The following is a 57063-nucleotide window of genomic DNA, read 5'->3' on the forward strand; positions in this document are numbered from 1 at the left end:
ACCCCAGCACGACACTCTCGTACGGCGCGAGCCACCGCGCGAAGCGCAAACCTCCCGACGCCCACTGCCCCGCGCGGAACGCACGGCACTCGCGGCGCGCAAGCTCCCGCAGCACCGCAGCACGACACTCTCGTACGGCGCGAGCCACCGCGCGAAGCGCAAACCTCCCGACGCCCACTGCCCCGCGCGGAGCGCAAAAAAGCACTCGCAGCACCGCAGCGCGACACTCTCCTACGGCACGAGCCACCGCGCGAAGCGCAATCCTCCCGTCGCCCGCTGCCCCGCGCGGAGCGCAAAGAAGCTCTCGCGGGCATGGGAAAGGGGCGCGGGCGGCTGCGTGGGGCGAGAGGGGAGGAGGCCCCTTCCCACCGCCGGGCAGGCGCTCGCGCCCCCTGGGGAGCTCGCCGCAGGCGTCAGACGGCGGCGGTCTCGCGCTCTGCCAGGCCCGCGTTGATGAACTGGAGCAGCAGGCGCGGGGTGTGGGCCTCGGCGACGGTCTCCTCGGCGAGTTCGATGTCGTACTCGCGCTCGATCCGGCCGGTGGTCTGGAGGACCGCCAGCGAGTCGTAGCCGAGGTCGTCGAGGGGGGTGTCGAGGACGTCGCCGTCGAGGTCGATGCTCTCGTCCTCGCCGGCGCATTCGCGGAGCAGGGCGGTGAGTTCGGTCAGGGTCATCTCGGCCATGGCTGGTGGTGCCTTTCTGGTGTGCGGTGCAAGGTGTGGGGTGTGGGGGCTCAGGCGGTGACGACGGCGGCGGAGTTGAAGCCGCCTGCGCCACGTGCGAGGACCAGCGCGGTGCGGACCGTCGCGGGTCGGGCCGTGCCGAGGACGAGGTCGAGGTCGAGGCCGTCCGCGACCTGTTCGACGTTGACGGTGGGCGGGATGACCTGGTCCCGGAGGGTGAGCAGCGCGGCGGCCAGGTCGAGCGAGCCGCCGCCGGCGTAGAGCCGTCCGGTCATGGTCTTGGGGGCGGTGACGGGGACGCCGCGCGGCCCGAAGACGGCGCGCAGGGCGTCGGCCTCCTGCCGGTCGGGTTCGGGTGCGCCCGCCGCGTCGGCGAACACCACGTCCACCTGCTCGGGCGTCACCCCGGCCTCACCGAGCGCCAGTTCGATGGCGCGCCGCAGCCCGGGTTCGAGCCCGCTGCCGGGCCGCGGGTCGAACGTCGCGGCGTACCCGGCGAGCCGCCCGTAGACCGTCGCGCCGCGCGCCTGCGCGGCCTCGGCGTTCTCCAGGATCAGGATCGCCCCGCCCTCGCCGGCCACGTACCCGGCAGCGTCGGACGAGAAGGGCAGGTAGGCGCGGGCGGGGTCGGTCGCGGTGGAGAGCCGGCCGCCGGCCAGTTGCGCGGCCCAGCCCCAGGGGCAGACGGAGCCGTCCACGCCGCCGGTGACGATCACCCGGCTGCCCTTGCGGAGCTGGCGGCGGGCCTGGGCGACGGCATCGATGCCGCCGGCCTGCTCGCTGACCAGGACGCCGCTGGGGCCGCGCAGTCCGTGCCGGATGGAGATCTGGCCGGTGTTGACGGCGTAGAACCAGGCGAAGGACTGGTACGCGCTGACGTACTTGCCGCCCTGGCTCCACAGCGCCTGCAGTTCGCGCTGGCCGAACTCGAAGCCGCCGGCGGAGGCGGCGGTGACCACGCCCGCGGCGTACTCGGGGAGTTGGTCGAGGTCGAGGCCGGCGTGGCCGATGGCTTCCTCGGCGGCGACCAGGGCGAGCCGGGTCATGTGGTCGGTCTGCGGGATCAGCCGGCCGGGGATGCGTTCGGCGGGGTCGAAGCCGGGGACCTCGCCGGCCAGGGTGGCGGGGTACTGGGTGGCGTCGAACCGCTGGACGGGTCGGATGCCGCTGTGGCCGTCCAGGGTGGCCTGCCACCAGGCGTCGGTGCCGAGGCCGTTGGGGGCGGCCACGCCGATGCCGGTGAACACGGCGCCGGCCGTGCCGGTGCTGGGAAGGGTGCTCTCCAGCAGGTCGCTGCTCATGCGGTCCTCCGCTCGGGTCGGGTGAGCACCATGGCGCTCTGGAAGCCGCCGAAGCCGCTGCCGACGCTCAGCACGGTGTCGATCTTCCGCTCGCGGGCGGTGATCGGGGTGTAGTCGAGGTCGCACTCGGGGTCGGGTTCGTGCAGGTTGGCGGTGGGGGGCACGATGCCGTGTTCGATGGCGAGGGCGCTGGCGGCGATCTCCAGCGAGCCGATGGCGCCCAGCGAGTGACCGATCATCGACTTGATGGAGCTGACGGGGGTGGCGTACGCGTGGTCGCCGAGGCTGCGCTTGAACGCGGCGGTCTCGTGCCGGTCGTTCTGCTTGGTGCCGGAGCCGTGCGCGTTGATGTAGTCGACGGCGGTGCCGGGCAGCCGGGCCTCGTCGAGGGCGACCCGGATGGACTCGGCCATCTCCTTGCCGTCGGGCCGCAGTCCGGTCATGTGGTAGGCGTTGGAGCGGGTGGCGAACCCGGCGATCTCGGCGTAGATGTGGGCGCCGCGCCGGCGGGCGGCGTCCAGTTCCTCCAGGACGAAGATCGCGGAGCCTTCGCCGAGCACGAAGCCGTTGCGGGTGCGGTCGAACGGCCGGGAGGCGTGCTCGGGGTCGTCGTTGCGCGGGGAGGTGGCCTTGATGGCGTCGAAGCAGGCCACCGAGATCGGCGAGATGGGGGCCTCGGTGGCGCCGGCGATCATCACGTCGGCGCTGCCTTCGCGGATGAGTTCGACGGCGTGACCGACGGCGTCCAGGCCGGAGGTGCAGCCGGTGGAGACGACTCCGGCGGGGCCCTGCGCGCCGACGCTCCAGGCGACCTCGGCGGCGAAGGAGCTGGGCACGAAGTAGTCGAACAGGTGCGGGACGGCGTAGCGGTGGTCGACCAGCCAGCCGCGGCCGCCGTCGCTGACCACGTTGTACTCGGTGTCCAGGCCCATGGTGGCGCCGACCGCGCTGCCGACGGTGACGCCGGTGCGGAACGGGTCCAGGGAGGCCAGGTCGAGGCCGCTGTCGGCGACCGCTTCGCGGGCACTGGTGACGGCGAACTGGGCCGCCCGGTCCATCCGCCGGATCTCCTGCGGGCTCAGCCCGGCGGCGATCGGGTCGAAGTCGGCCTCGGCGGCGATCCGCGAGCGGAACGAGGAGGCGTCGAAGAGCGTGATCGCCCTGGTCGCGGTCCTGCCGTCGGTGAGCAGCGACCAGAATTCCTTCGTGCCGACCCCGCCGGGGGCGACCACGCCGATCCCGGTGATGACCACTCGCCGGCTCATGGCCGCCTCCCCATAGTCGTGTTCAACGCCGTTCCTTCCTTTCGTGGCCTTCTCTCAAGGCCTGTGACGGACCTGCGGATCGCACCGTCGGGCCCGCCCGGTAGCCTGCGCCGACGGCCTCAAGCCACGCTCGACACCAGCCCGGGTGCTGCTCCCAGGCCGTCCAGGACCTCGGCGAGCAGGGTGGGAGCGGTGCGCTCCCGGACGAAGAAGTGGCCGCCCTCCACCATGCGCAGCTCGAATCCGGCCGCGGCGTAGCGGGCCCACTGGGCGATTCCGCCGGGTGAGGCGATCGGGTCGGTGCGGCCCGCGAGGGCCAGCAGCCTGCTGTTCAGCGTCTGGCCGTCGGCGGCGCGGCACAGGGCCTCGCCGAGCTGGAGGTCGTCGCGGAGCGCGGGCAGCACCCGGCGCCGCCACATTCCGGTCTCTTCCGGGTCGATCGCTCCGGGCGGCAGGACGCCGTGGTCGACCAGTCGGTGCAGCAGTTCGTCGTCGGGCAGGGTGGCGGCGGCCAGCACCGGCGAGCGCAGGTGCGGGGGCAGCACGGCGCCCACGGCGACGAGTTGGGGCAGTGGCCCGCCGGCGCGCTGGAGCGCGGCGGCGCAGGTGTGGGCGACCAGGCCGCCGAGGCTGTGCCCGTAGAACGCGAACGGGCGGTCCAGCAACGGCCCGATCAGTGAGTCGAGTTCGGAGATCAGCCGGTCGGGGTCGGTGATCCGCCGTTCCCTGATCCGCAGCCCGCGGCCGGGCAGCAGGACCGGTACCACTTCGGCGGCGGTGCCGAGCGCCGACTGCCAGCGGGCGAAGGCGGAGACGCCGGCTCCGGCGTGGTGGAAGCAGATCAGACGCGGTGGCCCGCCGCTGCTCACTCCTCCACCAGGGCGACGGCGCGGGTCCAGCCCGCTCCGGCGCCGGCGATCTTGACCGGGAAGCAGGAGACGGTGAAGCCGTGTCCGGGCAGCAGGTCCAGGTTGGTGAGCCGTTCGACCTGGCAGTACTCGCGGCGGCGCCCGGCGAAGTGGGCGGGCCAGAGCACGGACTTGTCGCCGGTCTCCTGGTAACTGCGGATCATGTGCCCGAAGGGGGCGTCCAGGCTCCAGGCGTCGGTGCCGATCACCCGGACCCCGAGGTCGAGCAGGTGGTCGGTGGCCGGGCCGTCGAGCCCGGCGAAGTCGGTGAAGTACCGGGGGGTGCCGGCGTGCTTGGAAGCGCCGGTGTGCAGCAGCACGATGTCCATCGGCGCGGGACGGTGGCCGAGTTCGGCGAAGGCCTTCTCGATCCGCTCGACGCCGATCACGCCGGTGCCGATGTCGGAGACGTCGAGCACCAGGGCCGGCCGCAGGAACCAGTCGAGCGGCATGGCGTCGATGTGGCGCGGCGCCCCGTAGTCGCCGACCGAGCCGTAGTGCGACGGCGCGTCGACGTGGGTGCCGGTGTGGCTGGTGAGGGTGAGCGTGTCCAGGGAGAGCAGCTCACCGCCGGGCAGTTCGGCCGGGTCGAATTCGAGGCCGAAGTGCAGGCGCATCTCCTCGGCCATGTGACGGGCGCCCTCGGCGGGCGTCATGATCTCGTGGACGATCGGGTCCGGCTCCCAGCCAGCCGCGTCCACCGGTGACGACAGGTCGATGATCCGCAACTTCTCCCCCACGGTCGGGTAGGACGGGGTTCCGGCCCGGGGTGGGCGGCGGAACGCGTGGGAGCACTGTGCGGTCGCCGCCTCGAACATCCGTCGAGGCGGGGCAGGGCGACGCTGGGGCCACCGGCCGACGGGCCGTCAGGCGGCGAACAGGTCGAGGATCGGGGTACGGCGTCCGGGCATCCGGTCGAGGGCCGGGTCGGCGGCCAGCATCGCCTGCTGGAGCTTGCGCACCCGCGGCGACGGTTCCAGGCCGAGTTCCTCCACCAGGCGCCCCCGCAGGGCCTGGTAGACCTCCAGCGCCTGCCACTGCCGGCCGGACCGGTACAGCGCGACCATGGCCTGGGCGTGCAGCCCCTCGTGCAGGGGGTGCCGGACCGTCAGTCCGGTGAGTTCTGCGACCAGGTCGGCGTGCCGGTCGAGGCGCAGGTCGGCCTCGATGCGGCGCTCCAGCACCCGCAGCCGGCTCTCCTCAAGCCGGGCCAGTTCGATGTCCAGGATCGGCCCGACCTTGACGTCCACCAGCGCGGGCCCGCGCCACAGGGCCAGCGCCTCCCGGTAGATGACGGCGGCGCCCTCGTCGTCGCCGGCGTCGGTGGTGTCCCGGCCGAGTTCGGCGAGCCGGTCGTACTCGTGCACGTCCACGGCGCCGGGCTGGACCTCCAGCAGGTAGCCGCCGTGCCGGGTGACCAGGATGTCCTTGGCGCTGCACGGGGAGTCCGGGCCGAGCGCCTGGGCGAGCAGCCGGCGCAGGTGGAGGATGTACGTCTGCAGGGTGGTGAGGGCGCTGCGCGGGGCGTCCATGCCCCACAGCTCCTCCAGCAGGGTCGGCACCGGGACGACCTGGTTGGCGTACAGCGCGAGCAGCGCGAGGATCTGCCGCGGCTTGCCGGCGCTCGGCACGATGGAACTGCGCTGCGTCTCGGCGCTGAGCGGGCCGAGCACTCTGATGTCCATGAGGGTTCCTCCCGTGGATGGACCCGTCCGGCAGCCGCCTGGACGCGTCGTGGGCGATGCGGGGCCGGAGCGGGCCCGCTGCCTTCATCAGGCTCCCCCGGCCGCGTCCGCGGCGACCAGTGCCAGATTCCCGAGCGGGGCATGCGTTTCGGCATCCGGCGACTGTGAATCCTTCATGTGCGGCTCGTGAGGCTGGCACTGTTGCCTGTCGGCCACCCCCAGGAGACTTCTGGTCACATCGAGCGAACAACGACTCGAACTCGACCACGGGAGAGACCATGGGCCCCCTCACCAGCGTCATCGGTCAGGACGACGACCTCTTCATCGAGGACCTGAGCCAGCACTCCTCCGCCGCCCGGCCGACCGGCGCCGGCATCCTGTGCTTCTGCCGCGCCGCGGACGCCTACCTGACCGCCCCGGCCGAGGCCGCCCCCGGACGCCTGGCGTGAGCGGGCTCCTCGACCCGGCCGGCCCCGGCCACTTCCTCGCCTTCCGGCCGCACCTGAGCGTGCAGCAGGTTCCCGGCGAGGCCGTCTACCTGATCTCGGACCAGCAGGTCACCGCGCTGCACGGCGCGCAGATCGCCCGGCTGGCGCCGCTGTTGGACGGGACGAGGAGTCTGTACGACCTCCAGCGGGAGACCGCTGACCGGCTCGGCGCGGCGCAGACCGCCGGGCTGATCACCAAACTGCGCCGGGCCGGGCTGGTGTCCGAACGCCCGGCCGGTGCGGCCACCGCCCAGTGCGGCTACTGGTCGGCCGCCGGGCAGGACGAACAGGCGGCGGGCGAGCGGCTCGGCGCGGCCACCGTGCGGGCGCTCGGCCCGGACGGCGCCGACCTGCCCGAACTGCGCGGCGCGCTGGACGCCGCAGGCCTGCGCACCGTCACCGGCGGCGCGGACGCCGACCTGACGGTGGTGCTCTGCGAGGACTACCTGGACCCGGCGCTCGGCACGATCGACGCCGCGCACCGGGCGGCCGGCCGGCCCTGGCTGCCGGTGCGGGCCGACGGCGTGGAGCCCTGGATCGGCCCGTTCTTCGCGCCCGACGGGGCGTGCTGGAGCTGCCTGGCCGACCGGCTGTGGCGCGGCCGGCAGGTCGAGGCGCACGTCCAGCGCGCCCTGGGGCGCACCGGCCCGGCCCCGCGCCGCGCCTGCTCGCTGCCGGCGGCCCGCACCGCGGTGCTGCAGCTGGCCGCGCTGGAGGCCACCAAGTGGCTGGCCGGCTACCGGTACCCGGGCCAGCGGCAGTTGTGGACGCTGGACTCGCTGGCCCTGGACGGGCGCCGGCACCCCGTCACCCGCCGCCCGGAGTGCCCGCAGTGCGGCGACCCGGGGCTGGTCGCGGCGCGGATCAACGCGCCCGTGGTGCTGCGTTCGCGGCCCAAGGCGCAGACCGACGGCGGCGGGCACCGGGCGCTGACGCTGGAGCAGATGATGGAGCGCTACGGCCACCACGTCGATCCGCTGACCGGCCTGGTCAAGGAGATCCGCCGCGACCCGCGCGGGCCCGCCGAGCTGAACTGCTTCCACGCCGGGCTGAACCCGGTGGGCGGCGCCGCCGGCCTGGCCTCGGTCCGCGCGGGGCTGCGCGCCAACGCCTCCGGCAAGGGCGCGAGCGCGCTGCAGGCCGAGGTCGGCGCGCTGGCCGAGTCGCTGGAGCGGCACTCCGGCCACTTGCAGGGCGGCGAGCCGATCGTCCGCGGCCGCTACCGGGAGCTGGCGGCGGACGCCGTCCATCCCGACACCGTCCAGCTGTTCGATCCGCGCCAGTTCGCGGGCCGGCAGGAGTGGAACGCCCGTGCGGGGGCCTTCCACCAGATCGCCGACCCGTTCGACGAGGACGACCCGATCGACTGGCTGCCGGTGTGGTCGCTGACCGAGCAGCGGCAGAAGCTGATGCCCGCCGCGCTCCTCTACTACAACGCCCCGCAGCAGCGCGGCCGCCGCTACTGCCTGGCCAACTCCAACGGCGCGGCAGCGGGCGGCACGCTGGAGGACGCCGTCCTGCAAGGCTTCCTGGAGCTGGTGGAACGCGACGCCATCGCACTCTGGTGGTACAACCGCACCACCCTGCCCGGCATCGACCTCGACGCGTACGGCGACCCGTGGATCGCCCGGGTGCGCGAGCTGCACGCCTCGCTGCACCGCGAGGTGTGGGCGATCGAGCTGACCTCCGACCTGGGCATCCCGGTGGTCGCGGCGTTCTCCCGCCGCACCGACAAGCCGGCCGAGGACATCATGCCCGGCTTCGGCGCCCACCTGGACCCGGCGATCGCGCTGCGCCGGGCCCTCGCGGAGGTCAACCAGCTGCTGCCGAACGTGGTGGACGCCCGCGCCGACGGCACCGGCTACGGCTTCACCGACCCGCAGGCGATGGACTGGATGCGCACCGCGAAGGTCGCCGAACTCCCTTACCTGCTGCCGGATCCGGCCGCCCGCCCCGCCCCGGCCCCGCGCTGCTCGTCGGCGATCGGCCCGCACGAGGACCTGCGGGACGACCTCGCCGCCGCCGAACAGCTGCTCCGCCGGGCCGGAATGGAACTGCTGGTGCTCGACCAGACCCGGCCGGAGGCGGGCCTGCCGGTCGCCAAGGTCGTGGTGCCGGGCCTGCGTCCGCACTGGAACCGGTTCGCCCCGGGCCGCCTGTTCGACGTGCCGGTGCGGCTGGGCCGGCTCGCCGCGCCCACCCCGTACCACCTGCTGAACCCCGTACCGCTGTTCGTCTGAACAGCCCCGCACACCGCGCTGGATGACTGATGCGTATCGAATGCCTGGCCGCCCCGCAGCTCACCGAGCTGTGGTCGCTTCGCGAGGACACCCTGATCGACCCGGACGACGGGCCGGACGGCACCCTGACCGTCCTGACCCGCTGGGGGCCGGTGTACTTCGCGAACCCCGACCCGGTGCTGCGGTCGGCACTGGAACGGATGACGCTCGGCCCGGTGTCGCTGAACAACGTGGCGCCGGGCTTCCCCGGCCTGGAGGACCTCGACCGGCCCGAGGACCACTCCCCCGAGGTGACCAAGCTGCTGCGCGGGCTGCGCCGGATCCGCCACTGCCTGGTGCGCACCCTGGCACTCGGCAACACCCCGCTGCTGAGCATCGTCCCGCTGGCCCGCAACACCGTGTTCGAGCCGCAGCCGGCGCCCGGGGACCGGCCGTGCCGGCTGTCCCGGTTCGCGGTGCTGCGCTACGCCGAGGGCGGGCTGCGCCTGGAGTCGCCGCTCGCCCACCACCGGGTGCAGCTGCACCGCCCCGAGATGGTGCAGCTGCTGGCCCTGCTGGCGGGCGGCGACCGGCCGGTGGGCCTGCAGCTCGACCCGGAGGTGGCCGCCGCCGCGATCGGCTACCTGCTGGCCGCCCGGATCGTGGTCGCCGCCGAGCACCCCGTCACCGGCACCGAGGAGCCCGTCTACGCCGAGGACGACGACCCGACGCTGGCCGGCTGGTCCGCCGACGACATGATGATGCACGCCCGTAGCCGGCTCGGCCGCAGCGACGGCCCGTTCGGCGCGACCTTCGCCCACCTGGGCCGGATGCCGGCCGAGCCGACCGCCAAGCCGCTCGGCGCCCGGGCCGCGATCCCGCTGCCCCGCCCCGACCTGGAACAACTGCGCACCACCGACGAGCCGTTCAGCTCGGTGCTGGAACGCCGCCGTTCGGTGCGGCAGTACGGCCCGGACCAGCTGAGCGTCCGCCAGATCGGCGAACTGCTGTTCCGGTCCTGCCGGATCCGCGAAGGCGCCGACCGGGACGGCCGGCCGTACCCGAGCATGGGCTCGGTGTACGCCCTGGAGCTGTACCTGGTGGCCGGACCGGACACCGAACTGCCGCCCGGCGTCTACCACTACGACCCGCTCGGCCACCTGCTGGAGCCGCTGGACGCCCCGGCCGCCGAGACCGCCGAGCTGCGGGCCGCCGCCCAGGCCACCCTGGGCGCCGACCTTCCGCCACCGCTTCTCCTGGTGCTCACCGCCCGTTTCCGGCGCACCACCCACGCCTTCAGCGGCATCGGGTACACCAGTCTGATGAAGGACGTCGGCGTGCTGATGCAGAGCCTCTACCTGGTGTCCACCGCGATGGGCCTGGCGCCGTGCGCGCTCGCCTCCGGCAATTCGGACACCGCCGCCCGCGCCTTCGGCCTGGACTGGGCGGTCGAGTCGAGCGTCGGAGAGTTCGTGGTCGGTCCGAGCCCATCGGCAGCAGACCAGGGCTAGTCATGTCCCGTACGATCCGGGAGAAGCGGTAAGCGGGAACCGTACGAGTCCGAGGGGGAAATCGTGAACGATGAGGTGTCGTGGCCGACACCCGACCCGGGCGGCAACCAGCTGGCACCGAAGGTCGCGGTGGCGATCACCGCCCTGGTGTTCCTCGGCTACACCGGAGTGGCCACCAGTTACGTCCTCGCCCTGCACCCCAGCGGGCTGCTGCTCGGCAGCACGCTGGCCCTGCTGGCCCTGCTGCTCGGCATCCAGCTGGTGCACTCCTTCCCGCGCCTGGTCCCCTCCCTGGCCAAGCGCTGGCCGCTGACCCTGACCCTGCAGGCGGTGATCACCTACGCGCCGTTCTGCTGGCTGGGCCCGCTGTGGATCGGCATCCCGAGCTTCCTGGCCGGGTCACTGCTCCTGCTGCTGCGGCCGGTGGTGGCCTGGCCCGGGTTCGCCGGCGTGGTGGCGGTCAGCAACCTGCTGATGCTGCTGATGGGCAACCCGGTCGGTGAGACCTTCTACATCTCGGTCGCCACCATCACCAACGGCCTGGTGATCTTCGGACTGTCCCGGCTGACCGACCTGGTGATAGAGGTGCACCGCTCGCGCGCCGAACTCGCCACCCTGGCGGTGGCGCAGGAGCGGCTGCGGTTCGCCCGCGACCTGCACGACCTGCTCGGCTACAGCCTCTCCGCCATCACCCTCAAGTGCGAACTCGCGTACCGGCTGGTACCCGGCCAGCACGAGCTGGCGCAGCAGGAGCTGACGGAGATCCTCCAGACGGCACGTCAGGCCCTCTCGGACGTACGGGCGGTGGCCCGCGGCTACCGGGAGATGTCGCTCTGCGCGGAGGTGGAGAGCGCCAAGGCGATGCTGGCCACGCTCGGAGTGCGCTGCACCGCCCGGCTGGACTTCGGGCTGCTGCCGCAGCAGGTGGAGACCGTGCTGGCGACGGTGCTGCGCGAAGGGCTGACCAACATGCTGCGGCACAGCAAGGTCGAGCAGTGCGAGATCTCGGCGGTCCGCGAGGGCCGCACCGTCCGGTTCCGGCTGGCCAACGACGGCGTGCGCCGCGCCGTGCCGGGGCAGCCGCCGCTGGTGCGGGACACCGGCGGCGGCAGCGGCATCGGCAACCTCACCACCCGGGCGCGCGAACTCGGCGGCACCCTGACCGCGGGCCCGCACGGCACCGGATGGTTCGTGGTGGAGGCGGCGATCGACCTGGACGCGGCCACGCTGGCGCTGTCCGGCTCCGGCAGCGGCCACCGCAAGACCCCTGCCAGAGCGGCCTGAGCGGCCGTCAGAGCCAGCCGGCGTCCCGCGCGATCCGGATCGCGTCCACCCGGTTGCGGGCGTTCAACTTGCCGACCACGGTGGTCAGATAGTTGCGGACCGTCCCGGCGGACAGGAACAGCCGGGCGGCGATCTGACTGGCCTCCATGCCGTCGGCGGCCAGCCGCAGCACCTCCAGTTCGCGCAGCGTGAGCGGCGAGGGCTCACAGTCCAGCGCGGCGACCGCCAGCACCGGGTCGATCGCCCGGCCGCCGGCCGCCACCGTACGGATCGCGGTGGCCAGTTGGCCCGGCTCGATGTCCTTCAACAGGAACCCCGCGACCTGCGCGGCCAGCGCCCGGCGCAGGTTGCCCGGCCGGCCGAGGCTGGTCAGGATCAGCGTCCGGCAGCCCGGCACCTCCCGGGCCAGCTCCCCGGCGGCGGTGATGCCGTCCATTCCGGGCAGGTCGATGTCCAGCACGGCGACGTCCGGTGCGTTCTCCTTCGCCCGGGCCACCACCTCCGCTCCCGACCCGGTCTCCGCGACCACCTCCAGGTCGGGCTCCAACTGCAGCAGGGCGACCAGGGCTCTGCGCAGCACCTGCATGTCCTCCGCCAACAGCACGCGAATCATTCCTTGCCCCCGTTATTCCGCTGACTTGACACATGATCAGCTGAACAATAACGATCTGGGGGCCGTTTTGGATCTTCCAGGACGTTCGATTTTCGTCAGGGCGGTTACCCGGCCCCCGCCCGCAGCAGGTTCACCACCTCCGCGAGAAAGCCGCCGTCGAGCATGGTGGAGACCGCGGTGTCCGGCACCGCCTGATGCCCGGCGTCGTGGCAGGCGACGCTCACCAGATAGCCGCGCTTGAGGGCGTACGTGCCGAACGTCCACTCGCCGAACCCGGCCGCGGAACCGTCCGGGGTGTGCAGGTCGGTACCGGGGCCGGAACCGAACTCGGCGAACCCGAACTCGGTGAAACCGAACCGCATCCCCTGCCCGAGCGCCTTGGTGTACGCCTCCTTCAGGGTCCACAGCCGCAACAGCTGCTTCTCCTGCTTGCGGGCGGGCAGCCGGTCCAGCCAGCTCCGCTCGGCGGGGGTGCACAGCAGGCGGCGCATGTCCTGGTAGCGGACCTTGCGGTCGGCCAGCTCGGTGTCCACACCGATCCGGCCACGCCGGCTCAGGCCGACCACGATCAGGTCCCGGGTGTGGCTGATGCTGACGTCGATCTGGTCACAGCCGCGCAGGTACGGACGGCCACCCGGCTTGTAGCCGAGCTCGACGGCCTCCGGCGGCACCTGCAACGCCGCCCCCGCCGCATACCTGACCAGCAGCCGGGACGCCGCGAACCGCTCCCTGGTCCGGGTCCGCTCCAGCGAACTGAGCCGCTGCCAGTCGCGGGTGCCGAGGACCTGCCGCAGCTCCGGCTCCGCCATCACCGCGTCCTGCCACTGCTCGGTGTAGGCGTGCACCACCGCGTGCCCGTGCCAGGCCATCGCCTGCCGCACCTCGACCCACCGGGCGCTCGGCCCGGGCATCAACAGCGGTGCCGGCACTCCCGCTCGATGGTTCGTCATCGCGAGCCTCCTTCGGCCAGCGGCGTGTCGTACAGGTCCAGGGAACGTCCGCCGGCCAGCCGGGCCAGCACCTCGGCGTGCACCCGCCGCACACAGTCGGCGGGCGGCTGCGCCACCGGCAGGCCGAGCCGGCGGGCCAGCCGGGACAGCGCCAGCACCAGCCACGCCGGATCGGCGAGGAACCCGCCCCCGCCCCGCCGGGCCTCCCAGCCGCCGAGCGCCGCACCCGCCGCCGCCAGCAGCGCGTACCGCTCGACCAGCGCACACCAGGACGGGCTGGCCAGGGCGGCCGCACTGTCGGCGGGCAGCGCCAGCGCCCGCTCCCGCAGCGCCGCCAGCTCCCCCGTCAGCACCCCGGCGAGCTCGGCGGCCACCCGGCCGTCCGGCCCCGCGGGCGGGTCGGCCCGCAACCGGGCCGCGGCACCGGCCAGCGTGGCGATCAGCACGTCACTGCCGCCGGCCACCGCGAGCGCGCCCAGGTCGAGCGGCGGCAACGGCTGCTCGAAGGCGTACAGCGCGGCCGGCGGCTCGGCCGCGCGCAGCCAGGACTCCCGCGCCAGCACGGGCAGCTGCGGGATCAGCACGGCCTGGCAGGCAGCGGTCCCGACATGCCCGAGACTGGCCGCGGGCATGTCCCGGAGCAGCTTCTGCAGGCTGCCCGGCCCGCCCGCCCGGTCGTACCCGGACGCACCGAGCACCGCGGACAGCTCCTCCACGTCGTCCCGCAACAGGTCCGGCACCAGGTACTTGACGGCCGCCGCACCCAGGTGGGCGCTGTCCGGCACCAGGTGCAGGGCACGCAGCACGGCGGTGGCCATCGCGTCGCACAGCAGCAGATCCGCGAACACCCCCGCGAGCAGCGCCCCATGACGGGGCCGGCCGGCGGCCCGGGCGGCGGCCCGCAGCACGGTGTCCGCACCGGCCAGCAGCACCGCCGGGATCAGCGTCCGGTTCAGCTGGAAGGTGCGCAGCGCCAGCCGGACGCCCTCCCCCGGCAGCCCGACCCGGGCCTCGCCGGACACCGGAAGATCGGTGAACTCCAACCCCGCGAACCGGCAGCCACGCATCCCGGTACTGATCCGCCGCGGCAGCACCGTCAACGTGCCACCCGCCTCCGCCGGATCGACCAGCAGCACCGAATGGCTGCCGCCCGCCTCCCCCGCCCTGGCGAACACCACCACCGCACCGGCCCGATCGGCGTTGATCACCACGTCCTTCCGGCCCCGCAGCAGGTAGCCCTCACCCTCCGAGGCGGCCGTGAACTCGCCCTGCCACAGCGCGTTGGCGTGCGCCAGCGCGTGGTGCGCGATCGCCACCGAACGCCCCGCCAGCAGCAGTTCGGCAATCCGCCGCCGCTGCGCCGGGCTGCCGGACGCCCAGACCGGCGCGGCCGCGAACAGCGAGGTGATCCCGTGGCCGAACCCCAGGGAGACGTCCCGCCGGAACACCGGCCGCAGCACCCGCGCCAGCACATCCGCCCGCTCCAGCCTCCCCCCGAGCGCCACCGGCACCAACTCCGCACCGAACCCGCCCTCGTGCAGAACGGCCACCGCCCCCTCGGCCAACTCCGCCCGCTCGTCGGCCGCCAACAACGCCCGGAACCCGGCCGGATTCCCCGGATCATCCGGATCCCCGAGCCGCCGCTCCCACTCCGCGACGCGCTCCCGCACCTGCCGCTCGACGGCACTCACCGGGCCACCGCCGCGCCCGGCGCCAACGCCGAGTTCGACCCGCTCACCCTCCACGCGCCCGTCGGCCGGGCCACCGCGCAAGCCACCCTCCGCACGCCACTCGGCGATCACCGGGCCCGCGTCTGCGACAAGCTCGGCCCGCACTCGCTGCTCAGCGGCGTTCACCAGGCCCGTGCCTGCGGCCGGCTCGACCCGCTCGCCTTCCACGCGCCCGTCGGCCGGGCCGCCGCGCAAGCCACCCTCCGCACGCCACTCGGCGATCACCGGGCCCGCGTCTGCGACAAGCTCGGCCCGCACGCGCTGCTCAGCGGCGTTCACCAGGCCCGTGCCTGCGGCCGGCTCGACCCGCTCACCTTCCACGTGCCCGTCGGCCGGGCCGCCGCACCGCCGCTCAGCAGTGCCCACCTGACCACCGCCGCGCACACCGCCCTCGACGAACTCGACCCGCTCGCCCTCCGCGCGCCCCGCGCGCTGCTCGCGCCTCTCGACGACTCTCACCTGGCCGTCTCCCGGGACGGCACCGGCAACGCCTCGTCGAGTTCGGCGTACACGGGCCGGAGCTCCCCGCGCAGGAACAGTTGCCGCATCGTCGAGCGCCGGACCTTGCCGCTGGTGGTGCGGCGCACCGAGCCGGGGCGGACCAGCAGGACGCCGGCCGGCCGCGCGCCGAACTCCTCGGCCAGGCAGCCGCGCACCCGCGCGGCGAGCGCCGCCAGCGTGGCCTGGTCGCGGCCGGGGTGCCGGACTTCCTGGACCACCACCAGCCGGTCTGGCTGGTCGGCGCCGAACACCACGGCGGAGGCCAGGCGTTCGCCGCAGTCGATCAGGCGGCGTTCCATCTCCTGGGGGTGGACGCTCTGTCCGGCCACCTCCACGGTGTCCTTGAGCCGGCCGGTCAGGTACAGCTCGCCGTCGCTGAGCACGCCGAGGTCGCCGGTGCGCAGGAAGCCGCGGGCGCCGGCGGCGGTGACGGCGCCGAACACCTCGGCGGTCTCCAGCGGCCGCTGCCAGTACCCGGCGGCGACCGCCGCGCCCCGCACCCACACCTCGCCCTCCGCGCCGTCGGGCAGTTCGGTGCGGTTCACCGGGTCGACGATCCGCACCTCGCCGCCGCGCGGCCGCCCGCAGCTGACCACCCGTCGGCCGTCCGCGGCTCCCACCGGCAGCCCGGACCGGACCGCGGCGGGGCTGCCGCCGGTGGTGCTGACCAGCAGCGTCGCCTCGGCCAGCCCGTACCCGGCGACCATCGCGCCGGGCCGCAGCCCGGCCGCGGCGAAGCGTCCGGCGAACGCCTCGACGGTGGCCGCGGACACCGGTTCGGCGGCGTTCACGGCCATCTCCCAGCGCGACAGGTCGAGCCCGGCGAGTTCCGCGTCGGTGACCTCGGCGGCGCACCGGGCGTACGCGGAGTCGGGGGCGGCGGCGACCGTCACCCCGTACTCGTCGATGGCCCGCAGCCAGCGCACGGGGCGTCCCAGGAACAGCCGGGGCGGCATCAGCACGGCGGTCGCGCCCAGCCACAGCGGGTGCAGCACCTGCCCGATCAGGCCCAGGTCGTGGTAGCAGGGCAGCCAGCCGCCGATCCGCGAGCCGGCGTGGGTGCCCAGCGCCTGCTGGATCTCCCGCATGGTGGCCAGCAGGTTGGCGTGGGTGACCTGCACGCCGCGCGGGGCGGCGGTGGTGCCGGAGGTGTACTGGATCAGCGCGACCGTCTCCGGGCCGAGGCGCGGCATCGGCCGTCCCTCCGCCCGCTCGGCGGCGTCCGGCAGCACCGTGTCGACGGCCAGGCACAGCACGGCGCCGCGCCCCGCGTCGGACAGTCGCCGCGAGACGTCCGCGGCGTGCCGGGAGACGGTGAGGACCACGGCCGCGCCGGTCTCCCGGGCGATCGCGGTGGTCCGCTCGGCGGCGGCCGCGGACGTGGACGGCGGCGGGACGGGCACCGCGACGGCGCCCGCGTACAGGCAGGCCACCACCGCGACGGCCAGTTCCACGCCGGTCTCCAGCGCCACCAGCACCGGCCGGCCGGTCGCCTGGCGGTCGGTCAGCCAGTTCGCCAACTCACGGGCCCGGCGGTCGAGTTCACCGTAGCTCGCGGTGCGCGCAGCGGTGCCCGGATCACCCGGCTCGACCACCGCCGGCTCGGCGGCCGCGCGGGCGAACCGCTCGACCAGGGCCTCGGTCAGAGTTGCCGGCTCCCGCATTCCGCACCTCCGGAGGTTCCGCGCCCGGCCCGCTCCTCGAGCCGCGCTGCGCCCAGTCTCCGGCGGTCCGCTCAACCAGCTCTTGAAGCCCGCTCTCCTCCGGCTCGGCCGCGCCCGCGCGGTCAGCGCCATGTCCCTCCCGGCAGCAGTCGCTCCAGGTGGCGCAGTTCGGAACGCAGCGCGAGTTCGACGGCGCTCAGCGGCACGTCCGGGATCAGCTGCTCGGGGTGTCCGGGGGGCGGCGGCAGCAGGGTGATCGGCGGTTCCAGCGGCCACGGGCGTTCCACCGGCCGTCCGAGCAGCAGGGCCTCGTACCGGGAGGCCGCCGTGCAGAGGTACATGTCGCCGAGCAGCGACAGGCCCCACAGCAGCCGTCTCACAGCCGTCCCCAGCAGCCTCCGTCCCGAACCTGTCGTCCCGGCCATTACCCCACCTCGCTTCGTCTCCGGCGTACCGCGGAGGGCAGGATCGGAGCGGCGACTCGAACCTCCCTCGAATCGCGCCGGAAAACGACGTGTGCCCGCCCCCGTGTGCGGGGACGGGCACCGTGCGGAGCAGCAGCACTCAGGCGAGCTTCTCCAGGATCAGGTCCTTCACCTTCGCCGCGTCGGCCTTGCCGCGGGTGGTCTTCATGACCGCGCCGACCAGCGCGCCGACCGCCTGCACCTTGCCGTCGCGGATCTTCGCGGCGACATCCGGGTTGTCGGCGATCGCCTGGTCGACGGCCGCGCCGAGCGCCGAGTCGTCGGAGACCACGGCCAGGCCGCGCTTCTCGACGACCTGGTCCGGCTCGCCCTCGCCGGCGAGGACGCCCTCGATGACCTGGCGGGCCAGCTTGTCGTTCAGCTTGCCCTCGGCGACCAGCGCGCAGACCCGGGCCACCTGGGCCGGGGTGATCGGCTGCTCGGACAGCTCGGTGCCGGTCTCGTTGGCGCGCCGCGCCAGCTCGCCCATCCACCACTTGCGGGCCTGGTCGGCGGGGGCGCCGGCCGCGATGGTCTCCAGAATCGGCTCCACCGCACCGGCGTTCAGCACCGACTGCATGTCCTGGTCGGACAGGTTCCACTCCGCCTGCAGCCGGGCCCGGCGGACCCGCGGCAGCTCGGGCAGACCGGCCCGCAGTTCCTCGACCCACTCACGGGCCGGGGCGACCGGGACGAGGTCGGGCTCCGGGAAGTACCGGTAGTCCTCGGCGTTGTCCTTGATCCGGCCGGAGGTGGTGGAGCCGTCCTCCTCGTGGAAGTGCCGGGTCTCCTGGACGATCGTCCCGCCGTCCGTCAGCACGGTGGCGTGCCGCTGGATCTCGAACCGGGCGGCCCGCTCCACGCTGCGCAGCGAGTTGACGTTCTTGGTCTCGCTGCGGGTGCCGAAGGTCTCGGTGCCGTTGGGGCGCAGCGACAGGTTGACGTCGCAGCGCATCTGGCCCTTGTCCATCCGCGCCTCGGAGACGCCCAGCGCCTTGATCAGCTCGCGCAGTTCGGCGACGTACGCCTTCGCGACCTCCGGGGCCCGGTGGCCCGCGCCCTCGATCGGCTTGGTGACGATCTCGATCAGCGGGATGCCGGCCCGGTTGTAGTCGAGCAGCGAGTACTCGGCGCCGTGGATGCGGCCGGTCGCGCCACCGACGTGGGTGGACTTGCCGGTGTCCTCCTCCATGTGGGCGCGCTCGATCTCCACCCGGAAGATCTCGCCGTCCTCCAGCTGCACGTCGAGGTAGCCGTTGAAGGCGATCGGCTCGTCGTACTGGCTGGTCTGGAAGTTCTTCGGCATGTCCGGGTAGAAGTAGTTCTTCCGGGCGAACCGGCACCACTCGGCGATCTCGCAGTTCAGCGCGAGACCGATCCGGATCGCCGACTCCACACCGACCGCGTTGACCACCGGCAGTGAGCCGGGCAGGCCGAGGCAGGTCGGACAGGTCTGCGAGTTCGGTTCCGCGCCCAGCTCGGTGGAGCAGCCGCAGAACATCTTGGTCTTGGTACCCAGCTCGACGTGGACCTCAAGGCCCATCACCGGGTCGTACGAGGCGAGTGCCTCCTCGTAGGAGACCAGGCTCATGACGCTCACAGCGTCCCTTCTTCAGTCATGGGGGGTTCAGCCGAGCAGGACGTCGTCGTCGCCGAGCCGCTTGAGCTCGCGGACGAGGAGCGCGGTGCCGGTGATCAGGGCGGCGGCGCCGACCACGGCGTTGATCAGCTTGAGGGTGTCGTTGTCCTCGCGGGCGTGGCGGATGTCCTTGACGACCGAGATCGCCCCGAACGCGCTGGTGCCGATGGACAGCCACAGGCCGGGCTTCGAGTGCTTCCAGCCCTTGGCCTTCTCGATCTTGCTCATAGTGCCGGTGCCTCCTCCAGCAGGGTGTGACCCCACTTGTCGTTGAGCGCGGCCTCGACGGCGCCGCCCACGCGGTAGAGGCGGTCGTCCGCCATCGCGGGGGCGATGATCTGCAGGCCGACCGGGAGATTGTCCTCCGGAGCCAGACCGCAGGGCAGCGACATGGCCGCGTTGCCCGCCAGGTTCGAGGGAATGGTGCACAGGTCGGCGAGGTACATCGCCATCGGGTCGTCCGCCCGCTCGCCGATCGGGAACGCGGTGGTCGGCGTGGTCGGGGAGATCAGCACGTCCACGCCGGCGAACGCGGCGTCGAAGTCCCGGGAGATCAGCGTGCGGACCTTCTGCGCCGAGCCGTAGTAGGCGTCGTAGTAGCCGGACGACAGCGCGTAGGTGCCGAGGATGATGCGGCGCTTGACCTCGTCGCCGAATCCGGCCTCGCGGGTCAGCGCGGTGACCTGCTCGGCGGAGCGGGTGCCGTCGTCGCCGACCCGCAGGCCGTAGCGCATCGCGTCGAACCGGGCGAGGTTCGAGGAGCACTCGGACGGGGCGATCAGGTAGTACGCGGGCAGCGCCAGCGTGAACGACGGGCAGGACACCTCGACGACCTCGGCGCCCAGCTCGCGCAGCAGCTCCACCGACTCGTTGAAGCGCTGCATGACGCCGGCCTGGTAGCCCTCGCCGGCGAACTCCTTGACGATGCCGATCCGCATGCCGCGGATGTCGCGCACCTTCGCGGCCTCGACCACGGCCGGGACCGGCGCGTCGATCGAGGTGGAGTCCAGCGGGTCGTGGCCGGCGATCGCCTCGTGCAGCAGCGCCGCGTCCAGCACGGTGCGGGCGCACGGGCCGCCCTGGTCGAGCGAGGACGAGAAGGCGACCAGGCCGTAGCGGGACACCGAGCCGTAGGTCGGCTTGACGCCGACGGTGCCGGTGACGGCGCCGGGCTGGCGGATCGAGCCGCCGGTGTCGGTGCCGATCGCCAGCGGCGCCTCGAACGCGGCGAGCGCCGCCGCGGAGCCGCCGCCGGAGCCGCCGGGGATCCGGGTCAGGTCCCACGGGTTGCTGGTCGGGCCGTACGCCGAGTTCTCGGTGGAGGAGCCCATCGCGAACTCGTCCATGTTGGTCTTGCCGAGGATGACGACGTCCGCGTCCTTCAGACGCCGCGTCAGGGTGGCGTCGTAGGGCGGGATCCAGCCCTCCAGCATCTTCGAGCCGCAGGTGGTCGGGATGCCCTTGGTGGTGAAGACGTCCTTCAGCGCCAGCGGCACACCGGCCAGCGGGCTGAGCTGCTCGCCCTTGGCGCGCTTGTCGTCCACCGTGCGGGCGGCGGCCAGCGCGCCCTCGCTGTCGACGTGCAGGAAGGCGTTGACCTTCTTGTCGACGGCGTTGATCCGGTCCAAGTGGGCCTGCGCGACCTCGACGGCCGACACCTCGCCCGAGGCGATCGCGGAGGCCGTCTCGGCCGCCGTGTACTTGATCAGGTCGGTCATGTGGGTCAGTCCTCCCCGAGGATCTGCGGCACGCGGAAACGCTGGTCCTCACTCGCCGGGGCGCCGGACAGCGCCTGCTCCGGGGTCAGCGACTGTCGCACCTCGTCCGCCCGCATGACGTTGCTCAGCGGGAGCGGGTGGGAGGTCGGCGGGACGTCCTGCCCCGCGACCTCGGAAACGCGGGCGACCGCGCCGATGATCACGTCGAGCTGCTCGGCGAAGTGGTCCAACTCCTCCGCCTGCAACTCCAGACGCGACAGCCGGGCGAGGTGGGCGACCTCCTCGCGCGTGATGCCAGGCATGCAGCGATCCTCAAGGGTGAGTTCTGGTGGACCGGGCGGCCCTGGGCACACCCGTCCTTTTTGGTCTTGGGGGCCATCCTATGTGCCCCTTCCGTGGCACGGAGAACCGCGCGAGCAACCGGGCAGACGCGGAAAGGTCCGCCCGGGGGCGGAACTCCCCTCCCCGGGCGGACCTCGCGGGCGAAGAACTATCGCGGAAGCGACGAAACCGGCGCCGCCCCCGTCTGCCGCACCTGCAGCCACGCCGTCGCCTGATCGACGGGCAGCGCGGCCGACACCAGCCACCCCTGCACGGCGTCCACCCCGAGGTCGTGCAGCCGCTCCCAGGTCTCGTCGTCCTCGACGCCCTCGGCGACCACCGTCAGGCCCAGCGAGTGGGCGAGTTCGACGGAGCAGCGCACCACCGCCGCGTCGTGGTCGTCGGCGACCATCCGGGAGACGAAGGAGCGGTCGATCTTCAGTTCGCCGACCGGGAGGCTGCGCAGCCGCACCAGCGAGGAGTGCCCGGTGCCGAAGTCGTCCAGCGACATCCGCACGCCGTAGCGGCGCAGTTCGGCCAGCGTGTCGGCGGCCCGCCGGCTGTCGTCGAGCAGCAGCCGTTCGGTGATCTCCAGTTGGAGTGCCTCGGCGGGGACCTGGTGCCGGGTGAGGTGTCCGGCGACCCGGGCGGCGAAACCCGGATTGAGGACGTCGCGCGGCGAGACGTTGACGGCGACCGGCACCAGCAGGCCCTGGTGGCGCCAGCGGGCGATCTGCCCGACGGCGCTCTCCAGCACGTAGTCGGTGAGCCGGGGCATCAGTCCGGAGGATTCGGCGAGGCTGATGAACTCGTCGGGGGGCACCCGGCCCTGCCCGGGCCGCTCCCAGCGCACCAGCGCCTCCAGGCCGACCACCCGGCCGTCGAAGGCGACCTTCGGCTGGTAGTGCAGGGCGACCTCGTTCATCTCCAGCGCCCGCCGCAGGTCGCCGAGCAGGCCGATCCGGTACGGGGTCTCCAAGTCCCGTGCCTCGTCGTACAGTTCGACGCCACTGCGGCTGTGCTGGGCGTGGCCCATCGCCACGTCGGCCCGTCGCAGAAGCGATTCTGCGTCCGGGGCGTGCGTCGGGTGCACACAGACCCCGGCGCTGGCCTCCAGCACCAGCAGCAGCCCGTCCAGCCGGATCGGTGCGGCGAGTTCGGCGATCAGCCCCTTGGCGATCCGCTCCAGCAGCTCGGGGCTGCCGACGCCGGGGAGCAGCACCGCGAACTCGTCGCCGCCCATCCGGGCCACCACCGGGCGCTCGCCGCGGCGGCGCACCTGCGGGGGCAGCACGGCGGTGTCCGGTCCCGGCGCGAAGCCGCCGCCGGAGCGCAGCGCCCGGTGCAGCCTGCGGGCGATGTGCACCAGCAGCCGGTCGCCGGCGGTGTGCCCGAGCGCGTCGTTCAGCGACCGGAAGCGGTCCAGGTCGAGCAGGATCAGCCCGACGCTGTAGCCGGGTTCGCCCTCGTGGGCGGCGAGCGCCTCCTGGGTGGCGATCAGCAGGGCCTGCCGGTTGGGCAGGTCGGTCAGCGGGTCGGTGAGCTGGTCCCTGGCCCGGTCCCGGGCGATCCGCCAGGCGGCGACCAGTACGGCCAGCGGAACCGCGAACAGCGGGAGCAGTTCGGGTTCGTAGCGGTACACCAGGACGGCCAGCGGGATCAGCGGTGCGGCCCCGGCCAGCAGGACACCGAGCAGCAGCACCGCCCCCGCCATCCCCTGCGGCGGGCGTGTGGGCGCACCGCCGGTCGTACGATCCATAAGCCCAGTCCTCCGTCGGGCCCGCCCCCGCTGGGCCGCCTCACGGTGAGGCACCCCCTCCTCGGGATGCCGGTGGACGTCAGACGAGGGCGTGTCCCCGGGGCTCCGGCAGAACCGGTGCCACACACTCCTGCTGACAGTTCGTAGCGCCCAGGGTAAGCCGGGGTCCGCCGCACGGGCGCACTTTCCGGTCACCTCCGAGCGCGACGTCATATCCGCGCGCTGCTCGATGACACAATGCCCGATTTCGCTCTCGAACACCCGGCTGGCGCGGCATCAGGACGATAACGACCCGTCAGGACACCTGCTCCTGCGGCACTTCTCCGGCGTTCTCCTCACTGTCCACGTCCAGCCCGAGATGCCGGCGGGCCGCGTCCGCGCCCTGGCCGAGCAGCACCTCGAACCCGGCGTCGTCCAGCACCGGAACGCCGAGCTGCACCGCCTTGTCGTACTTGGAGCCGGGGTTGTCGCCGACCACCACGAAGTGCGTCTTCTTCGACACCGAGCCGGTCACCTTCGCGCCGCGCGAGGTCAGCGCCTCCTTCGCGCCGTCCCGGGTGTGCCCGGCGAGGGTGCCGGTGACCACCACCGTCAGCCCCTCCAGCGGCCGTTCGCCCTGCTCCTCGCCGGCTTCCTCGGTGAACCGCACGCCCGCGTCCCGCCACTTGCGGAGGATCTCCCGGTGCCACTCCTCCGCGTACCACTCCTTGACGGACCGGGCGATGGTCGGCCCGACGCCCTCGACGGCGGCGAGTTCGGTCTCGTCGGCGGCGAAGATCCGGTCCAGGTCGCGGAACTCGCGGGCCAGTTCCTGGGCGGCCACCGGGCCGACGTGCCGGATCGACAGGCCGTTCAGGAAGCGCCACAGCGGGCGGTCCTTGGCCTTGTCCAGATTCTCCAGCAGCACGCCGGTGTTCTTCTTCGGGGCGCCGGCGGTGGTGGCGAAGAAGGACGTCCGCTTCTCCTTGCCGGTCTTGTCGTCCGGCTTGGGCATGCCGGTCTTCGGGTCGCGCACCAGCACCTTGATCGGCAGCAGTTGCGCCTCGGTCAGGCCGAAGATGTCGCCCTCGTCCTTGACCGGCGGGTCCGCGGGCTCCAGCGGCTGGGTGAGCGCCGTCGCCGCGACGTAGCCCAGACCCTCGATGTCCAGGCACTGGCGGCCGCCGAGGAACGCGATCCGCTCACGGATCTGCGCCGGGCAGTGCTGGGCGTTCGGGCAGCGCAGGTCGATGTCGCCCTCGGACATCGGGCGCAGCTCGCCGCCGCACTCCGGGCAGTGCGTGGGCATCTCGAACGCCACCTCGCTGCCGTCGCGCAGGTCGTAGACCGGGCCGAGGATCTCGGGGATCACGTCACCGGCCTTGCGCAGCACGATGGTGTCGCCGAGCAGCACGTCCTTGGCCTTGACGATCTGCTGGTTGTGCAGCGTCGCGTACTGCACCATCGAGCCGGCCACCTTCACCGGCTCGGCCAGCACCGCGTACGGGGTGGCCCGGCCGGTGCGGCCGATGCCGATCTTGATCTCGGCGAGCTTGCCGGTGACCTCCTCCGGCGGGTACTTCCAGGCGATCGCCCAGCGCGGCGACTTGGAGGTGGAGCCGAGCCGGCCCTGCAGGGCGATCTCGTCGACCTTGACCACCACGCCGTCGATCTCGTGCTCGACGGAGTGCCGCTGCTCGCCGAAGTGCTTGATGAACGCCCGCACTTCGTCGAGCGAGCCGACCACCTTGTTGTGCCTCGCCGTCGGCAGCCCCCAGTCGTGCAGCAGCTGGTAGGCGTGCGACTGGCAGTCGATGTCGAAGCCGACCCGGGCGCCGATGCCGTGCACCACCATCCGCAGCGGGCGGGCGGCGGTGACCAGCGGGTCCTTCTGCCGGAGCGATCCGGCGGCGGCGTTGCGCGGGTTCATGAACAGCCGGATCATCGCCCGCGGCCGCTTGCCCTCCTTGGCACGCTCCTCGTTCTCCTGCCGGCGGCGCTCGTTCTCCTCGGCGAAGGAGGCGTTCAGCGCGTCGAAGTCCTCGGTGGGGAAGTACACCTCGCCGCGGATCTCGACCAGCGCGGGGATGTTGTCGCCGTGCAGGCGGTGCGGGATCTCCTTGATGGTGCGGACGTTGGCGGTGATGTCCTCCCCGACCCGGCCGTCGCCGCGGGTCGCGGCCTGCACCAGCACCCCGTTCTCGTACGTCAGGTTGACGGCCAGCCCGTCCACCTTCAGCTCGCACAGGTAGTGGTAGTCGATGCCGGACAGTTCGGTGGCGACCCGCTCGGCCCAGGCGGCCAACTCTTCGGCGTCCATCGCGTTGTCGAGGCTGAGCAGCCGCTCCCGGTGCTCGACCGGCGCGAACAGCACGGTGGGCGCGCCGCCGACCTTCTGGGTCGGCGAGTCGGGCGTCACCAGCGCCGGGTGCTCGGCCTCCAGCGCCTCCAACTCGCGCATCAGTGCGTCGAATTCGGCGTCGCTGATGGTCGGCGCGTCCAACTCGTAGTACCGGGCCCGGTGTTCCTCGATCTCGGTCGCCAGTTCGGCGTGCCGGGTCCGCACCTCCGCCGGGATCTCCTCCCAGCCCTCCACAGCAGCCGCCACCGGGCCCTCCTCGCTCGTCACTCCGGGTTGTCCACCAGGCTCCGCGCCGCCTTCACGGTCTGCGCCAACGCCCGCCGGGCATACGCCGGGGACGCCCCCGCCAGCCCGCACGTCGGCGTCACCACCACCCGGCGGCCCAGGAGCTCCGGGGCCAACCCGAGCCTGCGCCACAACGTCCTGACACCCTGGACACTACCGGCCGGGTCTGACACTGCTTTTGATTGAACCGCAGCGGTGTCAGTGGAGGGCACCACACCGGCGAGGATCAGCGTCCCGCCCTCGATCGCCTCGCCCAGGTCGTCGTCGTCACGCTCGGTCAGGAGTCCGAAGTCGAGGCTGATCCCGGCCACACCGGCCCGGCGCAGCAGCGGGATCGGCACCTTCGGCGCGCAACTGTGCACCAGCACCGGCGTTTCCACGCCCCGGATCACCTCGCGCAGCGCCTGCTCGGCGAGTTGGCGGTCGATCGCGCGCAGCCGCTGGAAGCCGCTGGCGGTCTTCACCGACCCGGCCAGCACGGCGGGCAGCAGCGGCTCGTCCAGCTGCAGCACCACCGTCGCGCCCGGCACCCGGCGGCGGACGTCCTCCAGGTGCCGGCGCAGCCCCTCGGTCAGCGACGCCGCGACGTCCCGGCAGGCACCGGGGTCGCTGAGCGCCTTCTCGCCGTGCCGCAGCTCGATCGACCCGGCCAGCGTCCACGGCCCGACCGCCTGGATCTTCAGCAGCCCTTCGTAGCCCTGGGTGTACTCCTCCAGCGCGTCCAGGTCCTCGCCCAGCCAGGACCGGGCCCGCTTGGTGTCCCGCCCCGGGTGGTCGGTGAACCGCCAGCCGCTCGGCTCGGTCTGCACGAACAGCTCGGTCAGCAGGCCCGCCCCGCGCCCGATCATGTCCGCCCCGGGCCCCCGCCCGGGCAGCTCCGGCAGGTGCGGCAGCTGCTCCAGCTCCGCCATCACGCCGCGGGTCATCTCCCGCACATCCCCGCCGGGCATCGACCCCACCCCGGTCGCGGCCCCGGCCAGCTTCCCGAAAACGTCCACGTCAGTCACGGGACAGAGCCTACGCAGCCCGGGCGTCAGGCGTCGCCGAGGAAGCCGGTCAGGCTGCGCAGGTACTCCGCGGGGTGCGAGACGTGCGGGACGTGGCCGGCGCCCTCCAGGGTTCCGATCTCGGCCCGGGGCAGGGCCTCGGCGAGCTTGGCGATGATGGCCGCGAACCACGGCGGGCTCTCGGTGCCGTTGGTCAGCAGGGCGGGGCCCAGGTAGCCGGACAGCCCGGCGAGATCGAGGAACGACCAGCCGGGATCGCCCAGTTCGTCGAGGAAGGTGGGGGCGTTGAAGAGCAGGACGTCCCGGAGCCGGTCCGGGAACTCGTCCCAGGTGCCCGGGCCGAGGGCGACCTCGTCGATGAACTGCTTCGCGCCCGCGAGGTCCTCGCCCGCGCGCAGGTGCGCGTGCACGGACCCGAGTCTCTCCCCCATGGCCCGCATCAGCGGCCCGAGGTCCCGGTCCTGCGCCACGATCCCCATCAGCGGGGGCTCGTGCGCCACCAGGCTGCGGAACAGTTCGGGGCGCCGCGCGGCCAGGCCCAGCGCCGCCGAGGCACCGAAGGAGCTGCCCACGACATGCGCCGGCGCCAGGCCGAACGTCTCCACCAGCGCGGCCAGATCCTGCTCGTCCTCGGCCCGGGACCCCTGCCCGGCGGGGCGTTCGCTGCGGCTGTGCCCCCGCCGGTCGTAGACCAGGACGCGGTACCGCTCGGCCAGCACGGGCACCACGGACGCCCAGGTGGCGTGGTCGCTCCAGGATCCGTGGACCAGCACCAGCGGATCGCCGCTCCCCGCCAGCTCGTAGTAGAGGCCGACGCCGTTCACCCGGGCCAGCGGCATGCGCGCCCTCCTCACCTGCCGGAGCCGCGAGCGCAGCCCCCGTCCCTCCAGTGGACCGCAGGCGCGGGCCCCCGGCTACTTACTGGCCGGGGCGCACCGTGATCTCGGTGATCTCCGCGTCGCGCGGCAGGTCGAGCGCGGCGAGGATCGCGGTGGCGACCGACTCCGGCGCGATCCACTTCGAGGGGTCGTACTCCTTGCCCTCCTGCTGGTGCACCTTGACCTGCATCGCGGTGGCGGTCCGCCCGGGGTACACGGTGGTGACCCGGACCCCGTTGGCGTGCTCCTCCTGCCGCAGCGCGTCGGCGACCGCCCGGACCGCGAACTTGCTGGCCGCGTACGAGCCCCAGGTCGGGGCGGCGCGCAGCCCCGCACCGGAGTTGACGAAGACCACGTGCCCGCGTGCCAGCCGCAGCGAGGGGAGCAGCAGGCGGGTGATCTCGGCGGGCGCGACGGCGTTGACGTTCAGCTGCTGCTGCCACGCCTTGACCGGGGTCTCGGCGACGGTGCCGAGTTCGACCACGCCGGCGATGTGCAGCAGCGAGTCGAGTTCGACGGGCAGCGCCTGGTGGCCGAACGCCCAGGACAGCTTGGCGGGGTCGTCGAGGTCGCCGACCAGGGTCCGCGCCTCGGGGTAGCGCTCGCGCAGCTGGGCGGCGCGGCGGGCGTCCCGGGCGAGCAGCCAGACCTCCTCGCCGCGGGCGGTGAGCTTGTCGGCGACGGCGGCCCCGATGCCGGAGCCGGCGCCGGTGATCAGGTGGGCACCCATGGGATTCCTCAGTTCTGCTGGACGGTGGCGTGGGCGAGGGCTTCGGCGGGAGTCTGCGCGAAACTCACCAGCTCGGCGAGCGGACGCGGCAGGAACCCTTCGCTGTCCATCCGTTCGAGCTGCGTCCGCAGCCCGGCGTAGAACCCCTCGGTGTCGAGGAACACCACCGGCTTGTCGTGCTGCCCGTGCTTCTTCAGCTCCAGCACCTCGGTGACCTCGTCCAGCGTCCCGAGGCCGCCGACCAGCACCACCAGTGCGTCCCCGCGCGCCAGCAACTCGGCCTTCCGGGTGGCCAGATCGGGCATCACCACCAGCTCGTCGGCGCCCTCGTACGCCTTGTGCCGCAGGAACTCCACCGACACCCCGACCAGCCGTCCCCCGGCCTCCTGCACCTCGTCGGCCAGCAGCCCCATCAGCCCGGTGTGCGACCCGCCCCACACCAGCGTGTGCCCGGCCGCCCCGAGCAGCCGGGCGAACTCCCCCGCCGGGGCGGTGTACTTGGCATCGAGCAGGTTCGCCGAACAGAAGACCGTGATGTTCATAGTGCGACCAGTCCTATCACCGCCCGCCACGCCCGGGTCAACCCGGCAACGACCGGCCGCAGCCGGGCAGTCCCCGGACCTCGGCCCCTGGACCTCGACTAGACCTCGACGGCCCGCTCGGTGCTCGCGATGGTGGCCGAGCCGACCACCCGGGTGCCGTCGTACAGCACCACGGCCTGGCCGGGGGCGATGCCGCGGGCGGGGGTGTCGAGGCGGACGTGGAGCTGCTCGTCGGTCAGGACGGCCGTCACCGGGACTTCTTCGCCGTGGGCGCGCAGCTGCGCGGTGTAGCGGCCTTCGCCGCTCGCCGGGGTGCCGCACCAGCGGGGGCGGATGGCGGTGAGGGCGTGCACGTCGAGGCCGCTGGCGGGGCCGACGGTGACGGTGTTGTTGACCGGCGAGATGTCCAGGACGTAGCGCGGCTTGCCGTCGGCGGCGGGGCGGCCGAGGCGCAGGCCCTTGCGCTGGCCGATGGTGAAGCCGTACGCGCCGTCGTGCTCGCCGAGCTTGGTGCCGTCGGTGTCGAGGATGTCGCCGGGAGCCGTGCCGAGGCGTTCGGCGAGGAAGCCCTGGGTGTCGCCGTCGGTGATGAAGCAGATGTCGTGGCTGTCGGGCTTCTTGGCGACGGCGAGGCCGCGCCGCTCGGCCTCCTCGCGGATGACGTCCTTGGTGGTGTCACCGAGCGGGAACAGCGAGTGGGCGAGCTGCTCGGCGTCCAGCACGCCGAGCACGTACGACTGGTCCTTGGCGCCGTCCACGGCCCGGTGCAGCTCGCGGGTGCCGTCGGGCAGGTCGACGATCCGGGCGTAGTGGCCGGTGCAGACGGCGTCGAAGCCGAGGGCGATCGCCTTGTCGAGCAGGGCCGCGAACTTGATCTTCTCGTTGCAGCGCAGGCACGGGTTGGGGGTGCGCCCGGCGGCGTACTCGGCGACGAAGTCCTCGATCACGTCCTCGCGGAAGCGCTCCGCCAAGTCCCAGACGTAGAACGGGATGCCGATCACGTCGGCGGCGCGGCGGGCGTCCCGGGAGTCCTCCAGGGTGCAGCAGCCGCGCGCGCCGGTGCGGAAGGACTGCGGGTTGCTGGCGAGCGCCAGGTGGACGCCGGTCACCTCGTGGCCGGCTTCGACGGCCCGGGCGGCGGCGACGGCGGAGTCGACGCCGCCGGACATCGCGGCGAGCACGCGCAGGCGGCCGGTGGACGGGGTGGTCGGGGCGCCGGGGAAGTCAGTCATAAGGAGTCCAGCCTAACGGGGGCCGGGCGGGCGTCGGACGGCCAGTTCGTTCCGGGCTCCGACGGCCGGCCCGGCCCCGGACGGACAGTTCGGCACCAGGACGGGCGGCTCGGCAGCGGCCGGGACAGCAGCGGTCCGCGCGGGTAGTGCGGTGGCCAGCAGGAACGCGGCGAGCAGCAGCCCGGTGAGGTCGCGGACGGTGCGCTCGGGCAGGGGTGCGTCCATCCCCTCAGAAGACGTCCGACAGCAGATGGTTCCGCTACCGAACGAACCCGGTCAGCGGCCGGCCCGCACCAGTCCGGCCCGGCGGGCCCGCTCCACCGCGCCGGGCAGCGCGGCGGCCAGCGCCTCCACATCCGCCCGGGTGGAGGTGTGACCGAGCGAGAACCGCAGCGAGGCGCGGGCGAGTTCGGCGTCCACGCCCATCGCCAGCAGCACGTGACTGGGCTGCGGAACGCCCGCCGAGCAGGCCGAACCGGTCGAGCACTCCACACCGGCCGCGTCCAGCAGCATCAGCAGCGCGTCGCCCTCGCAGCCGGGGAAGGAGAAGTGCGCGTTGGCGGGCAGCCGGCCCGCCGGGTCGGGGTCGCCGTTCAGCAGCGCCTCGGGCGCGGCCGCCCGGACCACCGCGAGCAGGTCGTCGCGCAGCATGCCGACGCCCGCCGCGTACTCGGGCTGCCGCTCGACGGCGAGCGCGGCCGCCACCGCGAACCCGGCCGCACCGGGCACGTCCAGCGTCCCGGAGCGGACGTCCCGCTCCTGGCCGCCGCCGTGCAGCAGCGGAACGGGGGTGGCGGAGCGCGACAGCAGCAGCGCGCCGACCCCGTACGGCCCGCCGATCTTGTGGCTGGTGACGGTGAGCGCCGTCAGCCCGGAATCGGCGAAGGACACCGGGACCTGGCCCAGCGCCTGCACCGCGTCCGCATGCATCGGGATGCCGAACTCGGCGGCGACGGCGGCGAGTTCGCGGATCGGCTGAACGGTTCCGACCTCGTTGTTGGCCCACATCACGGTGACCAGCGCGACCGTCTCCGGCGCCCGCCCGATCGCCTCGCGCAGCGCCTCCGGGCGCACCCGGCCGACCTCGTCCACCGGCAGGTACTCGACCTCGGCGCCCTCGTGCTCGGCCAGCCAGTGCACCGCGTCCAGCACCGCGTGGTGCTCGACCGGGCTGCTCAGCACCCGGCGGCGGACCGGGTCGGCGGCCAGCCGGGCCCAGTACAGGCCCTTGACCGCCAGGTTGTCGGACTCGGTCCCGCCTGCGGTGAGCACGATCTCGCTGGGCCGCGCGCCCAAGGACTCGCCCAGCGACTCCCGGGACTCCTCGATCACCCGGCGGGCCCGCCGCCCGGCGGTGTGCAGGGAGGACGCGTTGCCGACGGCCCCGAACTGCGCCGTCATCGCGGCGATCGCCTCGGGAAGCATCGGGGTGGTGGCGGCGTGGTCGAGGTAAGCCATAGCGGGTCCAGTGTAGGCGGCCCAGAGGTCACGATTTGGCCATTGCACCCTCTGCAACGCGCCGTTAGCGTTCCGGCCACGCCGCTGTGAGAGGGGGAGGGCCGTGTCCCAGACGGTCGACCGTGCGCTGACCATCCTGGCCTCGCTCGGCGAGGGCCCGGCCTCGCTGGAGCAGGCCGCGTCCCGGATCGGCGTGCACAAGTCCACCGCCCTGCGGCTGCTGCGCACCCTGCAGGAGCACGGCTTCGTCACCCGGCAGTCCGACCACCGCTACCGGCTCGGCGGCCGCCTGTTCGCACTCGCCCACCAGGCCCTGGAGGGCATCGACATCCGCCAGGTCGCCGCCCCGTACCTGGCGGTGCTCAACGAGCGCTACGGGCACACCGTCCACCTGTCGGTGCTGGAGGGCGACGAGGTGCTCTACCTGGACAAGGTGGACGCCAAGTACCCGGACCCGGGCCGCAGCTGGCTCGGCGAGGACAGCCGGATCGGCCGGCGCGCCCCGGCGGCGGCCACCGCGGCGGGCAAGGTCCTGCTGGCCGACCTGCCCACCGACCGGCTCGCCGCCTTCCTCGCCGAGACGGAGCTCCCGGCCCGCACCCCGCAGTCGACCGGCGGCCCGGACGAGCTGCGCACCGAACTGGCCGAGGTGCAGCGGCGCGGCTGGGCGGTCGACCAGGCCGAGTACCACGCGTCCGTGAACTGCATCGCCGCCCCGATCGCCGGCACCGAGGGCACCGCGATCGCCGCCTGCTCGATCTCCGCCCCCGTGCAGATCGCCTCGGTCGTCGAACTCAGCAAACTGCTGCCGGAACTGCTCTGCACGGTCGAGGCGATCTCGCTGGCGTACGGCGGCTCCCCCACTCCGCGCTGGTGCGAGAACCGCTGCGGCGCCAAGCACGAGGTGCGCGCCGCCCGCACCTGAGCCTCACTCCTCGCCGGCCCGGGAACCGTTGCGGTGCCAGGCCCGAGGTGCCCGCCACCCGTACCTGAGCGCCAGCATCCGCATGGTGAACGCCGCCACCGCCGCCAGCGCGGCGCTCGCCGGGGTGAGCTGGTCCACGCCGATCAGGACCGCCGTGATCGCCGCGCCGACCAGCGCCGGCACCGCGTAGATCTCCCGGTCCCAGCGCAGCAGCGAGGGCGGCTCCATCGCCAGCACGTCACGCACCACGCCGCCGCCCGCCGCGGTCAGCATCCCGCAGGCCACCGAGGAGACGGCGCCCAGGCCGTGGTCGTGCGCCTTGATCGTGCCGGTGACGGCGAACAGGCCGAGGCCCGCCGCGTCCAGCACCATCACCGCCCGGGTGATCCGCTCCACCTCCGGGTGCAGGAAGAACACCACCACCCCCGCCACCAGCGGGGTCGCGAAATAGCCGGCGTTGGTGAACGCGGCCACCGGCAGCGCCCCGATCATCAAGTCCCGCAGCACGCCGCCGCCGAGTGCGGTGGCCTCGGCCAGCACACAGATGCCGAAGATGTCCATGTTCTTGCGGACCGCCATCAGGCCGCCGGACAGTGCGAAAACGAAGATGCCCACCAGGTCGAGGATCTGCTGGACGTCGTGCGGGAAGATCTCGGATGTCACGTGGTCAGTGTCCACGCCGACCTTCCGGCTCCGGTCGCCGGGCGGTCAGACGAACGACTCGTGCGGCGCCGGCCCGCCCAGCGCGTTCAGCTTGGCGGGCATCCGCAGTGTCGTCATCCGCCGCCACCCGCCCGCCCGTTCGTACCCGTACACCGCGTGGATGCCCGCGGCCAGCGCCGCCGACTTCGCCCTCGGCCAGCGCAGCAGCTCCCCCATGTGCGCCATCACCGCCAGGCTGACGTCCCGGTAGGTGCGGATCTCCGCCCGCGCGGTGTCCTGCAGGATGTCCAGGATCGACCGGCCGTGCCCGTGGTACGCGAGCCGCAGCAACTCCTCGTGGCAGAACGCCAGATGGTTGTCCTCGTCGTTGGAGATCATCCGCACCGCCCGGCCCACCTCGGGGTGGTCGCCGAAGATCCGCTTCAGCATCCGCATCTGCTCGGACGCCCGCTGCTCGGTCACCCGGCTGTGCGCCAGGTAGGTGATCACGTCCTGCTCGTCCAAGGGCTCGTCCCGGCGCAGCCGGGAGTGCGCCAACCCGATGCCCTGCCGTTCCAGGATCATCGTGTAGTCGGTCTCGTCCGGGACCTCGGCCGGCTCCAGACCCCGCTTGTGCAGCAGCGCCTTGAAGATCCGCCCGTGCTTGTCCTCGTCCGCGCCGTGCCGGGCCACCTTCGGCGCCAGCTCCTGGTCGGGTACCAGCCGGGCGATCCGGCCGTTCTCCCAACCGCCCTGGTCCTCCCCCTTGGCCGCGATCGAACAGAACAGCCGGAACGCCCGGTCGTCGTCGTGGATCTCCTGGAACAGACTGCGCGCCGACAGCATGGTGGACCTACCCCTCGCACGGGAGCCGGAACATTCCGGTCCAGCTCAAGGCACCCCCACTCCCCGGGCAACAGCTCACGCCCCCCACTGCGCCGGACGAAGGAAAGCCTGCCCGGCTCGGACTACCCGACCAGCCGGCGCCGCCAGTCCAGTCCGGTGACCCGGATCGCCTCGTCCGGGCTGCCGTCCCAGCGCACCTCCAGGCCGCGGTCCTCCAGTGCCGCGACGACCTCCCGGCCGACCGCCGCCGTGGTGTCCGGCGAGCCGTCCCAGCCGCCGTACAGCAGCCACAGGTCCTGGCCGGACGCCGCGCCCTCGGTGCCCTGGGAGTGGAAGTAGACGAAGCCTCGGGAACCCTCCGCCGCCTCGGCACCGATCTCCTCGTGGCCGCAGTTGCGGCAGCAGGTGAAGTTCTCCCGGGCCGTGATGCCGGCCGCTTCCAGCGCGGCGAACGCCCGCGCCACCCGCTCCGGATCCGTCTCCCCCACCCACGCCCGCTGCTCGGCGACCCGCTCCAGCCACATCCGGTCGGCCAGCTGCTTCGCCTGCTCCTTCGTCACCGGCCGGGAGCCGCCGTCCACCAGGCACTCCGCCGCGAAATCGGCCACCTGCGCACGGGTCGCGTACCCGCCCGCGAGCAGAACGCGCACCGCCTCGACCAGGGTCCGCTCGTCCTGCGCGGACAGCTCCAGCGGTGCGGGCTCCGGAACGTCGAACTCGATCCGCTCCCACGCCACCCCGGCGTCCCAGCCCTCGTCCTCCCGCGCCCACCCGAGCAGCAGCGCGGCGACCTGCTCCAGGTCGTCCACCCGCGCCCCGTAGTGCCGCGCGGGGCTCCCCGCCCGGTGCTCCACCGTCCACGCCCCGTTCTCCGGGCACGCCTGCGCATATGTGTGCGGCAGGTCCGGCACCCGCTGCAGCACCACGAAGGAGTCCGGCCACTCCCCCATGTCCCGCACCGTGTCGAGGAGTTCGTCCTCCGACACCCGCACCCCGACCCTGCCGGAGTTGTCCTCCACCGCGATATCAAGCATGCCCACCACTGTCCCACCCGCCACTGTCAGCGCCCCCTCCCCGTGCCCCGCCAGGGGCGCGTGGGGGCACCTTCCAGCCCGCTGGGCTGGGGGGAGAACTGCGCGAGGAACCATCCGCTGAAACGGCAAGGTCCGCCCCAGGAGGGAACCCCCTCCCAGGACGGACCTCGGTTCGGCGAACTACTCGGCGTTCTCCGGGAAGTGGCAGGCCACCTGATGCCCGGCCCGCGCGGCGCTGAGCGGCGGTTCCTGGCTCGCGCAGATGTCCTGCGCCTTCCAGCACCGGGTGCGGAAGCGGCAGCCCGACGGCGGGTTGAGCGGCGACGGGACGTCACCGGTGAGCAGGATCCGCTCGCGGCGCTCCTTGCGCCGCGGGTCGGGGACCGGCACCGCGGACATCAGGGCGTTGGTGTAGGGGTGCATCGGCTTGGCGTACAGGGAGTCGCGGTCGGCGATCTCCACCACCTTGCCGAGGTACATCACGGCGACCCGGTCGGAGACGTGCCGGACCACCGAGAGGTCGTGCGCGATGATCAGGTAGGTCAGGCCGAGTTCCTGCTGGAGGTCGTCCAGCAGGTTGACCACCTGGGCCTGGATGGAGACGTCCAGGGCGGAGACCGGCTCGTCCGCGACGATCATCTTCGGGCGCAGGGCGAGCGCGCGGGCGATGCCGATGCGCTGGCGCTGGCCGCCGGAGAACTCGTGCGGGTAGCGGTTGTAGTGCTCGGGGCTGAGTCCGCACAGTTCCAGCAGGTCCTGGACGGCCTTCTTGACGCCGTGCTCGGTCTGGACGTTCTGGAGCCGGAACGGCGCACCGACGATGGTGCCGATGGTGTGCCGGGGGTTCAGCGAGGAGTACGGGTCCTGGAAGATCATCTGGATGTCGCGGCGGTAGGGCCGCATCGCCGAGACTCCCAGGTGGGTGATGTCGGCGCCCTCGAACTCGATCTTCCCGCCGGTGGGTTCGTCGAGTCGGGTGACCAGGCGTCCCATGGTGGACTTGCCGCAGCCGGACTCGCCGACCACGCCGAGCGTCTCGCCGGCCATGACCTCGAAGTCGATGCCGTCGACGGCGCGCACGGCGCCGACCTGACGCTTCAGCAGGCCCTTGGTGACCGGGAAGTGCCGGGTCAGTCCGGTGACCCGCAGCAGGGGTTCACGGTCCGGGCCGGGTGCCTGGGCGGGCACCTTCGCGGCCTGCGGGGCCGCCGTCTGGCTGTCCGTCATCGGTTGTCTCCAAGTGGGTGGTACGTGCTCACAGCCGGGGCGCGATCTCTTCGGTGAAGATCCGGTGGCGTTCGGCGATCGGCAGGTGGCAGGCGGCGAAGTGCCGGGGCGCGGCCTCGGCGAGCACGGGCACCTCGCTGGTGGAGCGGCCGCCGGTGAGCTCGGCGTACGGGCAGCGCGGGTGGAACGCGCAGCCGGACGGCACGTTGATCAGGCTCGGCGGGGTGCCCTTGACCGGGATCAGCCGGTCCTGGAGCTCCCGGTCGAGTCGGGGCATCGAGCCGAGCAGGCCCCAGGTGTAGGGGTGCTCGGGGGATTCGAAGATGGTGGCGGCGGGGCCGCGCTCGACGGGCTTGCCGCCGTACATGACCAGGATGTCGTCGGCGATCTCGGCGACCACGCCCAGGTCGTGCGTGATGATGATGACGGCGGAGCCGAACTCCTTCTGCAGGTCCCGGATCAGGTCGAGGATCTGCGCCTGGACGGTGACGTCCAGGGCGGTGGTCGGCTCGTCGGCGATCAGCAGCGAGGGGTCGTTGACCAGGGCCATGGCGATCATGGCGCGCTGGCGCATACCGCCGGAGAACTCGTGCGGGTAGTTGTCGACCCGCTTGTCGGGCTGCGGGATGCCGACCCGGTCGAGCATCTCGATGGCCCGGGTGCGGGCGACCTTCTTGGAGGTGCCGGGGTGGTGGGCCCGGTAGCCCTCGATGATCTGGGCGCCGACCGTGTAGTACGGGTGCATCGCGGTCAGCGGGTCCTGGAAGATCATCGCCATCTTCTGGCCGCGGAGCTTGCGCACCTGGTCCGGGTTGGCCGAGACCAACTCCTCGCCGTCCAGCCAGATTTCGCCGGAGATCTGCGGGGCGCCGCGCTTGCTGCCGGTGCGGTGCAGGCCCATGATCGACAGCGAGGTGACGGACTTTCCGGAGCCGGACTCGCCGACGATGCCCAGGGTCTTCCCGCGCTCCAGGTCGAAGCTCAGGCCGTTGACGGACTTGACCAGTCCGTCGTCGGTCGGGAAGTGCACCTTCAGGTCGCGGACGGACAGAAAGGGCTTGTCAGCCTGGAGGGGCTTGTCGTTGTTGCTCATGCCAGCTTCACCCGGGGATCGACGACGGCGTACAGCAGGTCAACCAGGAGATTGGCCATCACGATGAAGAACGCGGCGAAGAGCGTCACACCCATGATCACCGGTAGGTCGCTGGAGGCGATCGACTGGACCGCCTCGTAGCCGAGCCCGCGCAGGTTGAAGGTGGACTCGGTGAGCACCGCGCCGCCGAGCAGACCGCCGAGGTCCATGCCGAAGATGGTCAGGATCGGCGTCAGCGTGGAACGCAGGGCGTGCTTGCCGATGACCACCGGCTCCTTGAGGCCCTTGGCGCGCGCGGTGCGGATGTAGTCCTCGCCGAGCACGTCCAGCAGGGTGGCGCGACTGAGTCGGGCGTAGGTCGCCGCGAACAGGAAGGCCAGGGTGATCCAGGGCAGTACCAGCCCCTGGAACCAGGCCACCGGATCGACCGTGAAGTCCGTGTACTTGCGCGGGAACCAGCCGAGCTGTCCGACGAAGACCGCGAGCGCGACCATGCCGGTGAAGTACATCGGCAGCGAGACGCCGGCCAGCGCGACGGACATGCTGATGCGGTCCAGCGGGGTGCCCCGGCGCAGCGCGGAGATGACGCCGGTGGCGGTGCCGAACACCAGCCACAGGATCGAGGCACCGACGGCCAGCGAAGCGTCCACGCCGACCCGGTTGAGCAGCAGCGGCCAGACCGCCCGCTCGGTCTTGAACGAGTAGCCCAGGCAGGGGGCGTAGCAGTGGGTCACGTCGGTGCCGGCGTTGTAGTCGCGGCCGACGACGATGCCCTTCAGGAAGAGCCAGAACTGTTCGACGATCGACTTGTCGAGGCCCATCTTGTGGCGGATACCCTCGACGGCCACCTTGTCCGCGATCTTGCCCACGTAGAGCAGCGCGGGGTCGGTTCCGGTGAGCTTGGGCACCATGAAGAAGATGCCGAAGGTCACCGCAGCGACCACCAGCAGCATGAGGACGACGTTGATCAGTCGCCTGAAGAGATACACGAGCACTGCGGTCGGCCCTGCCACGGTCCGGCCGGACGTCCCCGGTGGGGGACTGTTCCGGCCGGACCGGGCAGGGCCTTCACCTGCCCTTCGGACTAGCGGTGCGAACTAAAGGGAGAAGGTCAGGTCACTTGCCGTCGGAGACGCCGAGGGCCTGGAAGTCCACCTCGCCGAACGCGTCGGAGATGTAGACGTTGGTCAGGCGCGGGTTGCGCCAGTTCAGGGCCTTGTCGGCGACGATCGGCAGGTAGTAGCCGCCGTCGATCACCTTGTGGTTGATCTTCTTGTACAGCTCGGCGGCCTTGGCCGGGTCGGTCTGCTGCGCGGCCTGGTCGAACCAGCCGTTGATCTCCGGGTCGTTGATCTCGGAGTAGTTGCTGTTGCCGTTGCTCGGGATGAAGCGGCCGTCCATCAGCGGCTGCATGTAGCCGGAGCCGGTCGGGAAGTCGGCGCCCCAGCCCATCACGATCAGGCCGTAGCCCTTGGACTTGACCACGTCGGGCGCGCCGATCTCGGAGGCGATCAGCTTGCCGTCGTACTGCTGGACCGTGACGTCGATGTTGACGGCCTTGAGGGCGGTCTGCAGCGCCACCGCGGAGTTGACCTCCTTCGGCTTGTTGCCGCGCACCGCGATGTTGGTCTTGAAGCCTTCCGGCTTGCCGCAGGCCTTCAGCTCTTCCTTGGCCTTCTCGATGTTCGGCTTGCCCTGGGTCAGCTTGTACGGGTCGTAGTCGTCCGAGCCGAGGATGTTCGGGGGCAGCATCGAGCCGTAGATCGAGCCGGCCACCGAGCCGCCGCGGGCGGTCTGCAGGGCGGTGGTGTCGGCCGCGTACAGCACCGCGTTGCGGCAGTGCTGGTTGTCGAACGGGGCGACCGACGGGGCGAGGCTGACGTAGCGGATGAAGCCGTTGTACGGGTCGTCGGTGTTGGCCTTCAGCGCCTGGTCCTGCAGCACCTTGACCTGCGCGGCCTGCGACAGGCCGGTCTGGGCCCAGTCGAGGTCGGCGGTGTTCGCCAGCAGCTGCGCGTCCATGTCGTCGGCGTTGGTGGTGACGGTCAGCTTGACGACGTCCGGCAGCGCCTTGCGGAACGGGTCGGAGGCCGGGTCCCAGTTCTCGTTGCGGACCAGCTCGTAGAGCTTGCCCGGCTCGGCCGACTTGAACTTGTACGGGCCGGAGGAGACCGGCTTCTGGCCGTACTGGGCGCCGGTGTCCAGCTTCTGCGGGACCGGGGCGGCGGAGCCCATGGCCAGCAGGTACGGGAAGTCCGAGTTGGGCTTGGCCAGGTTGAAGACGATGGTGTTGTCGTCCGGGGTCAGGACGGTCTTCAGGCCGAGCTTGTTCGGGTCCGAGTCGGTGTAGGGGCCCTTGTAGTTCTGGCCCTGGTCCAGCTCGTTGATCAGGTAGGTCGGGCCGCCGGAGATGACGTCCTGCGCGAAGATGCGCTCGATGCCGTACTTGATGTCCTTCGAGGTGATGACCGAGCCGTCCTCGAACTTCAGACCCGGCTTCAGCTTGAAGGTGTAGGTCTTGGCGTCCGCAGAGATCTCCGGCTGGGCGGCGGCCAGGTCGGGGACCAGCTTCAGGCCCTCCTTGCCCGGCTTGCCGTCGAAGGCGAGCAGGGTGCGGGCGTAGAAGCGCTCGAAGTTCCACACCGAGGCGTAGTACGCGCGACCGGGGTCGAGCGAGTCCACGTCGGTGGTGGTCCACATGTTGAGGGTGCCGCCCTTCTTGTCGGACGCGTTCACCACCTTGTCGACGGCCGCGTTGAAGCCCGCGCCGCCCTTGTTGCTGCTCTCGTCGCCGCTGTCCTTGCTGCCGCCGCAGGCAGTGGCGGTGAGCGCGAGGGTGGCCGCGAGGGCGGCGACCGCGAGCGTCCTGTTTCGCTTCATGGGTTGGAAACCTCCAGAGTCGCGGGCTCAGTTGCCCTTGGGGTCGAGCGCGTCGCGCAGGCCGTCACCGAAGAGGTTGAAGGCGAGCACGGTGATGAAGATGGCGAGGCCGGGAACGACCATGTACATGGGGTCCGCCTCGTAGATCCGGACCGCGTCGGAGAGCATCTGCCCCCAGGAAGCGGTGGGCGGGCGGACACCGGCCCCGAGGAAGCTGAGCGCCGCCTCGTTGAGGATGTTGGTGGGGATGATCAGGGTCGCGTAGACCAGGATCGGCGCCACCAGGTTGGGCAGGAGTTCGCGGAACAGGATGTGGGTGCGGCCGGCGCCGAGGCTGCGGGCCGCGTCCACGAACTCCCGTTCGCGCAGGGACATGGCCTGGCCTCGGACGATGCGCCCGATGTACGGCCAGCCGAAGAAGCCGATGACGAAGACCAGAATGAGCGGCCGCAGCCACTGGTCCGGGATGCCGAACGCCGAGGTGGGCATCACCGACACCAGCGCGATGCTGAACAGCAGCTGCGGGAAGGCCAGCAGGATGTCCATGACGCGGCTGATGAACGCGTCCACCCAGCCGCCGAAGTAGCCGGCCATGACGCCCATGACCACACCGATGCAGACCGACAGCACGGCGGCGCCGAGCGCCACCAGCATCGAGATCTGCGCACCGAAGAGGATCCGGGAGAACACGTCGCGGCCGAACGTCGGGTCGACACCCAGCAGGAAGTCGCTGCTGATGCCGCCGAACGCGCCCTTGGGCAGGCCGAGGTCGGGGTTGATCTGGTCCGGGTGCGGTTCGTTCGGCGGGTGGCCGAACATCGAGCTCAGCACCGGCGCGAAGATCGCCGCGAGCACCAGCAGGATCACCACGACACCGCCGGCCAGCGCGATCTTGTCGCGCTTGAGGCGGTCCCAGGCGATCCGGCCCGGCGAGCGACCCTCGATCTTCTTGGCCGGCTCGGAAGTTGACGCGCCGTCAGGCTGCGCGCCGGCCGGCGGACCCGAGGTCTCGGTGGGTGTGGTCATGAGTCAGTTCGTTCCCCTCGCCGACGGTGGCCGGCCCACGGAGTCGCGTTTGGTGCGGAAGGCAGAGCGGTTGCGGTGGTGCCGGGTGCCGATGCGGCGGTGCAGAAGTGCGTTTGGCAAGCAGGGCGTTGCGGGTGGTGCCGTTCGACGCCGGGCGGAGTGCCCCGGCGCGCATGGTGCTGCCGCACGGAGATGCGCATCGTGCGGTTCATGCTGTGGCGGCGGCACGTTCACCTTCGTGAGGATCGTCTCGCGCTCCGCATTGGGCAGCACTCTCCGTCATTGGATGTGCCGGACGGAAGACCCCCATGGCGAAGGATGCCTAACCGTGATCTGCTCGCATGCACATTCGTTGCGCTGGCATATCGCTCTTCACACAGCTGTCACTCGCACGTCAAGGGGCACACTGACGACACCCCGCCAGTGGCGGGGAAACGCCAGGTGGCGCCGTTGGTGGCACGCGTAGAGCGCGCAACAGCGGAAAACCCCCGCCGACCTTCGGGGGAAGGTTCGTACGGGGGTCTTCAGGCGTTCCGCCGGGGTGCGGTCAGCGGCCCGGATAGCCCGGCCACTGGGGCTGCGGCCAGCCCGGCGCGGGCCCGGCCGGCGGTTGCGCTGCGTAACCGAAACCGGTGGAGTAGGCCTGCGGCGGGCCCTGCCGGTCGAAGAACGGGCGGGCGTTGGCCCGCAGCCACATCGCCACCGGGTCGAACTCGTCGGCCATCATCACGGTCGAGACGGCCGGCCCCTCGGGGGCGTGCGCGGCGGCCCGCTGCACCAGCGCCCTGGCCGCCTCCACGGCCTGCGGCGAGGTGTCGTAGAGATCCAGTCCGATCGCCAAGTACGGCTCGCCCAGCACCGGTTGCACCCAGGCCCGGCGCAGCGAGCGCAACGGGCGCACCTCGGCGGCCTGTTGTTCCAGCACGGCGAAGAACTGCGGTGCCTGGCCGGTCGGTTCGGAGATCCGCAGCGGCCCGGCCGGCAGCCGGTCCAGGCCGACGGCGATCCGCCGCAGGTCGGCCCACGGCACGCCGATGCCGCCGCCGGGGCGGTGCGGGTCCAGCCACAGGCCCCAGCGGGAGCGGTACAGGGAGCCGGCGATCTCCGGCCCGGACACCACCTCGTGGCCGCGCGCCCAGCCACTGGCCGCCAGCTGCCCCGGGGAGGTCACACAGGGCGCGTAGCCGTGCCCGCCGACGTCCATGTTCCCGTACTGGGCGTCCGGGCTGCCCGGGCTGCCGTGCCACAGCAGCATCCAGACCTGCCCGCTCGCGAGAGCGCGCAACAACCCCTCGTACGCCTCCCAGCGCTCCGGTGCGACCGCTGCGAGGGCGCGCTCGATCGCGCCCGGATCGCCGGCTGCTCCCGTCACGTCGTCGCCTCTTTCTCGACTTCCCTCGTCCGCCCGTCCACCGCGCGGCGGTGTGCCGGAGCAACCCTATGGGGCGCGCCCGACAGCCGTCATGCCGCCGTCCCGGACATCCGGTGGATTCACGGTCTGACGTAGAAGGGCTGTACCCGCCCCAGCAGCCAGTCCACCACCGGGTCGGCGACCAGGTCGAGCAGCACCAGGTGGACGCCCCAACTCGGCGCCGCGGTTCCGAGCGCCCGGCCGAGCGCCAGGTTGACGTCACCGGGGTCGGCGGGGGCCGCCGGGTCCAGCTGGACGCCGATGTACAGCAGGGTCGACTCGCCCTCCACCCGGGCCAGCGCCCGCCGGGCCGTCAACACACCGGGCAGGGCGGCGAGTTCGCCGGTCGCGGCGGCCAGGAAGGCGAACGGCTCCTGGTGCGGCTCGGGTTCCTTGAGCGCCACCCGCGCGCCCTCGGTGACGCCCTGCGCCTCCCACTGCTCGCCGCGCGGCCCGCGCCGCAGCTCCCCCACCCCCTCCGGCGGCACCGGGATGCCCACCGGCGCCTCGGGGTTGACCGCGATGCCGATGCCCAGCGGCAGGCCCCGGGCGAACTCCCACATCGGGGCGATCGCGAACGGGATGCCCGGCGCGTGCTGCAGGTACAGCTCCTGCGAGCTGTACACCGGCACGTAGGGCGCGCCCGCGAGTTCGAGGGTCGGCAGGTCGAGCTCGCCGGACTGCGGGTCGGCACCGGCCGGCAGCGGAATCCACACCTGGCTGCGGGCCAGCACCTCGATCACCCTGGGTGTCGCCCCCGGGTCGCCCAGGGCCGCCATCAGCACCTGCTCCAGCTCGTTGGCCGGCCAGCTCCCGCCTTCCGGAACCTGACCCAGCGGGAACCCCATCTCGCCCCTCCACACTCACGGTTGTGTTCAGGTTAGCGGCGCGCACGAGTGCCCCGCGGCGATCGCGGTCGAACCCCACTCCCACCAGCGGGCCCCGGCATGCCATGATGGGCCCGCCCAAACTTCATACCGGCCGCTCGAACCCGCGCGGGAGAGCCGGAACGACCGTCATCCGGTCGCGACCGGCGCCGAAGGAGCAAGTCCTCCCCGGAATCTCTCAGGCCCCCTTACCGCCCGGGCGAGGCAGATCTGGAAAGTGGACACGGCCGCGCCGTGCGCCCACCCACGGTGCAAACCGCCATCCTTTCGGATGGCGGTGAAGCTCTCAGGTTCGACGACAGACGGGGAGGTTCGCCCCAGCCTGCCCGTTTCCAGATCCCGGGAGTCCTGCCGTGTCCCTCCGCCTGACCGCGCTCGACGCGCTGCACCGCTCGCTCGGCGCCACCATGACCGACTTCGCGGGCTGGGACATGCCGCTGCGCTACGGCAGCGAGCGCGAGGAGCACCTCGCGGTCCGCACCAAGGCCGGCCTGTTCGACCTGTCGCACATGGGCGAGATCACCGTCTCCGGCCCGCAGGCCGGCGAACTGCTCGACCACGCGCTGGTCGGCTTCATCTCCGCGCTCGGCGTGCTGCGCGCCCGCTACACCATGATCTGCCGCGAGGACGGCGGCATCCTGGACGACCTGATCGTCTACCGCACCGCGGACGACGAGTACCTGGTGGTCGCCAACGCCTCCAACGCCCAGGTGGTGCTGGACGCCCTGACCGAGCGCGCGGCCGGCTTCGACGCCACCGTCCGCGACGACCGCGACGCCTACGCGCTGCTCGCCGTCCAGGGCCCGGAGGCCAACGGCATCCTGGCCAAGCTCACCGACGCCGACCTGCCCGGCCTCAAGTACTACGCGCTGCTGCCCGCCACCGTGGCCGACCGTCAGGTCTGGCTGGCCCGTACCGGCTACACCGGCGAGGACGGCTTCGAGATCTTCTGCGCCCCCGCCGACGCCGAGCACCTGTGGACGGCGCTGACCGAGGCCGGCACCGCCGAGGGCCTGGTCCCTTGCGGCCTGTCCTGCCGCGACACGCTGCGCCTGGAGGCCGGCATGCCGCTGTACGGGCACGAGCTGTCCACCGAGCTGACCCCGTTCGACGCCGGCCTCGGCCGGGTGGTGCGCTTCGACAAGACCACCAACGGCGGCGAGTTCGTCGGCCGCAAGGCGCTGGAGGAGGCCTCGGCCGCAGCCGAGGCCAACCCGCCGCGCAAGCTGGTCGGCCTGGTCTCCGAGGGCCGCCGCGTCCCGCGCGCCGAGTACTCCGTGGTGGACGCCGAGGGCGCCGTGATCGGCCGGATCACCTCCGGCTCGCCGTCCCCGACCCTGGGCAAGCCGATCGCCATCGCGTACGTGGACGCCGCGCACGCCGAGCCGGGCACCACCGTCGCGGTGGACGTGCGTGGCAAGGCCGAGCCCGTCCAGGTCGTCGCGCTGCCGTTCTACAAGCGCGCCCGCTGACCTTCGATCAGCCCTTCACCTGCTGTCCGAGCAGATTTTTCCGGTTCGTCCGCCCAGCGGACGGCCGCGCCCTCCCCTCTTGCGATCCTGGAGAATGACGTCATGAGCAACCCCACGCACCTGCAGTACACCAAGGAGCACGAGTGGCTGACCGCCGCCGTGGACGGGGTGTCGACGGTCGGCATCACCGCGCACGCGGCCGACGCCCTCGGCGACATCGTCTACGTCCAGCTCCCCGCGGTGGGTGACACCGTCACCGCCGGTGAGACCTGTGGCGAGCTCGAGTCCACCAAGTCGGTCAGCGACCTCTTCTCCCCCGCCACCGGCGAGGTCACCGAGGTCAACCAGGAGGTCATCGACGACCCGGCCCTGGTCAACTCGGAGCCCTTCGAGGGCGGTTGGCTGTTCAAGGTCCGGGTCGAGGCGACCGACGAGCTGCTCGACGCCGACGGCTACACCGCCTTCATCGGCGCCTGACCGGGAGATCTCCCCTATGACGGTTCTCAACCAGTCCCTCCACGCGCTCGACCCGGAGATCGCCGCCGCGGTCGACGCCGAGCTGCACCGCCAGCAGACCACCCTGGAAATGATCGCCTCCGAGAACTTCGCCCCGGTGGCGGTCATGGAGGCCCAGGGCTCGGTGCTCACCAACAAGTACGCCGAGGGCTACCCCGGCCGCCGTTACTACGGCGGCTGCGAGCACGTCGACGTGGTCGAGCAGCTCGCCATCGACCGGGTCAAGGAGCTGTTCGGCGCCGAGCACGCCAACGTGCAGCCGCACTCCGGCGCGCAGGCGAACGCCGCGGCGATGTTCGCGCTGATCCAGCCGGGCGACACCATCCTGGGCCTGAACCTGGCCCACGGCGGTCACCTGACCCACGGCATGAAGATCAACTTCTCCGGCAAGCTCTACAACGTGGCCGCCTACCACGTGGACGAGAAGACCGGCCAGGTCGACATGGCCGAGGTCGAGCGCCTCGCCAAGGAGCACCAGCCCAAGCTGATCATCGCCGGCTGGTCCGCCTACCCGCGTCAGCTGGACTTCGCCGAGTTCCGCCGCATCGCGGACGAGGTCGGCGCCCTGCTGATGGTCGACATGGCGCACTTCGCCGGCCTGGTCGCCGCGGGCCTGCACCCCTCCCCGGTGCCGTACGCGGACGTGGTCACCACCACCACCCACAAGACCCTGGGCGGCCCGCGCGGCGGCGTCATCCTGTCCAAGGCCGAGTTCGCCAAGAAGATCAACTCCGCGGTCTTCCCCGGCCAGCAGGGCGGCCCGCTGGAGCACGTCATCGCCGGCAAGGCGGTGGCCTTCAAGGTCGCGGCCACCGACGAGTTCAAGGACCGTCAGCGCCGTACCCTGGAAGGCGCGAAGATCCTCGCCGAGCGCCTGCTCCAGGAGGACGTGACCGCCTCCGGCGTCTCCGTCCTGTCCGGCGGCACCGACGTGCACCTGGTGCTGGTCGACCTGCGCAACAGCGAGCTCAACGGCCAGGACGCCGAGGACCGCCTGCACGAGGTCGGCATCACCGTCAACCGCAACGCCGTCCCGAACGACCCGCGCCCGCCGATGGTCACCTCGGGTCTGCGCATCGGCACCCCGGCGCTGGCCACCCGCGGCTTCGACGCCGAGGACTTCCGCGAGGTCGCCGACGTCATCGCGGAGACCCTCAAGCCCGGCTTCGACGCCGCCAAGGCCGAGTCGCTGAAGGCCCGGGTCACCGCGCTCGCCGCGAAGCACCCGCTGTACCCCGAGCTGTAACCCTTCCTCGCGGCCACCGACACCTGGCGGTCGCCCGGAACCCCCGGGGCACCACGCACACTGGAAGACGTGCGCGCGGTGCCCCGTTCCATGCGCAGTCCCCGTCCCACCGGACGAACCACTCCACGAGACCAGACAAGGACGTCACCCCGTGGCCATCAGCGTCTTCGACCTCTTCTCCATCGGCATCGGACCGTCCTCCTCGCACACCGTCGGCCCGATGCGCGCCGCCCGGATGTTCGCCCGCCGGCTCGCCTCCGAAGGACACCTCGACCAGGTCGCCTCGCTCCGCGCCGAGCTGTACGGCTCCCTCGGCGCCACCGGCCACGGCCACGGCACCCCCAAGGCCGTCCTGCTCGGCCTGGAGAACAACTCCCCCCGCACCGTCGACGTCGACCAGGCCGACCTCGACGTCGAACGGATCCGCGCCGCCAAGCGGCTCAACCTGCTGGGCCGCCACGAGATCGCCTTCGACCCCGACACCCAGCTGATCCTGCACCGCCGCAAGGCCCTGCCCTACCACGCCAACGGCATGGCCCTGTGGGCCTACGACGCGGCCGGGGAGGTGCTCCTCGAAAAGACCTACTACTCCGTCGGCGGCGGCTTCGTGGTCGACGAGGACGCGATCGGCCAGGCCCGGGTCAAGCCCGACGACACCGTGCTGCGCCACCCCTTCCGCACCGGCGAGGAACTGCTCCGCCTGACCCGGGAGACCGGCCTGTCCATCTCCGGCCTGATGCTGGAGAACGAGAAGGCCTGGCGCACCGAGGCCGAGATCCGGGCCGGGCTGCTCGAAATCTGGGACGTCATGAAGGAGTGCGTGGCCGCCGGCATGTCCCGCGAGGGCATCCTCCCGGGCGGCCTCAAGGTCCGCCGCCGCGCCGCGTCCGCCGCCCGCGCCATGCGCGCGGAGGGCATCGGCCCCGGCAACGCGATGGAATGGGTCACCCTCTACGCGATGGCCGTCAACGAGGAGAACGCCTCCGGCCGCCGCGTCGTCACCGCCCCCACCAACGGCGCCGCCGGCATCATCCCCGCCGTTCTGCACTACTACCTGAACTTCATCCCTGGCGCCGACGAGGACGGCATCGTCCGCTTCCTCCTCGCCGCAGGCGCCATCGGCATGCTCTTCAAGGAGAACGCCTCCATCTCCGGCGCCGAGGTCGGCTGCCAGGGCGAAGTCGGCTCCGCCTGCTCCATGGCCGCGGGCGGCCTCGCCGACGTCCTCGGCGGCACCCCCGAACAGGTCGAGAACGCCGCCGAAATCGGCATCGAGCACAACCTCGGCCTCACCTGCGACCCCGTCGGCGGCCTCGTCCAGATCCCCTGCATCGAACGCAACGGCATGGCCTCCGTCAAAGCCGTCACCGCCGCCCGCATGGCCCTCCGCGGCGACGGCCGCCACCACGTCTCCCTCGACAAGGCCATCAAGACCATGAAGGAGACCGGCGCCGACATGAAGATCAAGTACAAGGAAACCTCCCGCGGCGGCCTCGCCGTCAACGTCATCGAGTGCTGACCCCCACCACCCCAGCCCAGCCGCCGGAGGCTCCCGCAGGGGGCCCCGGCCTTCTCGGTGATCGCTCGCGGGTCGCCCGGCAGCACTTCCCCGACACCACCAGAAGCTCCCCGCAGGGGCTTCGCGTCGGTCCGGGGGTTCGGCCATAGCTAGAAGGTCCCGGTTCGGGGGACCTCTGGAGGCTGTTGGTGCGCGTCCGGATTATGAGATGATTTAGAGGTGGCCTGAGATCCTAAGGTTTAGCTAAGGATCGGCCTTGGTTTCGACTTGTTTTTAGGGTCGCGGCGTGCGATAGTTATGCGTGCAGGGCGTTACAGCCCGGCCACTTCCATCCGGCGGCACGCACCCCCTTGGCTGCCGGATGACGCGCAGGGGCCCCGGACCGCGAACAACCGCGGACAGGGGCCCCGCATCGTTTTCCAAAAAAGTCCGAGCAAAAAGGGTCAGACTCGGGTCCGCACCTCGAACCAGACGCCCTTGCCGCGTGGCAGCAGGTCCGCTCCCCAGCGGTCGGCGAGTTCGTTGACCACTTGTAGGCCGTGGCCGTTCTGGTAGCCGATCTCGGGGGCGAGTATCAAGCAGGGCATCGCCCGCGAGGAGTCCCGGACTTCGATCCGCAGCCAGCCGGGCCGCCTGATCAGTTTGAGTCCGATCATTCGCCCGCCGGCATGTCGCACGGCGTTGGCGACCAGTTCCCCGGTGAGCAGCTCCCCGACTTCCAGCAGATGGTGGAGCTTCCAGGACTGTAAGACCGAGAGCACCAGCCGCCGCGCGACCCCGGCCGACTCCGGCCGGGAGGGCAGTCGCACCTCTTCCGCGACGTCGGCATCGCGGAGCACGCCCAGGAAGGCGTGCTCCATCTCGTCCGCGGTCATCCGTTCCAGTTCGGCGAGCACGACCGCGGTGCCGGCTCCTGACGAGCCGTCACCGCGGGTGTCGACCAATGGAAGTGATGCCTGTTCCGCTTCGCCCCATCCCGCCATGGCGCCCATCATTGCGGAACGTGGGCAGCCGCGTACGGACAATGAGCAAACGATCACCGCACATTTGGCATATGCCGTCAGCAACCGAACAGGCGCCCGACGATCACCACTGCGACCAGTTGAGGTTCCAGCCGCCGAGCCCGTTGACCGGGTCGACCACCGCGCCCTTGGAGTTGACCACCGTGATCACGTCGCCGACCAGCGTGGAGGCGTAGAACTTGCCCGCGGGGCTGCTCGCGCTGCCGCCCTGGGTGTCGGTCAGGCCGATGCAGCCGTGGCTGCCGTTGGAGCGGCCGATGACGCCCGCGCCCCAGTAGTTTCCGTGCACGTAGGTGCCGGTGTCGGTCAACCTGATGGCATGCGGAACCACCAGATCGTATTCGTCGCCGGATCCTGCCTTGGTGACGCCGGCGGAGGTCATCCGGGTGGTGCCCTCCATGCCCTCGACCACCATGGAGCCGCTCCAGGTCTCGTAGCCGGGCTTGCCGGCGGTGAACGGGATGGAGTCGGTCTGCTGGCCGTCGCGGACGACCGTCATGCGGTGGGTGTTGACGTCGGCGGTGGAGATCTGGGAGCGGCCGATGGTGAACGGCTCGTCCTTGTCGACGCCGCCGTACACGCCGGGCGCGGTCTCCACGTCCTTGAGCTTGTAGTGGACGGTGACCTTGGTGTTGGGGTTCCAGTACTTCTCGGGGCGGAAGTCCAGCCGCTTGTCGTTGAACCAGTGGCCCTTGACCACGGTGCCGTCGTTGGCCTCGAAGGTGATGCCGGCCAGCACCGCGTCCTTGTTCTTCACCGCCCGGTTGAACCGGACCGAGACGATCATGCCGACGCCGTACTGCTCGTTGTCGGCGATGTTGTCGCTGACGCCGGCGTCCTTCTCGGGGGTGAGGGTGGAGAAGGTGGAACGCGCGTTGGCGACCACGCCCTGGGAGTCCTCGGCGAGCGCGTCCACCGTGTAGGCGGTGGATATCTTGAGGTTGCCGGACGGCGCCCAGCCGGTGCCGTCGGAGGTGAGCGCGCCGGGCACCTCGACCCCGTCGGGGCCGGTGACCTTGACGGAGGTCAGCTTGCCGCCGGTGGCCGCGACCTTGACCGCGCCGGTGGTCTTGACGTCGGTGGCGTTGTTGGCGGGTTCGATGGCGATGGTCGCGGCCGACACGGTCGGCTTGGCCGAACTGGCCGCCGCCGCGGGGCTGTCGGCCTTGGCCGGGTTTGTGCTGCAGCCGGCCGTGGCCATCAGCACCAGGGCACCTGCGAGCGCCCCCACCGCGTAACCCCCGCGTATAGCCTTCACGTTCCTGCTCTCCCCAACACCCTGCCTGTCGGCTGACAGGTCTTTCGGTTGATATGACGGGTCGAACACGGAAAACGTTGCGCGCCAAGTGTCCCGGTACGGTCACGAACGGCCGACGGCCCGGCGATCAAAAGATCACCGGGCCGTCACTGCCGATCGACCGGCGCGGGTTACCACTGGCTCCACGGGATGGTCCAGCCGCTCAGACCGTTGTCCCCGGCGACCGTCTTGCCGTTCTTGGAGTTCACGATCTTGACCACGTCGCCGACCATCGACGAGTTGAAGTACTTGCCGGCGCTCGAACTGTCGCTGCCGCCCTTGGCGTCGGCGAGGCCCACGCAGCCGTGGCTGGCGTTCGACTTGCCGAACGCGTCGCCCCAGTAGTTGCCGTGCACATAGGTGCCGGAGGTGGTCAGCCGCATCGCGTGCGGCACGTCCGGGACGTCGTACTCCTTGCCCTTGATGTTGGACACCGTGGCGGAGTTCATCCGGGTGACCTTCTCCTTGGTGGCGATCACCATGGTGCCGTTCCAGGACGGGTTCTGGTCGTCGCCCGCCGTGATCGGAATGGTCTGGTTGTCGTTGCCGCCCCGCGAGACCGTCATCATGTGGGTCGCGGCGTCCACCGTCGAGACCTGGTAGCGGCCGATGGTGAACGGCTCGTCCTTGTCCACGTCGCCGTACATGTCGGGCGCGATCTCGACGTTCTTCAGCCGGTACTTCACCGTCACCTTGGTGCCGGGCTTCCAGTACTTCTCCGGCCGGAAGTCCAGCCGGGAGTTGCCGAACCAGTGGCCCTTGGCCACCGTGCCGTCCGAGCCCTCGACGGTGATGCCGGCCAGCACGGCGTCCTTGTTCTTGACGGCCTTGCTGAAGTTCACCGAGACGATCATGCCGACGCCGTACTGGCCGTTGTCGGCGATGTTGTCGTTGGTGGCGACCTTCTTGGCCGGCGTCAGCGTGGTGAAGGTGGTGGTGGAGGCGGCCACCAGGCCGGCCGAGTCGGTCGCCTGCGCGTTCACCGTGTACGTGGTGCCGACCGTCAGCTGCTCGGTGGGCTTCCAGCTCAGGCCGTCGGCGGCGATCTCGCCGGACACCGCCTTTCCGTTCTTGTCGGTCACCGCGACCGTGGTCAGCTTGCCGCTGGCCACCGTCACCTGGAGGCCGTCCTTGGGCGCCACGTCGTTCGCGCCGTCGGCCGGCGTGACCGTCAGCTGAGCGGTCGACACCTTCGGCGCCGCGTCCGAGGAGGACGAGGAACCGCCGCCGCTACCGCCCTTGGCGTCGCCCGAACCGCCGCCGCTGCTGCAGGCCGTACCGAGCAGCAGGACACCACCCACCAGCACGGCCGTCGCGGCCCGGCGCGCCCGCCGCCCGCCCCCGACTATTCCGGCCTCGGCCTTCTGAACCGCCTTCACCGCGCTGCTCCCCTCCGGTATGCACAGCCCACCGCGTTCCCGACCGTGTCGGGCGCGCGCGGGTCAGGATAACCGGCGAAGCTGAGTGAATCTTCCGAGGGAGCCGGGTGCCGGTTCAGTGAACTGCGGCCGACCGCCCGACCGTCCACTGCGACCACGGCAGGTTCCAGCCGTTCAGGCCGTTGTCGGGCGAGACCCGGTCGCCGTGCGAGCCGCGCACCTCCACCACGTCACCGACCAGGGTGTGCTGGTAGAGCCAGCCGGCCGGGGTGCCGGCGTCGCCGTCGCTGGTGTCGGCCAGGCCGATGCAGCCGTGGCTGGTGTTGGCGGCCCCGAACACCCCGCGGTCGGTCCAGTAGTTGCCGTGCACGAAGGTGCCGGAGGTGGTGAGCCGCAGCGCGTGCGGGACGTCCTTGATGTCGTACTCGTCGCCGAGGCCGACGGTCTGCGAGTTCATCCTGGTCACCTCGAAGCGCTCGGAGACCACCATGGTGCCCAGGTAGGTGGAGTGCTCGGGGCTGCCGCCGCTGACCTCCAGGGTGCGCAGCAGGCGTCCGTCCTGGCGGACCGTCATGGTGTGCCGGTCCAGGTCGACGGTGGCGATCAGCGCGCGGCCGACGGTGAAGTGGACGTCCTTGTTCTGGGTGCCGAGGTAGCCGGGCGCGGCCTCCACGTCCTTGAGCCGCAGCCCCAGGGTGACTCTGGTGCCGGGCGGCCAGAAGGCGTGCGGGCGGAAGTCGAGGCGCTGGTCGCCGAACCAGTGCCCGGCGATCTCCTGCGGCGGCTCGGCGGTGACGGAGACGGCCCGTTCCACGGCGGACCGGTTCTCGACCGGGCGGGAGAAGCGCAGCGACACGGGCATGCCGACGCCGACGGTGGAGCCGTCCTCGGGGGTGAAGAAGGCGACGACGGTGCGGTCGGGCGGCACCGTGGCGAACCGGACGCGCTGGACGGCGCGCAGCCCGTCGGCGTCCTCGGCTGTGGCGTCCAGGCTGTAGGCGGTGGCGCCGGTGAGCCGGGCATCGGGCGTCCAGCCGGTGGCGTCGTCGCTGAGCGTGCCGGGCACCCGGGCGCCCTTGTCGTCGGTCAGCCTGACGTCCAGCAGGCGGCCCTGGGCGACCGTCACCTTGACCGCGCCGTCCAGCGCGACGTCCTGCGCGCCGTCGGCGGGGCCGATGGTGAGCCGGGCGCGGGACGGCGGTCCGGCGTCGTCCCAGCCGAACACGCCGGAGCAGCCGGTCAGCAGGACCAGTCCGGCCACGGCCGCCCGCCGGGCCCAGCGCCGTACCGCGGCGTGCATGCCGTCCTCCCGCTGTCGTGCGAAACCACCCGCCGGGCACAACGACCGATCGCACTCCCCGGACACGATCGGATGGTTTCCCCACCGGGCCGCGCCGGGCACAGGATTGATCACGGTGCGTCACACATTCCGACCCGGGGTGACGGGCGGCGTCGCACAGGGAACAACCGGAAGAACGGGGACGAGCCCCCGGATGGCTGGGAGGGTCGCCATGACAGCGTGGCAGGAGCGGGGTGCGGGCACGTCCCGGGAGGCACGACCGGCCGCCCGGCCGAACGGTTCGGCGCCCCGGCCCGCCCCGGCGCCGCCCTGGCCGGGCAGCTGGCAGCCGCTGGGCGCCCGGTTCCGCACCGACGGCGAGGGCGGCCGGGGCACCAACTTCGCGCTCTGGGCGCCGGGCGCGGAGGCGGTCGAGCTGTGCCTGTTCGACGACCGCGGCCAGGAGAGCCGGCACCGGCTGACCGAGCAGACGTACCAGACCTGGCACGGCTACCTGCCGGGCGTGCTGCCCGGCACCCGCTACGGCTTCCGGGTGCACGGCCGGTGGGACCCGTGGACGGGCGCCCGGCACAACCCGGCGAAGCTGCTGCTCGACCCGTACGCCCGCGCCATCGACGGCGGCTGCGTCACGCACGACGCGGTGAGCTCGGCCGTCCGCCACTGGCCGGAGCGGGACGTCGCGGACACCGTCCGGGACGACCGGGACTCGGCGCCGTACGTGCCCAGGGCGGTGGTGGTGCACGACGCCGACGACTGGTACGACGACCAGCGCCCGAAGACGCCGTGGGCCGAGACGGTGCTGTACGAGCTGCACGTGCGCGGCTTCACCAAGCGCCACCCCGACATCCCGCCCGGGCTGCGCGGCACCTACGCGGGCCTGGCCCACCCGGCGGCGATCGCGCACCTGACCGGGCTGGGGGTGACGGCGGTGGAGCTGCTGCCGGTCCACCATCACGTCAGCGAGGACCACCTCCAGCAGCGCGGCCTGGTCAACTACTGGGGCTACAACACGCTCGGCTTCTTCGCCCCGCACGCGGGCTACTCGTCCTCCGGCAGCCGGGGCCAGCAGGTCGGCGAGTTCAAGCGGATGGTGCGGGCGCTGCACGCGGCGGGCATCGAGGTGATCCTCGACGTGGTGTACAACCACACCGCCGAGTCGGGCGTGATGGGCCCGGCGCTGTCCTTCCGCGGCATCGACAACGCCGGCTACTACCGGCTGGACCGCTCCCGCCGCGGCTACGCCGACTACACCGGCTGCGGCAACACCCTGGACACCCGCCGCCCGCAGGTGATCCGGCTGATCACCGACTCGCTGCGCTACTGGGTCGCGGAGATGGGCGTGGACGGCTTCCGCTTCGACCTGGCGGCGGCGCTGGCCCGCGGCAGCGATGCGGTGGAGATGGAGCACCCGTTCCTGGCCGCCGTGTCGCAGGACCCGCTGCTCAGCCGGGTCAAGCTGATCGCCGAGCCGTGGGACGTCGGCCCGGGCGGCTACCAGCTGGGCGGCTTCCCTCCGCTGTGGGGCGAGTGGAACGACCGCTACCGGGACACCGTGCGCGACTTCTGGCGCGGCGCCCGGCCGGACGTGCGCGAGCTGGCCACCCGGATCGCCGGCTCCTCCGACCTGTACCAGCGCGGCGGCCGGCGCCCCTACGCCTCCGTCAACTACGTGACCTCGCACGACGGTTTCACCCTGCGCGATCTGGTCTCCTACGACCGCAAGCACAACCTGGCCAACGGCGAGGACAACCGGGACGGCACCGACGACAACCGGTCCTGGAACCACGGCGCGGAGGGCGACACCGACGACCCGGCGATCCGCGAGCTGCGGGTGCGTCAACTGCGCAACCTGCTGACCACCCTGCTGCTGTCCAGCGGCGTACCGATGCTGACGGCGGGCGACGAACTCGGCCGCACCCAGCACGGCAACAACAACGCGTACTGCCAGGACAACGAGACCGGCTGGCTGGACTGGTCGCTGCTGGACGACCCGGGGTGGCGCTCGCTGGCCGAGCTGACGGCCCGGCTGATCCGGCTGCGCCGCGCCCACCCGGTGCTGCGGCAGCGGGCGTTCTTCTCCGGCCGCCCGGCCGGGCCCGACGGGCCGCGCGACCTGAGCTGGTTCACCCCGGACGGGCGGGAGATGACCGAGGCGGACTGGTTCGCCCCGGGCCACGCGCTGGCCCTGCGGCTGTCCGGCACCGCGATGGCCGAGCGCGACCAGCAGGGCCGGGCGGTGCACGACGCGGACTTCCTGCTGCTGCTCAACGCCGGCCCCGAGCCGCGGCACTTCACCCTGCCCGGCCCGCACCGCCCGCTGATCGACACCGCCCTGGCCGGCGCGCCGGCGCCGGAGCCGGTCACCGGGATCACCCTGACCGCCCGCTCGACCGTGCTGCTCACGGCATGACGGCATGACGGGAGGCCCGGGCGCCGGCCCGGGCCTCCCGTTCGACCGGCCGTCAGACCCGGTCGGCGACGATCATCAGGTAGTGGAAGCTGCCTTCCTTGTACGCCGTCAGGAACGGGTCCTCGATGCCGGTGGCCACCGAGGACTGCGCGCGCAGCTCCCAGTACGGGATGGTGTCGGCGGTCAGGTCGACCACGCTGATCGGCACCAGGTTGTTGGCGGCCAGCGCCTTGAAGTACTGGCTGCGCGGGTGGATGTTGCAGATGTAGTGCTCGTCGATCCGACTGACGGCCTTCGAGCGCAGGCCCATCACGTCGTTGGAGCAGCCGGTGATGCAGACGTAGCGGCCGCCGGGGGCGAGCAGCCGGGAGAACTCGCCGAACGCCTCGAACAGGTCCACGTACATGGTGGTCTCGTTGGTCCAGATCGCCCGGCGGGAGGCGGTCTGGAAGCCGGTGTCCAGCATGTTGCGGAAGTGGAAGCGGACCCGGTCGGCGATGCCGCGCTCGTGCGCCTGCCCGTTGGCGAACGCCACCTGCTGCTCGGAGATGGAGACGCCGTCCACCTCGCAGCCGAACCGCAGGTTGGCCATGATGCTGGTGCCGCCGCGGCCGGAACCGGCGTCCAGCAGCGCGTCGGTGGGCGCGATGTCGCCGAGGTGGTCGAGCAGCACGTCCGCCTGGGCGGTCTCCAGCCGGTGCATCTCCTTGATCATGCGCTCGTCGCGGGTCTGGTCCGGGCCCTCGAACACCGACGGGTCGACCGGGCCGAGGCCGTAGTGGTGGTGGTAGAGGCCGTCGACCTCACCGAGCTTGATGTTGACCGGGTCCTTCTCCAGGTTCCAGTAGTTGGCGACCGACTTCTGGAACGCGGTGCGCAGCACGTTGGTGGCGCTCGGGACGGTGGTGGTCATGTACGGCGTGCTCCTCAACTGGCGGTGGACGATGGTCAGTCGGTCTGGTAGCGGGCGCTGCCCGCATGCCACTCGCGGTTGCCGCCGACCCAGGCCCAGGTGCCGGCCAGGAAGCGGCGCAGCTCGGGCGAGCCGGTCAGGGCGAGGGCGGAGGCCTCGGCCTCGAAGGTGTGCATCAGTTCGTCGTGGATCGCCACGCTCTGCTGGACGGCCTCCTCCAGCGAGCAGCCCTCCTCGGTGGCGATCAGCATCGGCAGGCTGAAGTCGCTGGGGTCTTCCTTGCCCATCGAGTACAGGTCGTTCATCAGCACGGTGGCGGTGCCGGCCAGGTTGAAGGTGCGGCGCACGGCGGGGTCGGCGAACTCGGCCTGCGGCACCTCGTAGCCGGCGATCGCGTCGACCAGCACCATGCACGGGATGAAGGAGTTCTCGTGCCGGTGCATCAGGTACTCCCACACCGGCGGGCGGTGCCCGGTGGTGTGCCACATGCCTTCCTGGCCGTACGCCACGAACATGATCGCCAGCTCGTGCCGCAGCCGCCGGACCTGGTTCCAGCTGGCGTACGCGGCCAGGTCGCCGAGGGCGGAGCGGAGCGCCATGGCGACCGGGTCGCGCTGGACGTTCTCCTCCAGCTGGGGGGCGTAGCGCAGCGGCAGTTGGGCCTGGTCGATGACGGAGTGGCAGATCGCCAGGCGCTGGCCGATCACCTCGTGCCGGGGTTCCTCGACCTCGCCGTCCACCACGTGGTCGTCCACCGACCATTCGGCCAGGCCGCACTTGGCGGCGGCGAGCAGCCGGTCGGGGTCGTCGGTCTCGGGGTGGGCGAGCATCATCAGCCGGCC

General features: G+C 72.1%; 49 protein-coding genes, 1 pseudogene and 1 riboswitch (1 of these 51 cut by a window edge). Of the genes and pseudogenes, 10 read left to right on the plus strand and 40 right to left on the minus strand.

Going from position 1 to position 57063, the window contains the following annotated elements; all coding sequences use genetic code 11:
- Window positions 1–413: 413 nt before the first annotated feature.
- The 6 genes from ACFV18_RS11960 to ACFV18_RS11985 all read right to left on the minus strand — a co-directional run bounded on the left by ACFV18_RS11960 (window position 414) and on the right by ACFV18_RS11985 (window position 5842).
- Window positions 414–683 (minus strand): acyl carrier protein, encoded by a 270-nt coding sequence (locus ACFV18_RS11960; protein WP_380482032.1) that lies wholly within the window; start codon window positions 681–683, stop codon window positions 414–416.
- 50 nt (window positions 684–733) lie between these two features.
- Window positions 734–1984 carry a ketosynthase chain-length factor gene (locus ACFV18_RS11965; protein WP_380482034.1) on the minus strand — a complete coding sequence of 417 codons (1251 nt, stop codon included), beginning with the start codon at window positions 1982–1984 and terminating at the stop codon, window positions 734–736.
- The gene (locus ACFV18_RS11970; protein WP_380482036.1) at window positions 1981–3249 is read right to left on the minus strand and encodes a beta-ketoacyl-[acyl-carrier-protein] synthase family protein; all 1269 of its coding nucleotides are present in this window, start codon (window positions 3247–3249) and stop codon (window positions 1981–1983) included. The genes ACFV18_RS11965 and ACFV18_RS11970 overlap by 4 nt, the downstream gene beginning before the upstream one ends.
- A gap of 119 nt (window positions 3250–3368) precedes the next feature.
- Window positions 3369–4118 (minus strand): thioesterase II family protein, encoded by a 750-nt coding sequence (locus ACFV18_RS11975; protein ID WP_380482037.1) that lies wholly within the window; start codon window positions 4116–4118, stop codon window positions 3369–3371.
- Window positions 4115–4885 carry a cyclase family protein gene (locus ACFV18_RS11980; protein ID WP_380482336.1) on the minus strand — a complete coding sequence of 257 codons (771 nt, stop codon included), beginning with the start codon at window positions 4883–4885 and terminating at the stop codon, window positions 4115–4117. The genes ACFV18_RS11975 and ACFV18_RS11980 overlap by 4 nt, the downstream gene beginning before the upstream one ends.
- A 138-nt stretch (window positions 4886–5023) precedes the next feature.
- Entirely contained in the window at window positions 5024–5842 is an 819-nt protein-coding gene (locus tag ACFV18_RS11985) for a BTAD domain-containing putative transcriptional regulator (protein ID WP_380482039.1), read from the minus strand.
- Window positions 5843–6120: 278 nt separating this feature from the next.
- On the opposite strand from ACFV18_RS11985, the gene ACFV18_RS11990 reads away from it, so the two are divergent.
- The 4 genes from ACFV18_RS11990 to ACFV18_RS12005 all read left to right on the plus strand — a co-directional run bounded on the left by ACFV18_RS11990 (window position 6121) and on the right by ACFV18_RS12005 (window position 11344).
- Window positions 6121–6291, plus strand: a complete 171-nt coding sequence (locus ACFV18_RS11990; protein WP_380482041.1) for a hypothetical protein — start codon at window positions 6121–6123, stop codon at window positions 6289–6291.
- The gene (locus tag ACFV18_RS11995) at window positions 6288–8570 is read left to right on the plus strand and encodes a TOMM precursor leader peptide-binding protein (protein ID WP_380482043.1); all 2283 of its coding nucleotides are present in this window, start codon (window positions 6288–6290) and stop codon (window positions 8568–8570) included. Before ACFV18_RS11990 ends, ACFV18_RS11995 begins: the two co-directional genes overlap by 4 nt.
- A 29-nt stretch (window positions 8571–8599) precedes the next feature.
- Window positions 8600–10060 carry a SagB family peptide dehydrogenase gene (locus ACFV18_RS12000; RefSeq protein ID WP_380482045.1) on the plus strand — a complete coding sequence of 487 codons (1461 nt, stop codon included), beginning with the start codon at window positions 8600–8602 and terminating at the stop codon, window positions 10058–10060.
- A gap of 63 nt (window positions 10061–10123) precedes the next feature.
- Window positions 10124–11344: a sensor histidine kinase gene (locus ACFV18_RS12005; protein WP_380482047.1), complete on the plus strand. Its 1221-nt coding sequence runs from the start codon at window positions 10124–10126 to the stop codon at window positions 11342–11344.
- Between the two features lie 7 nt (window positions 11345–11351).
- On the opposite strand, the gene ACFV18_RS12010 is transcribed toward ACFV18_RS12005, so the two are convergent.
- The 18 genes and pseudogenes from ACFV18_RS12010 to ACFV18_RS12095 all read right to left on the minus strand — a co-directional run bounded on the left by ACFV18_RS12010 (window position 11352) and on the right by ACFV18_RS12095 (window position 31176).
- On the minus strand, window positions 11352–11957 hold the full coding sequence (locus ACFV18_RS12010) for a DNA-binding response regulator (RefSeq protein ID WP_380482048.1): 606 nt from the start codon (window positions 11955–11957) through the stop codon (window positions 11352–11354).
- 104 nt (window positions 11958–12061) lie between these two features.
- The gene (locus tag ACFV18_RS12015) at window positions 12062–12907 is read right to left on the minus strand and encodes a 4'-phosphopantetheinyl transferase family protein (protein WP_380482049.1); all 846 of its coding nucleotides are present in this window, start codon (window positions 12905–12907) and stop codon (window positions 12062–12064) included.
- A complete protein-coding gene (locus ACFV18_RS12020; protein ID WP_380482051.1) occupies window positions 12904–15096 on the minus strand; it encodes an acyl-CoA dehydrogenase family protein in 2193 nt (730 codons plus the stop codon). The genes ACFV18_RS12015 and ACFV18_RS12020 overlap by 4 nt, the downstream gene beginning before the upstream one ends.
- Complete coding sequence (locus tag ACFV18_RS12025; protein WP_380482053.1) at window positions 15093–16802, minus strand: fatty acyl-AMP ligase; 1710 nt, start codon at window positions 16800–16802, stop codon at window positions 15093–15095. The genes ACFV18_RS12020 and ACFV18_RS12025 overlap by 4 nt, the downstream gene beginning before the upstream one ends.
- 122 nt (window positions 16803–16924) lie before the next feature.
- Window positions 16925–17182 (minus strand): DUF6059 family protein, encoded by a 258-nt coding sequence (locus ACFV18_RS12030; RefSeq protein WP_380482055.1) that lies wholly within the window; start codon window positions 17180–17182, stop codon window positions 16925–16927.
- 184 nt (window positions 17183–17366) lie between these two features.
- Window positions 17367–18866 carry an Asp-tRNA(Asn)/Glu-tRNA(Gln) amidotransferase subunit GatB gene (gene gatB / locus ACFV18_RS12035; RefSeq protein ID WP_380482056.1) on the minus strand — a complete coding sequence of 500 codons (1500 nt, stop codon included), beginning with the start codon at window positions 18864–18866 and terminating at the stop codon, window positions 17367–17369.
- 27 nt (window positions 18867–18893) lie between these two features.
- A complete protein-coding gene (locus ACFV18_RS12040) occupies window positions 18894–19133 on the minus strand; it encodes a hypothetical protein (protein ID WP_380482058.1) in 240 nt (79 codons plus the stop codon).
- On the minus strand, window positions 19130–20623 hold the full coding sequence (gene gatA, locus ACFV18_RS12045) for an Asp-tRNA(Asn)/Glu-tRNA(Gln) amidotransferase subunit GatA (RefSeq protein WP_380482060.1): 1494 nt from the start codon (window positions 20621–20623) through the stop codon (window positions 19130–19132). Before gatA ends, ACFV18_RS12040 begins: the two co-directional genes overlap by 4 nt.
- A 5-nt stretch (window positions 20624–20628) precedes the next feature.
- Complete coding sequence (gatC, locus tag ACFV18_RS12050; RefSeq protein ID WP_035866399.1) at window positions 20629–20925, minus strand: Asp-tRNA(Asn)/Glu-tRNA(Gln) amidotransferase subunit GatC; 297 nt, start codon at window positions 20923–20925, stop codon at window positions 20629–20631.
- Window positions 20926–21152: 227 nt separating this feature from the next.
- Window positions 21153–22640, minus strand: a pseudogene (locus ACFV18_RS12055) (putative bifunctional diguanylate cyclase/phosphodiesterase); the annotation flags it as partial.
- 358 nt (window positions 22641–22998) lie between these two features.
- Complete coding sequence (ligA, locus tag ACFV18_RS12060) at window positions 22999–25290, minus strand: NAD-dependent DNA ligase LigA (RefSeq protein WP_380482062.1); 2292 nt, start codon at window positions 25288–25290, stop codon at window positions 22999–23001.
- 17 nt (window positions 25291–25307) lie between these two features.
- Window positions 25308–26279, minus strand: coding sequence for a methionine synthase (locus ACFV18_RS12065; protein ID WP_380482338.1), 972 nt, complete (start codon window positions 26277–26279; stop codon window positions 25308–25310).
- 83 nt (window positions 26280–26362) lie between these two features.
- Window positions 26363–27175 carry an alpha/beta fold hydrolase gene (locus ACFV18_RS12070; RefSeq protein ID WP_380482063.1) on the minus strand — a complete coding sequence of 271 codons (813 nt, stop codon included), beginning with the start codon at window positions 27173–27175 and terminating at the stop codon, window positions 26363–26365.
- 79 nt (window positions 27176–27254) lie between these two features.
- Complete coding sequence (locus tag ACFV18_RS12075; protein ID WP_380482064.1) at window positions 27255–27944, minus strand: SDR family oxidoreductase; 690 nt, start codon at window positions 27942–27944, stop codon at window positions 27255–27257.
- A gap of 8 nt (window positions 27945–27952) precedes the next feature.
- A complete protein-coding gene (locus ACFV18_RS12080; RefSeq protein ID WP_380482066.1) occupies window positions 27953–28486 on the minus strand; it encodes a TIGR00730 family Rossman fold protein in 534 nt (177 codons plus the stop codon).
- A gap of 98 nt (window positions 28487–28584) precedes the next feature.
- The gene (gene mnmA / locus ACFV18_RS12085) at window positions 28585–29718 is read right to left on the minus strand and encodes a tRNA 2-thiouridine(34) synthase MnmA (protein WP_380482068.1); all 1134 of its coding nucleotides are present in this window, start codon (window positions 29716–29718) and stop codon (window positions 28585–28587) included.
- 12 nt (window positions 29719–29730) lie between these two features.
- On the minus strand, window positions 29731–29943 hold the full coding sequence (locus ACFV18_RS12090; RefSeq protein WP_380482069.1) for a hypothetical protein: 213 nt from the start codon (window positions 29941–29943) through the stop codon (window positions 29731–29733).
- A gap of 51 nt (window positions 29944–29994) precedes the next feature.
- Entirely contained in the window at window positions 29995–31176 is a 1182-nt protein-coding gene (locus ACFV18_RS12095; RefSeq protein WP_380482071.1) for a cysteine desulfurase family protein, read from the minus strand.
- A gap of 103 nt (window positions 31177–31279) precedes the next feature.
- Here ACFV18_RS12095 and ACFV18_RS12100 point away from each other — a divergent pair, with 103 nt between their 5' ends.
- Window positions 31280–32101 (plus strand): IclR family transcriptional regulator, encoded by an 822-nt coding sequence (locus ACFV18_RS12100; protein WP_380482073.1) that lies wholly within the window; start codon window positions 31280–31282, stop codon window positions 32099–32101.
- 3 nt (window positions 32102–32104) lie between these two features.
- Here ACFV18_RS12100 and ACFV18_RS12105 read toward each other — a convergent pair whose 3' ends face one another.
- The 10 genes from ACFV18_RS12105 to ACFV18_RS12150 all read right to left on the minus strand — a co-directional run bounded on the left by ACFV18_RS12105 (window position 32105) and on the right by ACFV18_RS12150 (window position 43108).
- The gene (locus ACFV18_RS12105) at window positions 32105–32764 is read right to left on the minus strand and encodes a trimeric intracellular cation channel family protein (protein WP_380482075.1); all 660 of its coding nucleotides are present in this window, start codon (window positions 32762–32764) and stop codon (window positions 32105–32107) included.
- A 45-nt stretch (window positions 32765–32809) separates the two neighbouring features.
- The gene (locus ACFV18_RS12110; protein WP_380482077.1) at window positions 32810–33589 is read right to left on the minus strand and encodes a ferritin-like domain-containing protein; all 780 of its coding nucleotides are present in this window, start codon (window positions 33587–33589) and stop codon (window positions 32810–32812) included.
- A 122-nt stretch (window positions 33590–33711) separates the two neighbouring features.
- Entirely contained in the window at window positions 33712–34623 is a 912-nt protein-coding gene (locus ACFV18_RS12115) for a DUF6891 domain-containing protein (RefSeq protein ID WP_380482079.1), read from the minus strand.
- A 180-nt stretch (window positions 34624–34803) separates the two neighbouring features.
- Window positions 34804–35850 (minus strand): ABC transporter ATP-binding protein, encoded by a 1047-nt coding sequence (locus ACFV18_RS12120; protein WP_380482080.1) that lies wholly within the window; start codon window positions 35848–35850, stop codon window positions 34804–34806.
- 28 nt (window positions 35851–35878) lie between these two features.
- Entirely contained in the window at window positions 35879–36943 is a 1065-nt protein-coding gene (locus tag ACFV18_RS12125; RefSeq protein ID WP_380482082.1) for an ABC transporter ATP-binding protein, read from the minus strand.
- The gene (locus tag ACFV18_RS12130) at window positions 36940–37938 is read right to left on the minus strand and encodes an ABC transporter permease (RefSeq protein WP_380482084.1); all 999 of its coding nucleotides are present in this window, start codon (window positions 37936–37938) and stop codon (window positions 36940–36942) included. Before ACFV18_RS12130 ends, ACFV18_RS12125 begins: the two co-directional genes overlap by 4 nt.
- A 121-nt stretch (window positions 37939–38059) precedes the next feature.
- Window positions 38060–39823: an ABC transporter substrate-binding protein gene (locus ACFV18_RS12135; protein WP_380482086.1), complete on the minus strand. Its 1764-nt coding sequence runs from the start codon at window positions 39821–39823 to the stop codon at window positions 38060–38062.
- Window positions 39824–39850: 27 nt separating this feature from the next.
- Window positions 39851–40849 (minus strand): ABC transporter permease, encoded by a 999-nt coding sequence (locus ACFV18_RS12140; protein ID WP_380482088.1) that lies wholly within the window; start codon window positions 40847–40849, stop codon window positions 39851–39853.
- Window positions 40850–41396: 547 nt separating this feature from the next.
- Entirely contained in the window at window positions 41397–42221 is an 825-nt protein-coding gene (locus ACFV18_RS12145; protein WP_380482090.1) for an enhanced serine sensitivity protein SseB C-terminal domain-containing protein, read from the minus strand.
- Window positions 42222–42340: 119 nt separating this feature from the next.
- The gene (locus tag ACFV18_RS12150; protein ID WP_380482092.1) at window positions 42341–43108 is read right to left on the minus strand and encodes an enhanced serine sensitivity protein SseB; all 768 of its coding nucleotides are present in this window, start codon (window positions 43106–43108) and stop codon (window positions 42341–42343) included.
- 138 nt (window positions 43109–43246) lie between these two features.
- Window positions 43247–43351: riboswitch (glycine riboswitch) on the plus strand.
- 149 nt (window positions 43352–43500) lie between these two features.
- Between ACFV18_RS12150 and gcvT the strand changes: the two genes are divergently transcribed.
- From gcvT to ACFV18_RS12170, 4 genes are all read left to right on the plus strand, one after another.
- Window positions 43501–44619: a glycine cleavage system aminomethyltransferase GcvT gene (gcvT, locus tag ACFV18_RS12155; RefSeq protein ID WP_380482094.1), complete on the plus strand. Its 1119-nt coding sequence runs from the start codon at window positions 43501–43503 to the stop codon at window positions 44617–44619.
- 102 nt (window positions 44620–44721) lie between these two features.
- Window positions 44722–45096, plus strand: coding sequence for a glycine cleavage system protein GcvH (gene gcvH / locus ACFV18_RS12160; protein ID WP_380482096.1), 375 nt, complete (start codon window positions 44722–44724; stop codon window positions 45094–45096).
- 16 nt (window positions 45097–45112) lie between these two features.
- Window positions 45113–46381: a serine hydroxymethyltransferase gene (gene glyA / locus ACFV18_RS12165; RefSeq protein WP_380482098.1), complete on the plus strand. Its 1269-nt coding sequence runs from the start codon at window positions 45113–45115 to the stop codon at window positions 46379–46381.
- Between the two features lie 151 nt (window positions 46382–46532).
- Window positions 46533–47900: an L-serine ammonia-lyase gene (locus ACFV18_RS12170; protein ID WP_380482100.1), complete on the plus strand. Its 1368-nt coding sequence runs from the start codon at window positions 46533–46535 to the stop codon at window positions 47898–47900.
- Between the two features lie 443 nt (window positions 47901–48343).
- Here the strand turns inward: ACFV18_RS12170 and ACFV18_RS12175 are convergent, their stop codons facing one another.
- The 4 genes from ACFV18_RS12175 to ACFV18_RS12190 all read right to left on the minus strand — a co-directional run bounded on the left by ACFV18_RS12175 (window position 48344) and on the right by ACFV18_RS12190 (window position 52898).
- The gene (locus ACFV18_RS12175; protein ID WP_380482102.1) at window positions 48344–48796 is read right to left on the minus strand and encodes an ATP-binding protein; all 453 of its coding nucleotides are present in this window, start codon (window positions 48794–48796) and stop codon (window positions 48344–48346) included.
- 190 nt (window positions 48797–48986) lie between these two features.
- Complete coding sequence (locus ACFV18_RS12180) at window positions 48987–50180, minus strand: Ig-like domain-containing protein (RefSeq protein WP_380482104.1); 1194 nt, start codon at window positions 50178–50180, stop codon at window positions 48987–48989.
- 170 nt (window positions 50181–50350) lie between these two features.
- Window positions 50351–51598 carry an Ig-like domain-containing protein gene (locus tag ACFV18_RS12185; protein WP_380482106.1) on the minus strand — a complete coding sequence of 416 codons (1248 nt, stop codon included), beginning with the start codon at window positions 51596–51598 and terminating at the stop codon, window positions 50351–50353.
- A gap of 115 nt (window positions 51599–51713) precedes the next feature.
- Window positions 51714–52898: an Ig-like domain-containing protein gene (locus ACFV18_RS12190; RefSeq protein ID WP_380482108.1), complete on the minus strand. Its 1185-nt coding sequence runs from the start codon at window positions 52896–52898 to the stop codon at window positions 51714–51716.
- A gap of 211 nt (window positions 52899–53109) precedes the next feature.
- Between ACFV18_RS12190 and glgX the strand changes: the two genes are divergently transcribed.
- Entirely contained in the window at window positions 53110–55308 is a 2199-nt protein-coding gene (glgX, locus tag ACFV18_RS12195; RefSeq protein ID WP_380482110.1) for a glycogen debranching protein GlgX, read from the plus strand.
- Between the two features lie 52 nt (window positions 55309–55360).
- Here the strand turns inward: glgX and ACFV18_RS12200 are convergent, their stop codons facing one another.
- Window positions 55361–56221 carry a geranyl diphosphate 2-C-methyltransferase gene (locus tag ACFV18_RS12200; protein ID WP_380482111.1) on the minus strand — a complete coding sequence of 287 codons (861 nt, stop codon included), beginning with the start codon at window positions 56219–56221 and terminating at the stop codon, window positions 55361–55363.
- Window positions 56222–56256: 35 nt separating this feature from the next.
- Window positions 56257–57063: the 3' portion of a family 2 encapsulin nanocompartment cargo protein terpene cyclase gene (locus ACFV18_RS12205; RefSeq protein ID WP_380482113.1), read on the minus strand. It continues 378 nt past the right edge of the window; only the last 807 of its 1185 coding nucleotides appear in the window; its start codon lies beyond the right edge, outside the window; its stop codon occupies window positions 56257–56259.

This window comes from Kitasatospora sp. NPDC059673, assembly GCF_042734215.1.
In the GTDB taxonomy this organism is placed as follows: Bacteria; Actinomycetota; Actinomycetes; order Streptomycetales; family Streptomycetaceae; genus Kitasatospora.

What these genes read in the sequence shown, in the direction of transcription:
- ACFV18_RS11960 (WP_380482032.1), bottom strand. Translation starts at nt 683, where the DNA reads ATGGCCGAGATGACCCTGACCGAACTCACCGCCCTGCTCCGCGAATGC.
- ACFV18_RS11965 (WP_380482034.1), bottom strand. Translation starts at nt 1,984, where the DNA reads ATGAGCAGCGACCTGCTGGAGAGCACCCTTCCCAGCACCGGCACGGCC.
- ACFV18_RS11970 (WP_380482036.1), bottom strand. Translation starts at nt 3,249, where the DNA reads ATGAGCCGGCGAGTGGTCATCACCGGGATCGGCGTGGTCGCCCCCGGC.
- ACFV18_RS11985 (WP_380482039.1), bottom strand. Translation starts at nt 5,842, where the DNA reads ATGGACATCAGAGTGCTCGGCCCGCTCAGCGCCGAGACGCAGCGCAGT.
- ACFV18_RS11990 (WP_380482041.1), top strand. Translation starts at nt 6,121, where the DNA reads ATGGGCCCCCTCACCAGCGTCATCGGTCAGGACGACGACCTCTTCATC.
- ACFV18_RS12000 (WP_380482045.1), top strand. Translation starts at nt 8,600, where the DNA reads ATGCGTATCGAATGCCTGGCCGCCCCGCAGCTCACCGAGCTGTGGTCG.
- ACFV18_RS12010 (WP_380482048.1), bottom strand. Translation starts at nt 11,957, where the DNA reads ATGATTCGCGTGCTGTTGGCGGAGGACATGCAGGTGCTGCGCAGAGCC.
- ACFV18_RS12015 (WP_380482049.1), bottom strand. Translation starts at nt 12,907, where the DNA reads ATGACGAACCATCGAGCGGGAGTGCCGGCACCGCTGTTGATGCCCGGG.
- ACFV18_RS12025 (WP_380482053.1), bottom strand. Translation starts at nt 16,802, where the DNA reads ATGCGGGAGCCGGCAACTCTGACCGAGGCCCTGGTCGAGCGGTTCGCC.
- ACFV18_RS12040 (WP_380482058.1), bottom strand. Translation starts at nt 19,133, where the DNA reads ATGAGCAAGATCGAGAAGGCCAAGGGCTGGAAGCACTCGAAGCCCGGC.
- gatA (WP_380482060.1), bottom strand. Translation starts at nt 20,623, where the DNA reads ATGACCGACCTGATCAAGTACACGGCGGCCGAGACGGCCTCCGCGATC.
- gatC (WP_035866399.1), bottom strand. Translation starts at nt 20,925, where the DNA reads ATGCCTGGCATCACGCGCGAGGAGGTCGCCCACCTCGCCCGGCTGTCG.
- ACFV18_RS12065 (WP_380482338.1), bottom strand. Translation starts at nt 26,279, where the DNA reads ATGCCCGGCGGGGATGTGCGGGAGATGACCCGCGGCGTGATGGCGGAG.
- ACFV18_RS12070 (WP_380482063.1), bottom strand. Translation starts at nt 27,175, where the DNA reads ATGCCGCTGGCCCGGGTGAACGGCGTCGGCCTCTACTACGAGCTGGCG.
- ACFV18_RS12075 (WP_380482064.1), bottom strand. Translation starts at nt 27,944, where the DNA reads ATGGGTGCCCACCTGATCACCGGCGCCGGCTCCGGCATCGGGGCCGCC.
- ACFV18_RS12080 (WP_380482066.1), bottom strand. Translation starts at nt 28,486, where the DNA reads ATGAACATCACGGTCTTCTGTTCGGCGAACCTGCTCGATGCCAAGTAC.
- mnmA (WP_380482068.1), bottom strand. Translation starts at nt 29,718, where the DNA reads ATGACTGACTTCCCCGGCGCCCCGACCACCCCGTCCACCGGCCGCCTG.
- ACFV18_RS12090 (WP_380482069.1), bottom strand. Translation starts at nt 29,943, where the DNA reads ATGGACGCACCCCTGCCCGAGCGCACCGTCCGCGACCTCACCGGGCTG.
- ACFV18_RS12095 (WP_380482071.1), bottom strand. Translation starts at nt 31,176, where the DNA reads ATGGCTTACCTCGACCACGCCGCCACCACCCCGATGCTTCCCGAGGCG.
- ACFV18_RS12110 (WP_380482077.1), bottom strand. Translation starts at nt 33,589, where the DNA reads ATGCTGTCGGCGCGCAGTCTGTTCCAGGAGATCCACGACGACGACCGG.
- ACFV18_RS12115 (WP_380482079.1), bottom strand. Translation starts at nt 34,623, where the DNA reads ATGCTTGATATCGCGGTGGAGGACAACTCCGGCAGGGTCGGGGTGCGG.
- ACFV18_RS12120 (WP_380482080.1), bottom strand. Translation starts at nt 35,850, where the DNA reads ATGACGGACAGCCAGACGGCGGCCCCGCAGGCCGCGAAGGTGCCCGCC.
- ACFV18_RS12125 (WP_380482082.1), bottom strand. Translation starts at nt 36,943, where the DNA reads ATGAGCAACAACGACAAGCCCCTCCAGGCTGACAAGCCCTTTCTGTCC.
- ACFV18_RS12135 (WP_380482086.1), bottom strand. Translation starts at nt 39,823, where the DNA reads ATGAAGCGAAACAGGACGCTCGCGGTCGCCGCCCTCGCGGCCACCCTC.
- ACFV18_RS12140 (WP_380482088.1), bottom strand. Translation starts at nt 40,849, where the DNA reads ATGACCACACCCACCGAGACCTCGGGTCCGCCGGCCGGCGCGCAGCCT.
- ACFV18_RS12150 (WP_380482092.1), bottom strand. Translation starts at nt 43,108, where the DNA reads ATGGGGTTCCCGCTGGGTCAGGTTCCGGAAGGCGGGAGCTGGCCGGCC.
- gcvH (WP_380482096.1), top strand. Translation starts at nt 44,722, where the DNA reads ATGAGCAACCCCACGCACCTGCAGTACACCAAGGAGCACGAGTGGCTG.
- glyA (WP_380482098.1), top strand. Translation starts at nt 45,113, where the DNA reads ATGACGGTTCTCAACCAGTCCCTCCACGCGCTCGACCCGGAGATCGCC.
- ACFV18_RS12190 (WP_380482108.1), bottom strand. Translation starts at nt 52,898, where the DNA reads ATGCACGCCGCGGTACGGCGCTGGGCCCGGCGGGCGGCCGTGGCCGGA.
- glgX (WP_380482110.1), top strand. Translation starts at nt 53,110, where the DNA reads ATGACAGCGTGGCAGGAGCGGGGTGCGGGCACGTCCCGGGAGGCACGA.
- ACFV18_RS12200 (WP_380482111.1), bottom strand. Translation starts at nt 56,221, where the DNA reads ATGACCACCACCGTCCCGAGCGCCACCAACGTGCTGCGCACCGCGTTC.